This window comes from Microbacterium sp. (assembly GCF_046295495.1).
In the GTDB taxonomy this organism is placed as follows: domain Bacteria; phylum Actinomycetota; class Actinomycetes; order Actinomycetales; family Microbacteriaceae; genus Microbacterium.
This window is the reverse complement of record NZ_JBKBNC010000016.1, coordinates 1-56841: the sequence shown is the minus strand read 5'-3', so window position 1 is coordinate 56841 and position 56841 is coordinate 1. Positions and strand designations below refer to the sequence as shown.

The following is a 56841-nucleotide window of genomic DNA, read 5'->3' as shown; positions in this document are numbered from 1 at the left end:
GGGGGTGACTCCGGATGCCGTCTCCCCGCGCCGCATCCACGTCTCGGCCGCGGTGATCACCGACGCCGAGGGCAGGCTGCTGCTGGTGCGCAAGGCCGGGACCACGGCCTTCATGCAGCCCGGCGGCAAGCCCGAGCTGGGCGAGACCCCCGCCGAGACCCTCGCGCGCGAGCTCGCCGAGGAGGTCGGCCTCCGGGTCGATCCCGACGCGCTCGAGCCGCTCGGCCGTTTCGCGGCGAGCGCGGCCAACGAACCGGGCTTCGAGGTGGTCGCCGACGTCTTCCGCGTCGACATCGGCGATCAGCGACCCGAACCGGATGCCGAGATCGCGGAGCTGCGCTGGGTCACCGCCGGCACGGCATCCGGGATTGAGATCGCACCGCTCGCGCGGGACTATTTCCTGCCCGCCTGAGGTTCCGACCCCTGCCCCGCGCCCCGACAACGCCCCGCGGGGAGCCGCGCGGAGCGCGGGCGACTCACCACGAACCCTTGCGGTAGTCCTTCAGGAAGATGCCGAAGAGGTCTTCGCCGGCCTCGCCGCGCACGATCGGGTCGTACACGCGGGCCGCGCCGTCGACGAGGTCGAGCGGCGCGTGGAAGCCCTCCTCGGCCAGGCGCACCTTGGTGAAGTGCGGGCGCTCGTCGGTGATCCAGCCGGTGTCGACCGCGGTCATGAGGATGCCGTCGGCCTCGAACATCTCGCGCGCACTCGTGCGGGTGAGCATGTTCAGCGCGGCCTTGGCCATGTTGGTGTGGGGGTGACCGGGGCCCTTGTAGCCGCGGCCGAACACGCCCTCCATCGCCGAGACGTTGACGATGTACTTGCGCTTCGCGGTCGACGCGGCCATCGCCGGGCGCAGGCGGCTGACGAGCAGGAACGGCGCGGTCATGTTCGCCAGCTGCACCTCGAGCATCTCGAGCGGCTCGACCTGGTCGACGTGCTGGGTCCAGCTGTTGATGCGATCCTCGTCGGGGATCAGCCCGCCCGCATCGATCGCGGTGCCGGTGGTCAGGCGCTCGATCGACGAGGAGCCCGCCGCCATCGCCTCGGCGGTGAGCTCGTCGGCCGTGCGCGCGGCAGCGGCGAGGATCGGATGCGACGACACCGACTGCGCGAGCGCGAGGGGGTGGGCGTCGTTGGTGTGGCCGAAGGTGACGAGCTCGGGCAGCGGGCCGTCGGGAAGCGGGGCCAGTTCGGCATCCACCAGGGGTTTGTAGGCCCCCGGCGAGCGCCGCACGGTTTGCGCTGCGTTGTTGATGAGGATGTCGAGCGGACCCTCGGATGCCACCGAGTCGGCGAGGCCGATCACCTGGGCGGGGTCGCGCAGGTCGATGCCGACGACCTTGAGGCGGTGGATCCAGTCGGCGCTGTCGGGCAGCGACGAGAACCGGCGCACGGCGTCGCGCGGGAAGCGCGTGGTGATCGTGGTGTGCGCGCCGTCGCGAAGCAGCCGCAGCGCGATGTACATGCCGATCTTGGCGCGGCCCCCGGTGAGCAGGGCGCGCCGGCCGGTGAGGTCGGTGCGGGCGTCGCGCTTCTCGTGGCTCATCGACGCGCAGTCGGGGCAGAGCTGGTGATAGAACGCGTCGACGAGGGTGTAGTCCTGCTTGCAGATGTAGCAGGCGCGCGCCTTGATCAGCTCTCCCGCGAACGGCATCGAGGTGCGGGCCGCGAGCGGGATGCCGCGCGTCTCGTCGTCGATGCGGTCGGGGGCGCCGGTGGCGGTGGCGGCGACGACCGCGCGGTCGGCGTCGGCGATGCGCTGACGCTTCTCCTTGCGCGACTGGCGCTTCACGTCCTTGTAGAGCTTGCCGGTCTGACGGCGCAGGGCGATGTAGGCGGGGTCCTCGGGGTCGAGCGAGGAGGCGGCGTCGATGACGCGCAGCGCGATCTCGAGTTCGATCGGATCGATGGATGCCGACCGCGCGGCATCGCGGTCGGGGTTCAGCAGTGTTTCGGGCACGGGGCAGTGTACCGAGGCCTTGCTGAACGCCCGGTGGGCCGGGCGTGTCGCGGTCGCGGCATCCGGTGTCCGCCGCCGCGCGACGCCGTGCTCGGGGCGCGATCGAAAAGGACCCGGCCTCCGAGCGCCGTGCGCGGCACGGCGCTCAGGGCGTGCTCGCGAGCGGGCCGGCCGCCGTCCGCAGCGCGCGTCGGCGCGTCCGGGCGAGGGGGATGCTCCGCGCGACCCGCGCCGACAGCGCGTCGACGTCGGCCGCGACGAAGCGGAGGGCCCGGAAGGTGCGCGGCATCCCGGCGTAGTAGCAGAGGTGCGCGAGAAGCGGACGCGTCGCCAGGCGGCTCGTGGCCACGATGTGCACGGCGGCGGTGTCGAGCACCGTCTGCCGCTGCACGAGGTGGCTGACCAGGAGGACGACGCGATCCGACCCGGTCTCCGCGTCCAGTCGCGCGCACAGCACCCGACTGACGGGCCAGGCCACGGCGAGCGCGAGCGCCCCGGCCGAGAGCACGAACACCGGCGGCCATCCCTGCGCGGCCGCCGCCCACCCCGCCAGCAGCGTCACCGCCGTCAACGACGCCAGGACGGCGAGACCGGCGGCGAGGGCGCGTCCGCCCCGATCCACCGTCGGCAGGCGCGTCGCCGGGTCTTCGCCGAACGCCTCGCGCAGCAGGCGCGCCACGGCGCGGCGGGGAAGCGAGGGCAGCACGAGGTTGGTGCCGAGCTGGGCGGCCGAGTCCGTGGTCAGCACCGACAGTCGCACGCGGCCCAGCAGCGTCTCGACGAGGTTGCGCTGCAGGACGACGCCGATCACCGCCCCCGGCGCGATGCTCCGGGTGTGGGTCGACAGCAGGCCGTACGAGATCACGAGCCGAGCGTCGGGTTCCCGCCGCACCTCGAACGACGCGTACCGCACCACGGTCAGCACCAAACCGAGCGCCACGATCCCCGCCGCGATCACGAGGGCCCACGCGGCCGGCGGCAGGGGCAGCCAGCGGGCGATGACCTCGTCGGCGCCGATCGTTCCCAGCGTCTCCGAGAGGGCCAGCGCCGCCCCGCCCCCGATGAGGGCGAACTGCCCGTAGACCACGCTCGCCAGCAGCAGCTGCGTGGTCCGCACCCGGTAGAGCAGGATGCCGGCCGGCTCGGCGTCCGCGACGGCCCCGAGGCCGGGATCGTCGCCGCGGTCGGTGACGTCTCCCCGGCCGGCGCGGGCGAGCGCGTGCCCGGCGTATCGGGTGACGGCGCGGTGCAACTCGTCGTCGGCGGCCCACAGTTGCACCTTGGTCCGCTCGTCGCCGGCCTGGGAGAGCGTGAGGGCGTGCAGGCGCCACCGCGCGAACGCCCACGACTGGCGGGAGTCGACCGTGCCGACATCCGCCCACGCGAGCGACTGGTCTCGGCGATGCACGGCGCCCGTCGTGACGCGCAGGTGGGTCGGCGTGATCGCGACGCGGGTGAAGGTCCATCGCCAGACCGGCTCGCAGACGAGAACCGCGATCAGCGGGCCCAGAGCGACCCACGCCCAGGCCCCCGGCCAGACGGCGGGGGCGAACAGGTACACCACGCCGGCGAGGAGGCTGCCGGCCAGCTTGGGGGCGGACTCCAGGTACGCCGCCGGGAGGTAGCGCGAGGGCAGACGCCGCGCCTCACCCGCGGCCGAGCCGGTCACGCCTGCGTCTCCCCCTGCGCCAGCAGCACCGTCGCGCGCACGCGCTCCGCGGCATCCCGCTCGAGAGGGCCGAGGCCCTCGATCTCGGAGATGCACGTGAACCGCACGCTCACCGCGTCGAATGCCCGCAGGAGGGGTCCCTGCACGATCTCGACGTTGAGGATCTGCGCCGTCGCGATCACCGTGCTCCGGCGCCATAGCCAGCCCCGGGTGATGTAGACGAAGTCGGGGGTGACCGTGTAGCTGGTGTTCTCGACCTCTTTGCGGTTGAGCCACGGCATCTCGATCGCGAGCGAGACGACGGCCAGCGCCGCGAGAACCCCCCACAACACGGTGCGCCACGTGGCGTCGGGGAGGAAGGCGATGCCCACGGAGAGCGCCACGGCGACGGCGGCCGTTCCGACCCCCTCGCGGAGGTTCAAGTAAGCGAGCGCGCGGGGCGCCAGCGACCGTTCCCCGGGCTCGCCGTGCCGTGGAGGGAGGCCGAGGGGGGACGACGAGGGGCTCGCGACGGGGGCCACGACCTCATCCTCGCCCATCGTCCCCGCGCGCGGGAGTCGCTCGTCGTGGAACTCCAAGGGTTCCCGAAGGGGGGATGCGTAAGCTGGTGCCGCTTCATCTCGATCCGATTCGAAGCACCCCTGGCTGGCGTCTTGACCGAGGCGCCAGCCAGACCCTTTCGGGGCGGGCGCGCCGACCTCGGCCGCTCGGCCGCTCACTGGACGTCGGCCCGCTGATGGCGCACGAAGCCGATCGCGAGCGGCACGACCAGCCACAGCGCGGCGGCCGTGAGAGCGGGACCGACCGGGCCGGTGCCGCTGACGGCGTCGACGATCGCGCTGAGGCGCACCCACGATCCGCCGCCGTTCGGGACGAGCATCAGCAGGGGATCGACGACGAGACCCTGCACGAGCGAGAAGACGATGGCGATGGCCACGCGCTGCGTCGCGGCGCCGTACGCGATGCCCGACACCGTGCCGACGGCCGCGCTCCCGAGGAGCACGGCGATGGTCTCGGCATCCGCGTTCCAGGCGATGGTCGATCCCGTCGCCAGCGCGAGCACGATCGTGAAGGCCGTGGCGAACACGCCCGCGACGACGACGAGCCCCGCGCAGATGATCAGGGCGGTCGACGCTTTCGCGAAGAACACGAGGTGTCGGCGCGGTTCGAGGGCGAACGTGGTGAGCACGTCGCGCGACTGCCAGTCGGCCGCCATCACGAAGATCGCGAGGATCGGCACGAACACGGTGACGGCCGACCCCATGCCGAGCAGGGCTCCCGAGATGCTCACCTCGCGTGAGTCGAGCAGCAGGGCGATGGCGGCCACACCCGCCCCGACCACCACCCAGAGGCCCGCGGTGAGTCCGAGCGCCCAGCGGGTGCCGCGCGTCGTCCAGACGTTGCGGAGCTCGGCGCGCAGGCTGCGGGCGAAACGCCCGGTGGTCGTCGGTTCGGCGTCAACGAGGATCAAGGACGTCCCCTTCCACTCGGTACTGGCCGCGCGTCAGGCGGCGGTAGAGGTCGCTGATCGATTCGCGGTCCTCGGCGAGCTCGTCGATGACGATGCCGTCGGCCAGGCACACCCGGCTGAGCGAGCGCGGGTCGGTCTCGACCGAGAACCGGCCGGCGCCCGCGTCGAGGCGGAAGGGGATGCCGCGCGAGGTGAGGGCGCGCTGCAGCAGATCGGGGTCGGCGGCGACCACCGTCGCCTTCGCCCCGGAGGCCAGGTCGCCGACCTCGCCGGAATGGCGGATCACGCCCTCGCTGAGCACGACGATGCGATCGGCGAAGGTCTGGAGCTCCTCGAGCAGGTGCGTCGACACGAGGACGGACCCGCCCGTCGCGTGCGCGTGCTGGACCAGCACGCCCCGGAGCCAGTCGGCGGTCTCGATGTCGAGGCCGTTCATCGGCTCGTCGAGGATGAGGTGCCGCGGCCGGCCGACGAGGGCCACCGCGAGCGCGACGCGCTGCTTCATGCCGAGCGAGAGCGCGCCGAAACGGCGGCGTGCGGCCGAGGCCAGACCGAGCGTTGCGATCAACTCGCGCACGCGCTCGCGCGGCGCGCCCGCGAGCAGGGCGGCGCCCGCGAGGGTGTCCTCGACGCTGCGCCCCGGGTGGTGGGCACCCGGGTCGAGCAGGGCGCCCACGGTGCGCCCGGGCCGCGGGAGGTCGCGGAAGGCCACGCCGTCGAAAGTCGTCGACCCGGTGTCGGGGATCGTCAGGCCGAGCATCGTGCGCATCGACGTGGACTTGCCCGACCCGTTCGGGCCCAGGAGCCCGGTGACCGCCCCGGCGGGGATGTCGAAGGAGACCCCGTCGAGCACGCGCTTGGTGCGATACGTCTTCGTGACGCCCTTCACGCGGATGCCGGTGTCGCTGTCGTGCGGCATGTGCGGTGCCTCTCCCTGTCGGTCGAATGGTGTGGACGACGGTGCCCCGAGGGGCGGCACGATCGTCGTGCCGCCCCCGAGGACACCCGTCAGCCGATGCCGAGAATGCGCAGGATCCACTCCAGGATCGTGCCGAACGAGATGCCGGCGTTGATCCACTCGAGCACGCGACGCCAGTTGTTGCGTGCCCACGCGGTGATCCGCCCGACCTGGCTCGCGACGGCCTTGCCCCAGCGCCCGATGTTCGCCACGACCCACGCGATGAATTTCAGAACTGCCCCCATGATGCTTCCTCTCGATCCGTTGAGTGTTGTCAGCGGCGCTGCGTTCGTGACCGCGATCGCAGCGCCGCCAGTGACGCTACTCAGGGCGTGGGGGCGCCTCTTGACCCGAAAGGCACCGGCGTCGGCGCGCAGGACGCAATCGCGTTCCGTCCTGAGACGCAACCGGGAGCGCCCGCGTGCCGCCCCCCGACGGAATGCGCCCCGCACGCGTTTCGACGGGCGTCAGCCGGAGCTAGGCTCCGAGGCGTCACCCGCACCCCGCGGCGCGACCACCGGATCGACCCGCCCCGCACCCGCGACGAGAGGAACCTCATGGCCGAGAAGAAGCGAACCGCCGCAGACGGCGCGGCCCTCGTCGCGCTCGTCGTCGTCGCACTGGCCGTCGGCGTCTCGCTGGCCGCGTTCACCGACGTCGCCGTGCCCCTGCGCTGGGGCCTCACCGTCGTCTCGGGCATCGTCGCCGCCGCGATCGCGTACGCCGTCGTCTCGCGCCGCGCCCGCTCGCGCCGCTGACACCGCCCGCGGCGCCTCAGGGGAGGGTGATCACCCCGGCCGCCGCCGCGCGCAGGAGCACCTGCACACGATCGCGCACGCTCCACTTCGTCATGATGCGGCGCATGTGCGATTTCACCGTGGCCTCCGAGAGGAAGAGGTCGCGGCCGATCTCGGCGTTCGACATGCCCTTGGCCAACAGCTCGAGCACCTCCCGTTCGCGGCGCGACACCTGCTCCGCCGCGCTGAGGGTCACCGTGGGCTGACCGGCCGGCTGCGCGTAGATGCGCCGCACCAGGTCGTGCCCCGCCACCGGCGACAGCACGAAGCCGCCGAAGTGCGCGCTGCGGATGGCGGCCGTGATGTGCTCGGGCTCGGAGTCCTTCACGAGGAAGCCGACGGCGCCCACGCGCAGCGCCGCCGCCACCGTCTCGTCGCTGCCGTAGGTCGTGATCGCGATCGTGCGCGTCGACGGCAGGTCGGCCGAGAGCTGTTCGATCGCCCGGATGCCGTCGCCCCCCGGCATCCGGATGTCCATCAGCACCACGTCGGGTCGCCGTTCGAGGCTCAGGCGCACGGCGCTCGGTCCGTCGCTCGCCTCACCGACGACCGTCATGCCGGACTCCGCGGTGAGGAACACCTGCAGAGCGCGGCGCACGAGGGCTTCGTCATCGGCGATGAGCACTCGGATGGGCGACATGCGATCAGCATAGGTGCCGGTTTTGCGTCTTGTGGTGGCGCGATTGCGTCTTGAGGAGGAACGGGCCGCGGGCACCCACGCGTCAGGATGAGCGGACGACGTGCCGGGACTCATTCCGGCACGGATCACGACGAAGGGGCGAAGAATGTTCATATGGATGCCGTTGACGGGCCAGCAGCCACTCCTCTGGTCTCACCTGTGCCGGATGCTGGGCATCTGCCGGTAACGGACGGTGCCCGCGGCGCCGGCACCGGAGCCCGCGCCGCGCACCGGGGACTGCTCGACTTCGTGCTGCCGCCGAAGGCCGCCCGCGTTCTGATCGTCGTGCTGCCGTCGCTGGCCGCGGCCGAGACGGTGTGGGCGCAGCTCGTCGGGCAGCGCTCGGCATCCTGGGCGATCATCGCCGTCTCCCTGCTCATCACCGCCGCCATCATCGTGATGGCCTGGCGGCCGACGTGGGGAGCGGGAGCGATGGCGCTGGTCGGGTTCGCCGCGGTGGCGGCGGGCCAGGGCGGCGAGTACCTCACCGCCGTCGCGCTGAGCGCGGGTGTCGTCTTCTACTGCTGCAGCGCGCCGTTCTCGATGGCCTACGGCGTCGCGTCGGTCGCGTGGGTCGCCGTGATCGCCACGGTGCCGCCGGGGCTCGGGGTGGGCGGTGTGGTCGCGGCCTTCCTCGTGGGGACGCTGTCGGCCGCGGCGGGGCGGGGCCTGCGCACGGTGGTGCGGCGCAACCTCGCGCTCACCTCCCAGGTCGACGCGCACGAGGCCCAGCTCGACGCCGCCCTCGCGGCGGAACGCAACCGCATCGCCGATGAGCTGCACGACGTCATCGCGCATGAGATCTCGATCACGGTCATGCACGCGCGCGTGCTGGAGCGCACTGACGACCCCGAGACGAGGTCCAGCTCGCAACGCGCGATCGTGGCCTCGTCGACCCAGGCTCTCGCCGACACCCGCCGCGTGCTGCAGCTCGTGCACGGCCGCGCCGGCACGGGCTCGATCCCGGATGCCGTGGAGACGAGCATCCGCCGCGAGCTGGAGGCCCTCGCGCAGAAGCTCCGCGACCTCGGCCACGAGGTGCGCACCGAGGTGACGGGCGACGAGCCGCTCGCCGGCATCATCACCGCCACGCTCATCCGGGCCGCGCGCGAGGCCGTGACGAACGTGGTCAAGCACGCCGACCCCTCGGCGCGGGTCGACCTCTTTCTCTCGCTGACGCCGCACGCGGTGGTGCTGACCGTCGAGAACGACGCGAACCGGCCCCCGCCCGAGCGGCGGGGCGACCCCTCTTTCGGTCTCGCCCGGCTCCGCGAGCGCGTCGACGTGCTCGGGGGGACCTTCGCGGCCGGGCCCGACGGCGACCGCTGGCGCGTGCGCGTGGAGCTGGCCGCGCGCTGAGCGCTCGAGCCCGCCGACACCGCGGGGATCACCGCGCTCGCGCCGACGCTCCCCACGGCCGGCGCGACCGGCGCCGGGTCACTGTCGGCCGGCGTCGATCCAGCGGGTGTGGGCTTTCAGTGCGTGCACGACGGCGAGCCGCACGACGAGATACAGCACCGCCCCGACCACGACGAGACCGACGCCCCACGTCAGCAGCAGGATCAACACGTGCGCTCCGACCATCCGGCGAGCCTAGCGATCGCGAACGGCCTCGGCCACCGCGCCGACGCGACCGGCATCCCGCGCGCCTCCCCCGGAGCGACCGGCATCCCGCGCGCCTCCCCCGGAGCGACCGGCATCCTTCCCGCCGTCCGCGGCGACGGCCGCCGCCGCCCCCGCCCTCCGTGCCGGGTCGTACCGCAGCAGCCACCGCTGCGCCGGAACCTCCACCGTCCGGTGCAGCACCCACGCGATCGCGAGTGCGATGCCGAACGCGGCGAGCGCGAGCAGCACGGCCCGCCGCCACGGCAGCTGCGGGTGCCCCTCGGGCCACGCCGACGACACCGCGGCGATCACGAGCAGGTGCACGAGGTAGAAGGCGAACGACACGCGACCGAGCTCCTGCCAGAGCGGGCGCGCGAGGAACGTCGAGGTCGAGCGTGCGTCGGCGTCGGCGAGCGCGGCGACGAGCAGCGCGAAGGAGCCGACGGTGGCGGCGAGCCCCGGGTGGATGTCGGTGCCGGGGATGGCCGGCGCCTCCGACAGCGCGTACCCGGCGACGGCGAGGGGAACGGCCAGCCGCAGCCGCGCCGGGCGCCAGTCGCTGTTCTTCACCAGCAGCGCGAGGCCCATGCCGATCACGAACTCGGGCAGGCGCAGCAGGGGGGTGGATGCCGCCGACAGCACGCTCGGAGCGAGGGCGGCGATCTGCGGGGCGAGCGCGACGAGCACGAGGCAGGCCGGCACGACGATCGCCCGGGCGCGGTTCGACAGCCGCACCAACGGGCCGATCAGGAAGGGGAAGCCGAGGTAGAAGAACGCCTCGCACACGAGCGACCAGCTCGCCGGGTTCCCGGCCTGCCACCAGTCGGGCACCCAGCCGTTGACGAGGAAGACGTTCGCGACGACCGGCGCCGCACTGTCGCTGCGGATCTCGGGCACGAGGGTGAACGCGGCGACGAGCGCGAGAGCGACGCCGACCACGTGCAGGGGGTAGATGCGCGCGAACCGGTGCCACCAGAACGATCGAGCGCTCTGCTGCGGCTTGTACCCCCACGCGAGCACGAAGCCCGAGAGGATGAAGAACAGCGTCACACCGGTCTTGCCGGCCTCGAACAGGAAGGCCCACACCGAGCCCGCGGTGCCGCCGAAGTACTCGACCGCCATCAGGTGGTGCCCGAAGATCAACATCGCCGTGGCCCAGCGCAGGCCGGTCAGCGAGGGCAGGGTCCGCACGCGGTCGAGCGGACCGGGGGCCGCCGCCATCGGCGGCACGGTGCGCGCGGGGGCCGTCATCGTGCTGATGTGATCGCCTCCCGCGTCGTTCCCGAGCGCGATCCCGCGCCCGTCGACGACACCCTCGGAGTCGACCTGAGCACGTGGAGTCGCGCAGACCGGGTGAGACGGTACTCCCCCGTTGTGAGGAGATTCCTGGAAGGGAAGGGGGCTTGACCTGGGAGGTTCCGGGATGGGAGGCGCCCCGGAGGGCCGCCCGGGGCCGGTTCCGTCGCCGCTCAGTCCTCCGCGGGCAGCGCCCGCTGCGCCACGACCCGCCGGGCCTCCACGACGGCCTCGGCGAACTCCGTATCCGGGTCGTCCATGACGATCGCGGTGGCCCGCGCGTGCGCGCTCACGACGTCGTAGGGCGAGGCCGCGGCCCGCTCGACGGCGGCTTCGGCGCGGTATCCGATCGCCGCGAACGCCCGGCTCAGGCTGCGCTGGGTGTCGTGGTCGCCGCGCCCGAACTGGGTCGCGAGCTCGTCGGCGAGCGACTCGTGCGCATCGTCGGGAACGAGACCGGATGCCGTCCGCCAGGCCGCTCGCGCCACCTCCGGATGCCGATCCCGCAGCACCGCCGGCGTGATCACCGCGAACGCCGCGGGGTCGCCGATCTTCGAGAGGGTGTGCACGGCCTGGCTCCGCGCCTGCGGGATCTCGGATGCCACCTCGGGCAGCAGCGCGGAGACCGCCCGCGCCGGGTCGTGCCGCGTGAGCGCCCACGTGAGCATGTCGCGCACGAAGAAGTCGGTCTCCACTGCGCACCGGGCCACGAGCTCGGCGATGTAGCTGTCGTGGGGCCGCGTCCCGGCGGCGAGCGCGGCCTGCAGTCGTGCGGAGGCGTCGGAGTGCGTGAGCGCCGCGCGGAGTCGGTCGGCGGGGGTGGCGTCGGTCATGGTGGTTCCAGCGTTTCACGCGCCGCCCCGGCGAGGGCCGACATGGCGGATGCCGGCGCGGCTGCGCCGCACCCGGTCAGACCGCCGCGGCGGTCACCCTCGCCTCCCGACGCGCGAAGACCGTCGCCAGCGCACAGAGCCCCGCTCCGACCGCGAACGCCGCCCCGATGCCCGCACCGGTCATCAGCAGACCCAGGATCGCCGCGCCGATCCCCTGCCCCAGCACCAGGGTCACGAAGAGCACGGCCGTCCCCGCGGCGGCGCGATGAGGGTCGAGCTGCGTCGTCCAGGCGATGAGCGCTCCCGTGGCCGCGGTGTACGCCCATCCGAAGACGGCCGCCACGAGCGCGGCGACGACGATCCCGGATGCCGTCAGCGGCAGCGCCGCCGTCGCCATGGCCGCGAGCACCACCGTGACGACCCACGCCCGCTGCGGACCCCACGACGCCAACCGGCGGGCCGTGACCGCCACCGCCGCGCCTCCCGCCCCGAGCGAGATCCACGCGACGACCGACACCGTCTCGTCGAGTCCTGCGTCCACGAGCAGGGTCCGCCCGAACGTCCACACCGCCGCCGACCCCGCACCGAAGAGCAGGGCGGCACTGAGCGGGGGGACGTGTCGTCCGAACCACGGCCTCGGGGGCATCGGCATTCGCTCCTCCCCCAAAGGGACGCCCCGCAACGCCCAGAGCACCGCGAGCCCGGCGAGAGCGCTCGTGACGGCGGCGATCGCCCACGCGACCCGCCAGTCGGGGAGCAGAACGAGCGCGAGCACCCCGGCGACGACGAGTCCCGGACCGGTGCCCGAGTTCGCGATGGTCTGCGCGCGAGCATCTCCCCGCGTCATGGGGTGGCTCTCGATGACCGCGACGACCGCCGGCGAGGCGAGCCCCGCACCCGCTGAGCCCAGGATCGCGGCCGCGGCGAACGTCGTGACATCCGGGGCCATCGCCATCCCCGCGGCACCCGCAGCGGCCATGGCGCCGGCGGCGATGACCGCCGCGCGGGGCGCACGCGCCGCCCCGACGAACCCGACCAAGGCCGCCGCGACGTACAGCGCGGAACCTCCCGACGAGATCGCTCCGCCCAGGGCGGCGTCGAAGCCGAGATCACGCTGCGCGTCGGGCAGCACGAGCCCGAAAGCCAGGCGCACCAGGCCGTAGGTCGCGGCGATGAGGGCCAGAGAGGAACCCGTGACCCATGCAGACGAAAACGATCGTTTCACTTTTGCAGTCTAGGGTGAACGTGTGACGTCGCGACAGGCCACCCGCACGAAGCTGCTCGACGCGGCTGAAGACCTGTTCTTCACCCGGGGCATCGCCGCGACCCCCATCGACGCCGTCCTGGAACGCGCGGGGGTGTCGTCGGCGACGCTCTACCGGGCCTATTCGAGCAAAGAGGCGCTCGTCGCCGCCGTGCTGGATCGCCGGCACGCCGCGTGGCTCTCCGCGTGGGACGCCGAGATCGCCGACGCCGGCTCGCCCACCGAGGCCCTGCTCTGCATCTTCGACGCGAACGACGCCTTTCGCTCCGGGCCCCGGGGCGCGCGCTGGTGCGCGTTCCTGAACACGGCGGCCGAGTTCGCCGACCCGCCGCCGCAGATCGCCGAAGTGCTCGAACGCGAGACGCGCACCTATCGCGAGCGCCTCACGCGCCTCGCGGGCGAGGCAGGCGCCCCCGACCCCGCGGCCCTGGCCGACCAACTCCTGCTCGTGGCGTCGGGCGAGCTCGCCATGCGCCTTCGAACCGACGCCACGACGTCACCGGCGCGCGCCGTCGCCGCCGCGGTCGTCGCCGCCGCCCTCGCGCCCTGACCGGAGCGCCCGATTCACCCCCGCGACGACGCCCCTCAGGGCGACGGCAGGCGCAGAGCCTCCCGCGCCGACGGGGACCCGAACACCGCGTCGAGGAACAGCCGGGCCGCCCCCAGGATGCCGCCCGTCCGGGGGTGGCGCGGCGGGGAGACCTCGAGGCGTTCGGTCACCATCGGCAGGCAGTCGGCCCAGAGCCGCGACCGGATCCCCGCGACGAACACGTCGGATGCGCTGAGCGCCCCTCCGACGACGAGCCGATCGGGGGTGAAGAAGTTGACGATGGTCGCCAGCACGCCGCCGGTCATGCTGCCGGCATCCCTCAGCAGTTTCGTGGCGAGGGCGTCTCCGTTGCGCGCGAGGTCGATGACCATGTCGACGTCGGAGACGTCGCGGCCGGCGTCGCGCGCAGCGCGGGTGAGCGCGGATCCGCTCGCGACGGCGTCGAGACACCCCACGCGCCCGCACGAACACGCCACGGGAGAGGCCCCCGGAACGCTGACGTGGCTGATGTCGCCCGCCGCGCCGCTTCGACCCGTGTAGAGCTGTCCGAGCGCGATGACGCCCGAGCCGATGCCCGAGCCGGCCTTGATGAAGACCTGGTTGATCGCGAGCGGGTCGCCCCCGACGAGCTCGCCGACCGCCATGCAGTTCGCGTCGTTGCCCGCGAGCGCGGGGACGCCGAGGGAGGCCGCGAGGAGGGCCGCCGCATCGACGCCGTGCCATCCCGGCATGCGCGACGGGGCGACGAGCGCTCCGGTCTCCGCCGACACGGGGCCGGGCAGGGCGATCGCCGCTCCCGTGAGCGCGGGCGCGCCGTGCGCGGCGCCGAGGCTGGCCAGTTCCGCGGCGAGGCGACGCACCACCGCGTCGGGCCCCTCCGCGAGATCCAGCGCGAGGTGGCGGTGGGCGAGGGGCACCCCGGCGTAGTCGATGAGGCCGATGGTGGAGCGCTCGACGCCGAGGTCCACGCTGCCGACCGTCCCCAACCCTCCGCGCACGGCGAGCCGTCGCGGTCGGCGGCCACCCCGCGAATCGTCGGGGCCGGTCTCGACGACCACGCCCGCCGCGATCAGCGGGTCGATGCGAGCGGTCACGGTTGACGGCGACAGTCCCGTCTGCGTGGCGAGCTCCGCGCGAGAGCGGGCCGTCTCGGCGCGCAGAGGAGCGAGGACGACCAAGGCCTGCGGGGTGAGCGTCGGCAGGAGCGCGGGAGAGGACTGCACGACCATAGCTTACTCCAGAACTGGAGTTAGTTAGTCGAAATACCTGTGTAACATGGCACCGTTAGTTTGATTTCACCGATGGCGCGGAAATCACCTCCCGCGCCGGTTCTCCGTCATCGCGGCTGGCCCGCGGGAAGGATCCACGCCCGTGACAACGCCCACGCCTCCCTCCGCCCCGCGCGCAGACGCCCTCGTCGCGGTGCGTGACGTGCAGAAGCACTTCGGCGCGCATCACGTGCTCAAAGACATCGACCTCGAGATCGCCCGCGGCGAGGTCGTCGTCATCGTCGGTCCGTCCGGGTCGGGCAAGTCGACCCTGTGCCGGTGCCTGAACCGCCTCGAGACCATCACCTCGGGAACGATCACGATCGACGGCGTCCCCCTCCCGTCGGAGGGCCGCGCTCTGGCCGACCTGCGCGCCGAGGTGGGCATGGTCTTCCAGTCGTTCAACCTCTTCGCCCACCGCACGATCCTCGACAACGTCGCCCTCGCTCCCCGCATCGTCTCGAGAGTGCCACTGAAGAAGGCCCGCGAAGAAGCGCTCATCCTCCTCGACCGCGTCGGCATCGCCGACAAGGCCGAGCGCTTCCCCGGCGAGCTCAGCGGCGGCCAGCAGCAGCGCGCCGCCATCGCCCGCGCCCTGGCGATGAAGCCGAAGCTCATGCTCTTCGACGAGCCGACGTCGGCGCTCGACCCCGAGATGGTCAGCGAAGTCCTCGACGTCATCACCTCGTTGGCCGAAGAGGGGATGACGATGGTCGTCGTCACGCACGAGATGGGCTTCGCCCGCCGCGCCGCCGACCGCGTCGTCTTCATGGACGACGGCCGCATCGTCGAAGACTCCACGCCCGACGCCTTCTTCACCCACGCGCAGAGCGACCGCGCTCGCGCATTCCTGTCGAAGATCCTCGCGCACTGACGTCCCCCACCCCCGCGCGCTTCGGGCTCCCCGCACGGCAGCGCCCGTCACGCAGCACAGCAACAGACAACGAAAGGCAGTACCCGTGATCTCCTCTCGCTCGATCCTCCGCCGAGGACTCGTCCTCCTGGCCTCGGCGGCCACCGTCGCGTCGCTCGCGGCGTGCTCGTCCGGCTCGTCGGCCGTGCCCGGCTCCGACCCCAGCGCCTCGGCCGCGGCGAACAGCCTCGAAGCCGTCTACGCCGACGCCCCGATCGCGGAGGCGGCGGCCCTCATCCCCGGCTCGACGATGGAGAAGATCAAGGAGCGCGGAAAGCTCGTGGTCGCCGAGGCGCTCGACGCTCCCCTGCTCTCGCAGCAGGACCCGACCAACCCCGACGACGTCGAGGGCTTCGACGCCGACCTGGCCAAGATGCTGGCGATCTACATCCTCGGCGAGCCCAACGTCGAGATCGTGCCGCCCGCCTCCGAGACGCGCGAGGCCCTGCTCGCCAACGGCACGGTCGACGTGGTCTTCAACACCTACACGATCACCGAGCAGCGCGCCGAGCAGGTCGACTTCGCCGGCCCCTACCTCGAGTCGGGTCTGGCCGTCGCCGTGCGCAGCGACAACACCGACATCAACGGCATCGACGACCTGGGCGGCAAGACCGTCATCGTCGGCGCCAACACCCCCGCCGTCACCGCCGTGCCGGAGGAGCAGCCGACCGCCGAGGTCGTCAGCTTCGCCACCGACCCCCAGGCCCTCCAGGCTCTGCAGCAGGGCCGCGGCGACGCCTACGTGCAGGACTTCACGCTGCTCGCCAGCCACGCGATCGACGACGACAGCATCAAGGTCGTCGGACAGCCCTTCACCTCCGAGGCCTACGGCATCGGCCTGAAGAAGGACGACGCGGAGTTCAAGGCGTTCATCAACGACTGGCTCGAGAAGATCCAGGCCGACGGCTCGTGGGCCGCGATCTGGGACGCGACCCTGGGCTCGGCCGTCGAGACCAGCGCCCCGACCCCGCCGGCGATCGGCAGCGTCCCCGGCTCCTGAGCCGACCGACCGGCGTCCGCCCTCCGCGGGTGGGCGCCGGTCGCCCCGTCACGTTCCGTCTTTCCAAGGACCCCATGGACTTCTTCGTCACCAGCGCCGGCCCGATCGCCGAGGCGCTCGGAACGACCATCCTGCTGGCCGTCACCGCCGGCATCGGATCGATCGTGCTCGGCACGCTCATCACGGCCGCGCGGATCAGCCCCGTTCCGGTGCTGCGCGGAGCCGCGTTCGCCTACGTGCAGTTCTTCGTGAACGTGCCCCTGCTCGTCCTCCTCGTCCTGGCCGTCTTCGCGCTCCCGGATGCCGGATTCCTGCTGCCCCTGACCCCGACGGCGATCATCGTGCTCACGCTCTACGAAGCCGCCTACGTCGCCGAGGCCGTGCGAAGCGGCGTGAACACCGTCGGCCGGGGCGAGATCGAGGCCAGCCGCGCGCTCGGGTTCTCGCTCGGGCAGACCCTCCGGGTCCTCGTCATCCCCCAGTCGCTGCGGGCAGCCATTCAGCCCATCGGCAACGTCATGATCGCCCTCACCATGAACACCGCCCTCGCCGCGGCCATCGGCGTCGTGGAGCTCACCAGCGCCGCGAACAAGCTGAACCTCGTCGAGGCGCAGCCCATCCTGATCTTCACCGCCGCGGGCCTGGTCTACATGGTGCTGGCATTGGCGATCGGGCTCACCGCCGGCCGTCTCGAGAAGAAGCTGAGGATCCGCCGATGACGTCATCCCCCGTCTCCGCGCTCTATGACGAGCCGGGGCCCCGCACACGCCTGAAGATCCGCATCTGGTCGGTCGTCAGCGCGCTCGTCATCCTGGGCGTCGTCGCGCTCGGGGTCGTGCAGTTCGCCTCGAAGGGCCAACTCGACGCCGACCGCTGGACTCCGTTCCTCGATCTCGCGATCTGGGAGTACCTCGGCGTCGGCCTGGTCGGCACCCTGCAGGCCGCCGCGCTGACCGCCGTGCTCGGCTTCGCCCTGGGCCTGGTCCTGGCGCTCGGGCGCCTCAGCCGGGTCACCGCCGTCCGCTGGGTCTGCACCGCGTACATCGAGGTCGCCCGCACCATCCCCGTGCTCCTCCTCATCTACCTCATGCTGTTCGGCCTCCCCCAGCTCGGGCTCAACTTCCCCCTGCTGTGGAAGCTCGTCATCCCGCTGACGATCGCCAACTCGGCCGCGTTCGCGGAGATCATCCGCGCCGGCGTGCTCGCCCTGCCCCGCGGGCAGACCGAGGCGGGTCTGAGTCTCGGCATGTCGCGGTGGCAGGTGGACCGCAAGGTCGTGCTGCCGCAGGCCCTCCGCTTCGTCGCGCCCTCGCTCGTGGTGCAGCTCGTCAGCCTGCTGAAAGACACCTCGCTCGGCTACATCGTGGCCTTCACCGAGCTGCTCTACCGCGGCCAGGTGCTGTCGGCGTACAACGGTCTGCTCATTCAGACGTTCGTCGTCGTGACCGCGATCTTCCTCGCCCTGAACGGCAGCCTCTCTGGCCTCGCCTCCCGCCTGCAGCGACGCCCGGGCCGCCGCAGCCTGGCGGCGCCCACCGAGACCGCCCCCGCGGGTCTGACGACGCCGAACGCCCCCGTCGACCGCTGATCCTCCCCTCGCGCGTCCTCGCGCGACGGCATCGAAAGAGAACCCTGTGACATCCCTTCCCCCCGTCCCCTCCCCGCTCGCCGACCTCGCGGTCGTCGTCCGCTCGGGTGTCGTCGAGAGCCGTCACCTCGGCTCGCTCGCGGCCCTCGCCGCCGACGGGAGCATCGCGTGGCAGACCGGCAGCGACGCGCAGATCCTGCCCCGCTCCACCGTCAAGCCGGTGCAGGCCCTCGCCTGCCTGATCGCCGGTGCCGACCTCGACGGTGCCGACCTCGCGATCGCCGCCGGCAGCCACACGGGCGAAGACGTGCACGTGGATGCCGTCCGCTCGATGCTGCAGCGCGCCGGCCTGAGCGACGAGGCGCTGGGCTGCCCGGTCGACTGGCCCGAAGACGAACCCACCCGCGAGCGTCTCATCCGCGAGGGCGAGACCCGCTCGCGCGTGCGTATGAACTGCTCCGGCAAGCACGCCGCGATGCTCCTCGCCTGCGCGGTCAACGGGTGGGACACCGCGACGTATCTCGATCCCGCGCACCCCCTGCAGCAGCTCGTGCGCTCGACCCTCGAGCGCCTCTCGGGCGAAGAGGTCCGGTACGACGCCGTCGACGGATGCGGAGCGCCGCTGTTCAGCGCCTCGCCCCTCGGCATCGCGCGCATCTTCCGCGCCCTGGTCACGGCCGAACCGGGCTCGCCCGAGCGACGGGTGGCGGATGCCATGCGCGCCTTCCCCCGCTTCGTCGGCGGCGACCACCACGCGAACACGGATGCCATGCTCCGCGTGCCGGGCCTGCTGGCCAAGGGCGGCGCCGAGGGGGTGATCGGCATGGCCACCGCCGACGGCGCGGCCGTGTCGATGAAGATCCTCGACGGCAACCCCCGCGCCACCACGCTGGTCGCCCTCACCGTGCTCGAGGCGCTCGGAGCCGACATCCGCGACGCCGGCGACCTGGTCGCCCTCCCCATCCTCGGCGGTGGCGTTCCGGTCGGGTCGATCGAGGTCGGTGGAGACGTGCGAGCCTGGCTCGACGCGCGCCGTGCCTCCGCCGCGGACGCCGCCCCGTGACCACCGCGGCCGATCCGGCATCCGTCGCCGACACCCCCGCGCCCTCCCGCCCGCTCGTCGAGATCTGCGTCGACGATCTCGCCGGCGTCCTCGCCGCCGAGCGCGCGGGGGCCGATCGCGTCGAGCTCTGCGCCGACCTGCTCGAGGGCGGCACCACGCCGAGTGCCGGCATGATCGAGGCCGTGCTTGCCGCGGTCAGCCGCGTGGGCGTGCAGATCATGGTCCGCGCCCGCGGGGGCGACTTCGTCTACGCCGACGACGAGATGCGCGTGATGCTCGCCGACGCCCGCGCGATCGCGGCCCTCGCCCGCTCGAGCTCCGTGCCGGTCGGCATCGTGTTCGGCGCCCTGCTGCCCGATGGGCGCATCGACGAGCCGGCGCTCGACGCCATCCGCGCGGCCGCCGACGGCGTGCCGATCACTTTCCACAAGGCGTTCGACGAGACCCCCGATCTCCGCGCGGCCTACGAGACGCTTGCGCGCAACGGCGTGGAGCGCGTGCTCACCTCGGGTGGGGCTGCGACCGCGGCCGAGGGCGCCGAGGTTCTCGCGCAGCTCCGCGAGCGCTCCACCGAGCCGGGGATGCCGAAGGTGCTCGTCGGCGGTTCGGTCCGCGCCCACAACGTGGCGGCGTTGATCGCCCGCACCGGCGCCGGCGAAGTGCATCTGCGCGCACAGGTGGCATCCGAGCGGGGTCATCTCGTCACCGACGAAACGCTCGTGCGCGAGACGGTGCAGGCGGCCCGCGCCGCTGCCCCCCGTGCAGCGACCGAAGCCCGCACGCCCGCCGTGCTCGCCATCGACATCGGTGGCACCTCGGCCAAAGGTGCCCTCGTCGACGCCGCGGGACGGGTGCGCCGCAGCTCCTCCGTCGCGACCGGCGACTCCGGGACCGAGACGCTCTCGCGCATCGCGGGGCTCCTCCGCGACCTCGCGGCGAGCGCCGGAGACATCGGCCTCGACGTCGTGGGCGCGGGCGTGGTCAGCCCCGGCCTCATCGACAGCGCCACGGGCACCGTCCGCTACGCCTCGACCCTGGGCTGGACCGACGTCCCCCTGGCCGCCGTGCTCGCCGAGGCCATCGGCATCCCGGTCGCGGTCGCGCACGACGTGCGGGCGGCGGGGGCGGCCGAGCAGGCGTTCGGTGCCGCCGCCGGTTCGCGCAACGTGCTCTTCGCGGCGATCGGCACCGGCGTCGCCGCCTCGATCATCGCCGACGGACGCGCGGTCGACGGCGCCATCATGGGCGCGGGAGAACTCGGGCACATCCCGGCCGTGCCCGGCGGCGAGACGTGCACGTGCGGTCAGGTCGGCTGCCTCGAGGTGTACTTCTCGGGCGCCGGGCTGGCCCGCCGCTACGCCGCGGCGAGCGCTCGCACCGGCTCCGCGACCACCCCGATGGATGCCGCGCAGCTCGTGGCCCGTCTCGACAGCGACCCGATCGCGGCGACGGTGTGGGCCGAGGGGCTCGACGCCCTCGCGACGGGGCTGGCGACCACCACGCTCCTCCTCGACCCCGAGGTGATCGTGCTCGGCGGTGGCGTCGCGCAGGCGGGCGAGGCTCTGCTCGCCCCGCTCCGCGAGCGCCTGCGCGCGGCCCTCGCCTGGCGCGAGGCTCCGCGCATCACGACGTCGACGCTGGGAACGCAGGCGGGGCGCATCGGCGCGGCGATGCTGGCCTTCGAGGCCGCCCACCGGTCGGAGCTCACGCGGGAATGGCATCCGTCCGACATCCTGGATGCAGCGCGGTCAGAAGCCGCCGACGCGGCGACCGACGCCGCCCCGGCCCCGACCGGCACCACCACCGATCCCGCTGGATCGACCGCCCCCCGCAGAGAGGCACGCGCATGACCGAGATCGCCATCGTCGGCGGAAAGGCCGACGCCGGGCGCATCGCCGCCGACTTCATCGTCGACACGCTCGCGCGCCGCGCGGAGCCGACGCTCGGCCTGGCCACCGGATCGACGCCGCTGCCGGTGTGGTCGGCCCTCGCGGAGCGCGCGCTCGACCTGTCGGCGGTCCGCGGCTTCGCCCTCGACGAGTACGTCGGGCTCCCCGCGGGGCACCCCGAGAGCTACCGCGCGGTCGTCGATCGCGACATCGTGGCACCGCTCGGGCTCGACCCCGCGCGCGTGCGGGTTCCCGGCGACGACGACGGCCCGCTGGCCCAGGCCGGCGAGCGCTATGAGACGGCGATCGCCGCGGCCGGCGGCGTCGACCTCCAGATCCTCGGCATCGGGCGCACCGGGCACATCGGCTTCAACGAGCCCGGCTCCTCGCTCGCATCGCGCACGCGACTGAAGGCGCTCACCCCCGCCACCCGCGCCGACAACGCGCGCTTCTTCGACAGCGTCGACGACGTGCCCACGCACTGCCTCACGCAGGGCGTCGGCACGATCCTCGACGCGGGAACTCTCGTGCTCCTCGCGTTCGGCGAGCAGAAGGCCGCCGCGGTCGCCGCGGCCGTCGAGGGTCCGCTCACCTCGTCGTGCCCGGCATCCGCCATCCAGCTGCACCGCCGGGCGGTGGTCATCGTCGACGAGGCCGCGGCATCCCTGCTCGAGCATCGCGAGTACTACCGCTTCGCCTGGGATCACCGCGAGATCGCCTCGGCATGACCGACGAGCTGCTCCTCACCGGCGCCCGGGCGATCGACGCCCGCGGCGAACGCCCCGGTGCGTGGCTGCTCGTCCGCGACGGACGCATCGCCGAGGTCGGCGACGGCCCCGCGCCCGCGGCGGCGGAGCGCGTGGACCTCGACGGCGCGGTGCTCACGCCCGGGCTGGTCGACATCCACGTGCACGGCGGCGGCGGTCACGCCTTCGACGACGGATCGGATGCCATCCTGGCCGGCGTCGCCGCCCACCGACGCCACGGAACCACCGCGACGGTGGTCAGCCTCGTCTCGTCGGCCCCCGAGGTGCTGCGCCGTCGCCTCGACGCGGTGAGCGCCGCGCGTCGGGTGAATCCCGGCATCCTGGGCGCGCACCTGGAGGGACCGTGCCTGTCCCCCGCCCGCCGCGGAGCCCACGACCCGGCGGCGCTCTCCGCCCCCGACGAGCGCTTCGTCGAGCTGGTGCTCTCGACCGAGCCGGGTCTGATCCGTCAGATCACCCTCGCGCCCGAGCTCCCCGGAGCAATGCAGGCCATCGAGGCGTTCGTGGCGCACGGCGTCCGCGTGGGCATCGGGCACACCGAGGCCGACTACGACCTCGCCCGCGCCGCTTTCGACCGCGGTGCGACGCTGCTCACGCACGCGCTCAACGCGATGCCCGCGATCGGCCACCGCGAGCCCGGTCCCGTGCCCGCGGCCCTCGCCGACGAACGCGTGACGCTCGAGCTCATCCTCGACGGCGTGCACGTGCACCCCGCGGTCGCGCGCGTGCTGCTGACGGCCGCTCCGGGCCGGGTGGCGCTGATCACGGATGCCATGGCCGCCGCCGCCCATCACGACGGCGCCTATCGACTCGGTGATCTCGACGTGCGGGTCACCGACGGCCGCGCCGTGCTCGCCGACGGCCGCACGATCGCCGGCTCCACCCTCACGCTCGACCGCGCGGTGCGCTCGGCGATCGTCGATCTCGGCCTGGATCCTTCGGATGCCGTGGGGGCGGCGACCGCCGTTCCCGCGCGAGCGCTGGGCGACGAGACCCGGGGGCTTCTCGAGCCGGGGATGCGCGCCGACCTGGTCGCGTGGGATGCCGAGTGGCGGCCGCAGCGGGTGTGGGCCGGCTGAGGCTCAGGCCTTCTTCGCCCGCCGCTCGACGAGCTTCCGCACCACGTCGACGAAGCTGGGCGCGTACTTCGACCACTCCTGGTCGAGCTTGCGCACGTCGATCTTGCCGGTGTGGAGCAGTTCGCAGATCTTCATCCAGCTCTCCCCGGTCGCCGCGGTCAGCGCCCCCGCCACCGCGGCGTTCACGACGATCCCGGCGCCGGGGATGAGCTTGAGGAAGCTCGTCGCGAGAGCCCGCCCCGCCACCTGCACCCCGAACTGCGCCAGCGCCCCGGCCGAGAGCATCGTCTTGACCTCGAGGTCGTAGATCGCGGCGATGCGACCCATCATCGTGAGCTGAATCGGCGCCAGAGTGAACGCATCAGAGACGGGAAGCGGAACCGTGGCCGCTCCCGCGGCTGCTGCCGCCGCCGCCGCGATGATCGGGCGAGCCATCTCGCGCTTCCACGGGAGGTTGAGGCGCTGTGCGATGCGAAAGGCGTCCTTGTCGCGTTCGGGAGCCAGCTCGAGCGTCTCCGTGACAAGGTCACCGAGGCCGTGCCCCTTCCCCTTCCCGTGCTTGTCGCGCGTCGAGGTCAGAATCACACGCCGGTACGGGATGCGCAGGCGCGCCCCCGTCTGGTCGACCGGGTCGTTGAGCCAGTCGACGAACGCCTGCACGTCTTTGGCCACGCCCTGGTGACCGGTGATCGGGTTGCGGATCCAGTCGACCTTCGTCAGCACGAGGATGACGGGCAGTCCCCGTGCATCGAGCTCGCGGATCATCGCGATGTCGGCGGGCGTGAGACGGTCGTCGTTCGCCTTCACGCAGTACCAGACCACCGAGATCTGATGATCGCCGGAGTGGGCGGCGATGGCTTCGAGGTGGTTGCGCAGCTGCTGATCGGGCGGAACGGGCGAGCCGATCTCGAACCCCTCCACGTCCCAGATGCCGAGCGAGTCGTCGTTGTAGAACTGCACGCCCCGCGTGACCGGCAACCCGCGGCCGACCTTTGCCCAGTCGCGCCCGAACACCGCGTTGACGAGCGACGACTTCCCCACGCCCGAGGCGCCGACGATGGCGAGGTTGAACCGGCCGTATCGCGACCGCGCCTCCGACGTCGCGTCGACGAAGGGTTTGTCGTCGAGCTGGAGCTTGCCTGCGTTCTTCTTCGCCATGGTGTCGCCTTACCCTGCGAACGTGAACGTCAGTCGCGCCTCAGGCTCGATCGCCAGAACGATGTTCGAGTAGAACGCCTGCGCCTGCTCCTGCAGAACCTGACGGATGCCGTCGATGTGGGTCGCGACTGCTTCATCCGTCAGGATCTTCTCGATGACTTCGCCTTGATCTATCTCCGGGGTCGTCCAGCTGAGGAGGCCATTGCTTTCGCTCGCCACCTCGACGTTCGGATTGGCGTAGCCGAGGAAGACGAACTCCGGAATGGAGATCCGGTAGCCGCCGTTCCCGTCGGGGTTGATCTTCACGTCGCCGCCTTCGATGCCGTACTTGGCGTCGTACTCGTAGCGCATGAGCAGAGCTCGTTCCGTTCCGGGAACGGTGAACAGCCCGAGGTCGAGGAAGTCCACTCCGTCCCGCCTCTCTTCCTTCACGTCGGCCTGACCGGCCGAGACGAGGATGATCTGTTCTTCGCGTTCGATGGACCGGATGACCTGGGTGTCTCGCGACTCCGACGCGCCAAGCATCCGGCCAATGGCGACTCCCGCGTAGGCCGCCCCGGCGATCAGCACGAGAATGAGAATCACGAGGAGCGCTTTCGCCCACCATGGCGAGCGGGGGCCTCTCATCCCTGCCACCTGCGGCGAATGCTCGGTCCGGCTCACATCCCACTCCATTGCTCGGCGCCGCGACGCATGCGGCACTTCTGAATGTAGACCGTGAGAGCTTCGAAGAACTGCCCCCACCAATCGCGCCTCGGTCTGATACCCACTCCCCCATCACGCACGCGATGAGGCTGATTTTCATCGAAGCGGTGCGCCCGTGCTGCGGAAACCAGTTGCCCAACATATGGACCGAATGCTTTCCGACATGCAGCCGCCCCGTCAGGCGCGACATTCGAGGATCACCAGCGAATCCGAGACGACGGTTGACGACGTCAATCCGCCAGTTTCTCGGGGAACCGTCTGTGAGCTCGCATCACGGCTGCCGCCGCACCCCGCTCCACTCCCCCGCGGCATCCCGGGAGAACACGACCCGGTCATGCAACCGCGACGGACGCCCCTGCCAGAACTCGATCTCGCGCGGCTCCACCCGATACCCGCCCCAGTGCGGCGGACGCGGCACGGGCTGATCGTCGCCGAAGCGCGCCGACACCTCCGCCATCTGCTCCTCGAGGGCGGCACGGGATGCCACGGGCTCCGACTGGTGACTCGCCCAAGCCGACAGCTGCGACCCGCGCGGACGCGACGCGAAGTACGCGTCGTCCCGCTCGGCGGGCAGCGGCTTAGCCGTGCCGAGCACGATCACCTGCCGCTGCAGCGCGTACCAGGGGAAGAGGATCGACACCGCCGGATTCCCCGCCAGCGCCCGCCCCTTCCGCGAGTCCCGATTCGTGAAGAACCACAGCGCCCCGTCGTCGTCGACCCCGCGCAGCAGCACCGTCCGCGAGGTCGGCCGGGCCTCGGCATCCACCGTCGAGACCACCATCGCGTTCGGTTCGGGCAGGTCGGCGGCATCCGTCAGCCAGCGCTGGAAAAGATCGAGGGGGGATGCCGACAGCGCGGCGTCGTCGAGCTCGTCGAGCGTGTAGTCGAGGCGGTGGGCGAGGGGGTTCTCGGTCATCGCGCGGTCCTCCGAAGCGTCGCTGGGGGCACCATCGTATGCGCGGGGATGCGGCGGAGTCCGGTGATTGCGCCGCGGCGAGCGCGGGCCGCCGGACCGCCCGGCCACAGCAGCATCCCCCGCCCGCGTCAACCCACCGCTGCACACACGTGCATCCCGTGGAATAGGTCGCCGCCCGCCTCCGTTGGGGACGCGTGGCCCTTGTTCCCCACGAAAGGACTCCCGTGAGCCTGTTCAGCCCCACCACCGTCGGCAGCATCGGTGTGCGCAACCGCGTGTCGCTCGCCCCCATGACCCGCCTGCGCGCGAACGCTGACGGCGTTCCCGGCCCGATTGTCGCGAAGTACTACGAGCAGCGCGCCGGCATCGGCCTGCTCGTCACCGAGGGCGTGTTCCCGAGCGCCGAGTCGAAGGCGTACCCCGGCCAGCCCGGAATCGTCACCGACGAGCAGGCCGCCGGCTGGGCGAAGGTCGCGGATGCCGTGCACGCCGAAGGCGGAGTGGTGTTCATGCAGCTCATGAACGGCGGACGCGTCACCCACACCGACATCACCGGCACCGACCGCATCGTCGCCCCCTCGGCGATCGCGATCGAGGGCGACACCCGCCTCGCCGACGGCACCAAGGTCGCGTACCCCGTGCCCCACGCCCTCGAGACGTCGGAGCTGGAGACGGTTCGCGACGAGTTCGTCAAGGCCGCCCGTCGGGCCGTGGATGCCGGCATCGACGGCGTCGAGCTGCACTCGGCCAACGGCTACCTGCTGCACGAGTTCCTCTCCCCGGCCTCCAACCAGCGCACCGACGGCTACGGCGGATCGCCCGAGGCTCGCGCCCGCTTCGTCATCGAGGTCGCCCAGGCCGTCGTCGCCGAGGTCGGCGCCGACCGCGTCGGCATCCGCATCTCCCCCGCCCACAACATTCAGGACGTCTGGGAGAAGGACGACGCCGAAACCCGCGCCACCTACGAGGCCCTCATCGCCGGCCTCGCCCCGCTGGGCCTGGCCTACCTCAGCGTGCTGCACGCCGACCCCGCCAGCGACCTCATCCAGGACCTGCGCCGTGCCTTCGGCGGCACCTTCATCGTCAACTCCGGCTTCTCGACCATGACCACGCGCGACGAGGCCGTCACGGCCGTCGACGACGGCATCGCCGACCTGATCGCCGTCGGCCGCCCCGCCATCGCCAACCCCGACCTCGTCACCCGCTGGGAGCAGAACGCAGACGAGAACGAGGTCGACCAGGCCTCGGTCTACGGCCCCGCCGAGCGCGGATACACGGACTACCCGTTCCTCCAGGGCTGACAAACGGATGCCAGGGCCTCGCGCGATTCGCTCGCGCGGGGCCCTTCGCTTGCGGCGGTCGACGAAAGGAGTGGAGTGCAAGTCGACCATGGGGTCGACACCGAGGTCTAAGTAGGCATCATGAGCGCGAGAATTTTCGCGCAAACGAGCGGACGGACGGGGTCACCCATCCTGTAGACATAGTCCGTGGCGATGAATAACGCAGGATTTGGCGAGCACGTGACCGATCACCATGAAGCCCCGTCGATTGAGGAAGACGCCGATTCACTCGACGAGTCCCCGGGCGCTGACGCCACCGTCGAACTGACAGCGCGAGAGGAGATTGCATCACTCCTTGAAGAGGATGAGTCCCGTCTCGGCGACGTCTATCGCCTGCACGTCCTGGAGGGTTTGACCCCGCAAGAGGTTGCCGACCGACTCAACGTCGCGACAATCGGCTTTGTCTACGGATATAAGTCAAGAATCGACGCGATACTCGACGGCAAGGTGACGACCGGCGCGACACTGCAGACGCAAGTCACTGCAGCCGTTCGTTCATTCGTAAAGCGAAGCCGCAGTCAGGTGAGTGCCGCCGCGGCGCAGCTACTCGTGAGCCACCTCGCGCTGGCGGAGCAGGCACTTGCCGAACTGACCTCGTCCGAGACTACGGTCGAAGATCCCCCGCGAGGCGATGACGCAGATGTCGATGCGGGACATCTGATGGCAAGCCAGGTATTTACGCTTTCTCCTACGGTTGGTACCTGGAAAAGCCCGTCGATGAAAGGTCCGGGAATACACTCATTAAAGTCGGGCAGACTGCCGACGTTGGTAGTCGCATACGCCAACACCGCGGCGGTGCGCGCGCACACATGCCGGAGCCGTTGGTGGTCGTCCGTGTTTACACGGCCGGCGACGCTGATCCTGCTGTCATCGAAAAACAATTCCACCGTCTCCTGTCGACGGCGGGGCACAATAACCCGCGTCGGGCGAACGGCCGGCGTGCGAACGAGGTTGGACAAGAATGGTTTCTCACGAATGAGACTTTCCTTGACGCTATTGCCAGCGTGCTGAATCTCCGAACCGAATTCATTGGCCGGTCCGCATTCGTGGAGTAGCAGGGGTGCTACACGCCGAACCCGTCACGGCTGTAGACGAGGGAATCACCGACCTGGTCGCCGTCGGTCGCCCCGCCATCGCCCACCCCGACCCGGTGACGCGCTGGGAGAAGGGCGCCGACGAGAACGAGGTCGACCAGGCCTCGGCCTAGGACCCCGACGAGCACGGATCCTCGGACTACCAGTTCCTCCAGGGCTAATCTCTGGATGCCAAGGCCTCGCGCTATTCACTCGCGCGGGGCCATTGCCTGTGCGGCGGGCCGGTAGCGCTGCACGATCGCGCCCGAGCGGAAGGCGCGCTGCTCGATGAGCTCGAGCTTCAGGTCAACGCCGTCAAGCAGGCGCGGCCCCCGCCCCGCGATCACCGGGTGCACGACGAACGTATACTCGTCGATGAGCCCCAGCGCCGCGAGCGTCGCCGGAAGCTTCACACCGCCGAGCGAAATCCCCCTCCGCGGATGCTCCTTGAGCCGCCGGACGGCCTCCACGACGTCGCCCCGGACGACTTCGGCGTTCCAGTCGACTGCGTCGAGGGTTGCGGATGCCACGACCTTCCTCATCGGATCCATCACCTCCGCGAACGCCACCTCGCTGGCATCCATCCAGTCCGGCCACTCCCCCGACTCGGGTCGGCGCCACGCGCCCTCCATCAGCTCGTAGGTGACGCGGCCGTAGAGGAGAGTGTCGGAGCGGCGAAGCTCATCGGTCCAGAACGCCATCGACTCGGCATCCGGCGACAGACCAGCCTCGTGCGAGCAGCAGCCGTCGAGGGTGACGTTGATGGCGTAGCGGAGGGGTTGAAGCATGCCGCTAGCTTCCTCGCCGGCTCCCGCCAGAGGAAGAGCCTCCTGCTGCCCCGGAATTCGAGAACCCTGTAGCCTCCGGAAAATCGGAGCATCCTCGACGAGCTGGCAGAGGCCGGCGGGCCTGATCTGCGAGGGAACGACTGACCTACTCCGAGACGCCTATGACGGCATGCGGCGACTGGGACACGCGATCGCTTGCCGACGAGACCGCCGCGTCTGCCCTCGGTTTGAGTGAACTCCACGGATCAGAAGCCGGTGACGACGCCCTCAATCTCTCGCTCCGCAGGTGCCGGCTGTTGCGCGTAGACATGCGGCGGGTACCAGGTCATGCGCAACCGCCGCGAGCCCTGGGGGTCGGCGGGGCTGAGGACGAAGCGATACGTCCCGTTCGTGATCCCCCTACGTCGAAGTTCCTCGTCAGCAAGCACCCGCGCCAAGGATCGCACCGTGGACTCGGGAAGGTTCCTGCCCCGCAGCACAATGAACGGGTCCTCGACGGTGGCGAGACCGAGGTATGAATGCGGTACCCGTTCGCCGAAGAAGCCCCCACGTAGCGCGTCGACGAAGACATCGTCAGCGCTCCGACCGTTGATGCTCATTGCATGCCACTGCGGCTCGCGGCCGCTCATCGCGAGAGAGATCTCCATCGTCTGGCTACCAGCCGAGGTCGACTCGCTGTCGATCTTCTCGACCCGAGCTTGTCCTGAGTCGTGAGGTCCAGCGAAAGCGACGTCCGCGCGGGAGGTCAGGTACCCCTTGAACGCACCTGCAACGCGAGCGTCGCGGATGGTGGCGCGTACGGTGACTCGGCTGCCAGAGACTCGGATGGATGATGCTCTGAAGGCGGCGTTCCCCAGAACTACCCACGGTGTGAGGGCTTCGGTTGCGAGGGTACGCAGCCGGTCGGTCACTCGCTGCTCAAGGTCAGGCGCGTCCCGGTAAGGGGCCGTGGTGTACCGTGTGCGAACGCCCCCGACGAAGTCGCGCTGCGGACCGTCAGCACCGGTGAACGGCTCCAAGACGTAAAGCGCCATACGCAAGTTGCCCGACTCGGCGTGCCGGAACTCGTCATGTGTAGCGGAGTAGCCGCTCGCGAGAGGCTGGCCGTAGCGAGTTCCGAAGATTCCGAGATAAATTGTGGACCCGGCAAGACCGCTGAGGTAGGCCCGATCTGCACTCACGTCCTGCGCACCAAGGTCGTGTTCGAACATGACCGGTCGAGCTCCGAAGGTCACGATAGCGCGTCGTACAGCTTCGCGCTCAGCAGGCATATCCGTTATGAGGCTAGACACGAACACCGACTCGTTCGCGGCCCATCGGGCGATGTCCGTCGGGTCCGCGTGCACGTTGGTGGACGCGAGATCAATGATGAGGTCGGTGCGCGAAGCCATGTCTCACTTCACCACACCTTTAACGGGAAGTGGCGCTGGACCGCACTCACCTCACACCAATCGCTCCGGCCCGAGATGGAGAACTCCGACGCTCCGGTACATCCGCCGTTACGATTACCGGCCAATTGCTTCCGCCACCGACGTCACTTCCCCCTTGAGCGCCGCTACATCACCCATAAGGGTCATTACGTGCACACGGATGTCGACACACGCCGCCGGTGTTGAGACGGTCATTCAACCGCGCCCGCCCGGTCACACGCTGATTCCGCCCCGGGCTACCTGCCGGCGGGACGAGGTCTCTAACGCGGCCCGTCGGGCAGTGGATGCCGGCATCGACGGCGTCGAGCTGCACTCGACCAACGGCTATTTGCTGCACAAGTTCCTCTCCCCGGCCTCCAACCAGCGCACCGACGGCTACGGCGGATCGCCCGAGGCCCGTGCCCGCTTCGTCATCGAAGTCATGAGGCCGTCGTCGCCGCGGTCGGCGCCGACCCGTCGGCATTCGCATCTCCCCCGCCCACAGCATCCAGGCCCAACCAGTCCGTTTCGGGGTTCCGCGCGAGTCACTCACGCGGATCCCCTTCCTACGAGACCGGTCGATAGCGCTGCACGACGGCACCCGCGTGGAACTCCTGCCGCTGCCGCTAGCTTCCTCGCCGGGACTCCCCCGCGGAAGGGCCCGCCGCCGCGAAGCGCGCGGCCTGCACAGCGAACGCCTCGGCGAGTTCCGGTGGCTCGACGACCTCCATCGCCACCTCGAACCGCCCGAACGACGCGGCGAGCGCGCCCCACGACCACGACCCGACCTCGAGAGTGCACCGCTCGTCGTCGACAGCGGTGACCGTGCCGTCGCCCGCGAAGGGCAGCACGTCGCGGGCGGGCGCGTGCAGGAGCACGATGCCCCGGCAGGGCCACTCGTTCGCGTCGGACCCCTTGAACCGCGCCGAGACGAACGTATCGACGTCGCCGCCCGGCACCACCCGCGGCACGAAGGGTGCCCCGTGCGGCACGCGAGGACGCACCCGGTCAGCGGAGAAGAGCCGCCAGTCGTCCCGGTCGAGATCCCACCCGAGCAGATACCACCGACCGTGTGAGGTCACGAGGTGATGCGGCTCGACCCGCCGAGCCTGGGGGTCGCCCTCGCCCCGCGGCAGGTAATCGAAGCGCACCGTCACGCGGTCGCGCACCGCCTGCGCGAGCGTCAGCAGCACATCGAGCGGCACGGCCGCGGCCGCCGACTCTCCGGCGCCGCGGACGGTCGTCACCTCGACAGCATCGAAGCGATGCCGTAGGCGCGACGGCAGCACCTGACGCATCGTGGCGAGAGCCCGCACCGCCGCCTCACCGATGTCTGCGCCCAGCGCAGGAGCCGCGCGTAGAGCGATCGCAACCGCCAGCGCCTGGTCACTGTCGAACAGCAGCGGCGGCATCTCCGCACCCGCGTCGAGGCGGTATCCCCCATCGGGGCCCATCGTCGTCTCGATGCGGTACCCCATCTCGCGCAGGCGGTCGATGTCACGCCGAACGGTGCGATCGCTGACGTCGAGTCGCGATGCCAGCACCGACCCCGGCCAGTCCCTCCGCGCCTGCAGGAGCGACAGCAGGGTGAGCAATCGCGACGTCGTGGCCATGCATCCGACGGTATTCGCGGTCTAGGACAGAAACCGACCTATACGGGTGGGAACGTGATCTCACGAGCCGATCCCGGCCGATTTATCGAGGAGCAGACATGCCCGTGCAGACCACCACCCACCTGAACTTCCGCGGCGATGCCCGTCAGGCGCTCGAGTTTTACCAGTCCGTCTTCGGCGGCCACCTCGTCATCAACACCTACGCCGACTTCGGCATGCCGGCCGAGATCCCCGGCGCCGACAAGGTCGTCATCGGCCTCGTCAGCGCCGAGAACGGGTTCCGCCTCATGGGGTACGACATCCCCGGTCAGACCGAGGGCGGCATCGCCGGCGGCGGCTTCACCCGCCGCGAGAACAACACGACGATCACCGACCAGGCGCTGTTCATCTCGATCAGTTCGCCCACGCTCGATGAGCTGCAGGGCTACTGGGATGCTCTGGCTGTGGATGCCACGATCGTCGAGCCTCTCGCGGCGTCGGCATGGAGTGCCGGGTTCGGCATGCTGACCGACCGGTTCAGCGTGACGTGGAGCGCGTCGGTCACCGCGGAGTGACCCAAGTGGGTGCGACCTCGCGCACCACTTCGCGCGGGCCCGTCGCAGTGCTGCCAGCCGGTACCGCTGCACGGTGGCCCTGGAACGGAACTCCCGCCGCTCGGTCAGCGCGGGCCTGAGTAACGGATGGCACAGCGACCGCAACTAATGCCGGCCAGCGCGGCGTCGCAGACTCACACTCTGTTACTTCGACCCACACGGGACACACTACCGATAACGTTCTTTTCATCGTCGGCAGTATCGGGGGTTAGAAGTTGGACGATCAAATAGTGGCCGCCACATGGGGACTGGTGGTTGTCACCGCACTCCTTGTGATCGCGACAATCGTCCCGTTCGTGGGCGATTTGCTCAAGCGACGCAGCGAGCGAGCGATAGTGGCCTCACGCACCGTCCCGGACATGAACATCCTCCGAAGCAGACTCGAAGGAGCGGTCGCACGGCTGGGCAGGACGGACCAGTTAAGTAGGCGCACCTTGGAACAGCAGGAGCGACTATGTGACGACGAACTTCGCATGCTCGCCCCCATAATCGAGGTCCGAGACGCGAGCCTGAAATTTACGAATAAATTGTTTCTTGTGCGTCACCTTTTGACCTTCTCGGGCCAATCTCTCGCGAAGGCGGTCGCGCTGGCAGAAGCGACTGATATTGATAGCGCGCGCAGAAGGGATGCGCTAGTGCGAGACGCTCGACGAGGTTATCAAGCCGCATTACTGTCTTTGGATGCTGCGGAAGCCCTGCTCCCTGCATCTCAAAGACTTATTGCGGGTGAGAAATTCTGGGACCGATTCGCGCGAGTTTCCGACGAACGAGAAAACCAAGCTGCCGCCATCCTGCTGCAAGACGAGAAGATTACGAGAACGGGTCGTGGAGCGTCCGCCTGAGCTTCTTATGCAGCCAGCGGGGACGGGTCTAATGCGCCCGGGCCCGGGTCCGGAAGATCACAGCTGCGGTACGCGAACAAGGCGCTAGTTCGCGAGAGCAACCGATCAAGAGCACGTCTAACCTTGCAGTTCCTTGAAATACTGACCTCGATGCGCGCCGCCCGACAGGGGCTAACGGTTGTCATACCTTGGCTCCGCGCCTACCTCGAGAAGGTGCGGACGCCGGGGAGCATGGCTGGGTCGACGCCTTTGGACGCTGACCCCTGAACGAAACCCCCGTCGCTCAACGAGCTCGAGGGTCAGTTCCCCACCGTTAAGAAGCCGTGGGCCGGGGCCGGCAATCACTGGATGCACGACGCCGTGTGCTCGTCGATGCCCCTCCCGCGAGATCCCCGCCGGCACCACATGGCCGCCGCGACCCGTCGACGACATCTGCCCGGAGGAGTTCGGCGTTCCAGTCCGCGGCGTCGAGAGAAGTGGATACGACGACCTCCTGCATCGGACCCATTACCGCCGCGAACGCAACCTCACTGGTATCCGTCCAGTCCGGCCACTCCCCCGACTTGGGTCGGCGCCACGCGTCCTCCATCAGCTCGTAGTTGAGGAGCCCACAGAGAATAGTGTCGGAGCGGCGTCGCGCGTCAGTTCGGAACGCCATCGAGTCGGCGTCCGGCGGCAAAACCGCCTCGTGGTGGAGTCACCCGTCAGGGGAGACGGCGATGCCATAGCGAAGGGGTTGGGTCACGGCGGTCTCCTCCGACCGGGGCGGGGGGGTAGGGTCAGGCTACTGCGACTGGCTCGATCAGCATCGATCGAGCCAGTCGCTTCGGGACTGCCGGCGGGCTGGTCCTGTCGAGACTCGGTCTGCTACGAAGTACCGGGGCACTCATATGGGGAGCGACACGTGTTCGACCTAATCGACCTGGATGAAGAATCCCGCGAAATTGCTGTTGCTGAATTAGAGGCCGACATAGCCGCAGGCACCGCCTACAAGAGCCCCCGGCTGAGCGAATATGGCCAGTCCTGCTTTCCTGGAGATTTGCGAGCTGCGCTAGCAGAAGGAACTCCGGAATCGCTGGAGCACCTCTTGCAGTCCGGGGGAAAGTTCAGCCTTACTGAGATGTCGCAACGCAACGGGGTACCGTATGAGAAGCGAGTCCCTAACAATGCCGCGTCTCTTCTCGCCAGTGGCGCATATGTTCACTACTACCTGAGAGCGATATGCTTGCGCGCGATACAACGGGGCGACGCAAGGGTCACTGTCTATCGAGCACGCGAGTCTGGATTCCATCGACCCGAGTCCGACAATCAGATCGGAAGAGTGCTAGATGCAGCCATACTTCTCGACAACCTCCGTCGATATTCTGCAGACCCGGTTCGGATCGAACTGCCCGACGTTGGTTCGGGCCTGGCCGTGCACCTCTAGGCTTCAACCCGTCGGAAGCGACGCTCGACGGTGCGAGCATCAGTCGAGCGAGCAGTCAACTCGCCGCCGCGCCCTTGTCCTTCAGGTACTCGTACAGCATCGCCGGCAGCGCCTTCCCGAGCTCCGTAAATAGGCCACCGTCACCGAGGAGATCGTCGATGAACGCGGGCGTCTCCTCGCGCACTTCCACGACGGCCTTCGTGAACGCCTTCGGCAGCGCCGGCGACTCGGCGAACTGCTGGGGCGTGTTCACCTCGGCCTGCCGTGCGAGATCGCAGTCGAGCGCGAGCTTGCCGACAATGTGGTTCATCGTGATGTCGATCACGCCGACGCCGTATTTGTTGCCGAGGCGTTCGTTGAGCTTCTCGATGATCTCTTCGAGTGCGCTGCGGTGCTTCTCGTGAATCGTCCCGGAGCCGATCGCGGTGATCGGGTCGAGACCGGGTCCCTTTTCGAGGTTCAGCTTCACGGCCTCGCCCGCCGTGATCTTGTACCCGGCGAGCTGCACCTGAGAGATGTCGACCGGCTCCTCATAGGTCGCGGTAGACAGCTGCGGGAGGATGCGGCGGAAGAAGTAGTGCCGACGCGGCAGGTCGGTGTCTTCGAGGTTCCGGGCCTGCGAGATGAAGTCGTAGAACTTCACGAACTGACCCGCATCCGCTTTGAACAGCCGCAGCTCGTCTTGCTCGCTCTTGTCACCGTCGAGCACCGCGTTGAGCCAGCGCTTGCCGAAGCGGTTCACCGCCGGCGTTGTCGCCGCCGACACCTTCGAGTTAGCGTTCGTCCCACCGGCGAGGGCCGCATCGAACGCCTGCTCCACTTCGCTCATCGTGTACATCCCCGACGCATCGAGCTTGGTGACGAGGTCGTAGATGAGGTTCGGGTCGGTGAGCGCGGTCAACTCCGCCTTGCGGTAGTAGTCCTTGAACGCATCAAGCACGTCGAGGGGCTCGTTGACGAAGTCGAGAACGAAGGTCTTGTCCTTGCCCGGGTACGTGCGGTTCAGCCGCGACAGAGTCTGCACGGCCTGAACACCGCCGAGCTTCTTGTCCACGTACATGGCGACGAGGCGCGGCTGGTCGAACCCTGTCTGGAACTTCTCCGCCACGATCATCACGTTGAACGTCGACGGCTTGAATGCCGCCGCGAGGTCCGAGGTGTGCAGGCCCGGGTTCTGCGTCTTCTCCGTCAGCCCGTCACCCACGTCGTCGGGGTCGTCGACCGTACCCGAGAACGCCACCAACGACCGGACACCCTGCACGCCGGCATCCGCAAGGTAGGCATCGAGGTACTTCTTCCACCGCACCGCCTCCTTACGCGACCCGGTGACGACCATCGCTTTCGCCTTACCGTCGAGCAACGGCTTCGCGTAGGCGGAGAAGTGGTCGACGACAATCTTCGCCTTCTGGCTGATATTCGTTGAGTGCAACCGCACGTACTGCACGAGCGCCTTCACGGCGGTTGACTCGTCGACCTCACCGTGCGCGTCATAGTCCGCACCCGGGTGTTGCAGCTTCCACGCCACCTTGTAGGGGGTGTAGTTCTGCAGCACGTCGAGGATGAATCCCTCCTCGATCGCCTGCTGCATCGAATACAGGTCGAACGGTTCCGGCTTGTTGCCCCCGTCGGGGATGCGACCGAACAGCTCCAGCGTCTTCGCCTTCGGCGTTGCGGTGAATGCGAAGTACGAGATGTTGGGGGCGGATGCCGTCACTTCCATCGCCCATTGCAGATAGGCGTCCGAGTCGATCGGTGCACCCTCCGCGATAGCTGCCTGCTCATCGGGGGACAGCACCTTCGTCAGCGCTCCCGCGGTCGACCCGGTCTGCGACGAGTGAGCCTCGTCCGCGATCACCGCGAAGCGGCGCCCTTGCAGCGCGGGCACCGTCTGAATTGACTCGATCAGCGCCTCGAACGACTGGATCGTGACGATCACAATGTTCTTCCCACCGGTCAACGCCGCCGCGAGTTGCTTCGACTTCGACTCGCCCGACTCGCGCGTGATCGACTGCACCACGCCGGCCTGCTTCTCGAACTGGCTGATCGCATCCTGCAGCTGCTTGTCGAGCACCGTCCGATCGGTCACGACGACCACCGTGTCGAACACCCGGACGTTATCGGCGTCGTGCAGCTGCGACAGTCGGTGAGCGAGCCACGAAATCGAGTTCGTCTTGCCCGAGCCCGCGGAATGCTGCACCAGATAACGGTTGCCCGGCCCTTCCCCACGCGCGGCCTCCGCGAGCCGAGTGACCGCACGCCATTGGTGGTAGCGCGGGAACAGCACCTTCTCGTCGCGGGTCCTCGCTCCCGTATCAGGGTCGACGTCGACCTCGACCTGCAGGTGCACAAACGACGCCAAAAGCTGCAGCCATGTGTCTCGCTGCAGGATCTCTTCCCAGAAGTAGGAGGATGCCGACCCGTTCGGGTTTGGCGGGTTTCCGGCTCCCTCGTCATGACCCCTGTTGAACGGAAGAAATCGAGTCTTCTCCCCAGCGAGCTTTGTCGTCATCCGAACCTCGGAGTTGGACACCACGAAGTGCACGAGCGATCGCTTCGCGAACGCGAATAGCGGCTCGCCCGCCGGACTGCGGTCGAACTGATACTGCGCGACGGCGTTGCCGATCGGCTGCGTGAAATCGGTCTTCAGTTCGATCGTCGCCACCGGGATGCCGTTGACGAACAGCACTAGGTCGAGGGCCTTGTTCGGATTCTTCGCCGAGTAACGCACCTGGCGCATGACTCGAACCCGCATTTTCGTGTATGCCGCGAGCGTGTCGGGATTGTTCGTCGTCGCCGGCCGGAACTGCGCGAGCGCGAACTTCACGGCGCCGCCGTGAAGGGGCACCATCGAGAACCCCTCGTGAAGGATACGGATCGTCCCACCGTTCTTCAGTGGATCGTTGTCGAGCGCCTTCGCCAGACGGTTCAGGATGCTGCGCTCCGCCGCCTCCTGCTGAGCCTCGGTGTCATGGGGGCGAACCACCTTCGCGAACTCCGTCGGCTGTGACTCCTCTAACCACCCGAGGACGTCTTCGGGCAAGAGCGCGAGCGCACGGTCATACCCGTCGTCGGTCGGTGAGTACTCCCACCCGTTCGCCGCAAGGTGCTCGGCGATCTCGCTCTCCAGTACCGATTCCAGATGTGCCCCCGCAACACCGGTCATGCGACCACCCCCACGTCGATTTTGCCGGTCACCGCGGCTGAGATGAGTGCGGCACGGCGCTCTCGGGCGAGTTGAACACCAAGACGTGCTGTGTCGACTGCTCCGTCGATCTCCTCAGTTCGTCGCTCGAGGTAGTCAGCGATCTGGGATTGTTCGCTGTATGGCGGGACTGCGACGTATTCGTTGAAGTACGCCGACTGGTCGAGGTTCTGAATGCCGGTCGACTGCTTGATGGACCTTTCGGTTATCCGCTGCCGGTACATGGCACCGTGGACGTAAGTCCAGAACCTGGGGTCCATCTCATTACGCAACTGAACCCTCGCGACGAAGTTCGAGCAAACTGCAGGCTCGTCCCGATCGTAGAGGACAACAAATCCGACCGGGGATTTCTCTCCCCCGCCAGACTTCTCGAGTAACAGATCACCGTTCCGCAACACTCGCCCCGCGCGCTCAGACGCTGTGAGTTTGCGCAGCGTGTGTGAATCATCGTGAATACGCTGCTTCTGGCGATCGAAGTCGGCGACTCGCACGCAACGCAGGTCTTCCTCACCGCCCTCGGGGTCAGAACCCCAGATGCCATTCTGCGCACGCTCCACTGTAGAAGCCAAGCGTTGAACCGCCCAGCGCTCTGGGACCTCTCCAAGCCACGCGACTCCACTTGCCTTCAATTGCGCAGAGGCATCGATGCCGCGGGTGACCGCGTGCGTGATGACAGCAGTTCGGCGTTCTGCGAGGAGCGCGATGAGTTCCTCGTTCTTCGCGATGAACGCGTCGATCTGCGCCGTCTCCCGATCCAGATAGTCCGCAATCGCCCCCTGCTGCTTAACTGGGAGCCAGACGATCGGCAGTCTCCCAACTTTCTCTGCGGTGAAGTGAGGAATCGTCGCTGTGCTCACGAGCGAATCGATCTCGCCCCACCTCAGGGCGGCTTGGATGGCGTAGTCGAGAAACCGGCCTTCAGAGCGCGTCCGAAGTGGACGAACCCGGATGATTGAGTTCTGAAAGCCCCAGCCATCCAGGTCTTCTCGGAGAACCGCCGAGCGACCGTAGCCAGCGCCGCCTTCGACGATGACCACGTCATCGCGGCGCAGCGTCAGCGTTCGAAGCTCCGCGTTTGTAAACCACATCTGCTGGTCGGGTAGATCGATGAGACGACCTCCCGGTTGCACATGGGCGGCCCGGAGGTATGGCGCTTGCGCAGTGCCTTCCGTGGGCGAGGACTGCACCATCTTGCCGAGAGTGCAGGACGCAACGCGTTTGAGCTGCACACGGTGAAATTCGCTCACCGCTCGACCTCGACGAGCATTGCGCGGAGTTGGTCCATGACGGCGTCGAGGTCGCGGTCGATCTCTTCGAGTGAGCGGGGTGGGACGAATTGGTAGAAGTGGCGGGTAAAGGGGATCTCCGCACCTTCCTTGGTCTTGGAGTGGTCGACCCATGCGTCGGGCGCGTACGGGAGAACTTCGCGGGCGACGTAGGCGTCGGTGTCCTCGTCCCAGGGCACGTTCTCGGTGTCGCGGAGCGAGCTGTCCGGCTCCGGGTTGCCCTTCGGGTCGGCACAGATGTCGGCGGTGTCGTCCTGCTCACCGAGCTCCGTCGTCACAGTTTTCAGCAGCGGCGCGGGCAGGATGAAGCCTTCTGCTTTCGCGGCATCCTTCAGCACCTTCTGGAACTTGGTGCGGTTCTTCCACATTGTGTCGGTGCCGAGGCGGTCGAGGGCAGCACGGAGGGCTGCGGCATCCGTCTCGTTCAGCTTCTGGACCGCCTTCGCCTCGAAGACGGCGTCGATGCGTGCGGAGGTGGCATGCCAGTTGAGCTTGAGGGGGCGTTCGACGGTGATGGTGCGGTAGAGGAAGTCCTCGTTGCGGAAGATCTTGGAGTGCTCGCCGTCCTCGAATCCGGCGTACAGGCCGACGATGGTCTCGATGTTGGTCGCGGAGAGTTCGTTGCGCTTGGAGCCGAGGCCCTTGCGGAGCTTGGTGAACATCTCGCGGCCGTCGATGAGCTGCACCCGGCCCGTGCGGTCCTCGTCCTTGCGGTTGGTGAGGACCCAGATATAGGTGGAGATGCCGGTGTTGTAGAACATGTCCTTCGGTAGTCCGATGATCGCCTCGACGAGGTCGTTGTCGAGCAGCCACTTGCGGATATTCGACTCGCCACCGCCTGCGCCGCCGGAGAACAGCGGTGACCCGTTGAGGACGATCGCCATGCGGGAGCCGCCGTCCTCGGGCTTGCGCATCTTCGATACAAGGTGCAGCAAGAACAGCATCGCGCCATCACTGACCGAGGGTGTGCCCGGCCCGAAGCGACCGTTGAAGCCGAGCTTGGTGTGCTCGTCGTCGACGAACGAGCGCTGGTCCTTCCAGTCGACGCCAAAGGGCGGGTTGGAGAGCCCGTAGTCGAACTTCTTGTCGTCGAACGCGTCTTCGGTGAGGGTGTCGCCGAGGGCGATGTTGTCGACATCCTGGCCCTTGATGACCATGTCGGCCTTGCAGATGGCGTACGACTGATCGTTGTAGTCCTGGCCGTACAGGCTGAGCTGAATGCCCGGGTTCATCTTCCGCAGGTACTCGTCCGCGACCGACAGCATGCCGCCGGTTCCGGCGGTCGGGTCGTAGATGGATCTCACGACGCCGGACTTCGACAGCCCGTGGTCGTCGAGCGCGAACAGCAACTCGACCATCAACGTGATGACCTCACGCGGGGTGTAGTGGTCGCCGGCGGTTTCGTTCGAGCGCTCGTTCGCCCACCGGATGAGCTCCTCGAACACGAGGCCCATCTCGATATTGCTCACCGTTCGCGGATGGAAGTCAGCCTGAGCGAACTTCTCGGTCACCGCGAACAGCTTGTTCTTCTCGGCCAGCTTGTTGAGTGTCTTGTCGAACTCGAACCGCTCGAAGATGTCGCGCACGTTCGGAGAGAACCCCGCGAGGTACGACGACAAGTTCGCTCGGAGGTCCTGCGGGTCGGCGACGAGCTTCGTGAAGTCGAACGGCGACGTGTTGTAGAACTGGTGGGCCGCCGCATCCGTCAGCTTCATGTGCCGCAACACATCTGGGGCGTGATCGACGGTCGGAGCGACCTTCAGGACCTGAGCTTTGGTGTCCGCCAGAACTGCGTCGAGCCGCCGAAGCACCGTGAACGGGAGGACAACCGAGCCGTACTCAGACGGCTTGAACGGACCGCGCAGAGACTCGGCGATGTTCCAGATGAAGTTGACATGGTTGACCACAGGTAGGCACTCCGAAGGTCGAGCAGCGAGCAGGCGGCGTCGGCGCCGCAATCTCCTCAATACTCGCCCATCATCCGGCGTCTAGCGATTGCCGTCACCTCGGCGCTGATCCGCACCACGATTCAGCCGCGACAAGGCGATGACGTGAACCGGCAGCTCGTTCGCCACGAGCTTCAGCGCGCGCGAGAACCCGCTGACCTCCGGCTCTTCTCGCGGTTCCCGTTGCTGACGTGATGCGGGTAGTCGCTTCTGACCGCCTGCGGACCTCGTCACACCGAGTCGTCATCGACCACCCGCAGGAGACCCTCCGAGTGCGCCGCTCGAAGATAGCGGGCGAAGTCTTCATCACCGGAGTCGCCCATGACCACACCGAAGGGATTCGCGTCGGTCGCCCGATACTTCTCCCACCCGACGTGGGCGATCAGCACATCCGTCAGAGCGTCGGATGGCCCGTAGACCTTGAACCCATCGACGATGACTCCGTCGGGCGACTCCAAAACGACCCCCAGCGCCATGCCCTTCCCCACCATCGCGGCGAATAACCGGTAGCCCACCTCTTCAACGGCCAAGAGATCATTTCGGAAGCTCCCGAAGATCTCCGGCCAATCCTCGTTCAATGATGCGGGCCAGCCCTCATCGGCAGAGGGTGGCCACTCCTCTCGATCGAACGCCGCTGGAGTCACCAGCGCACTGACGCGGGCGGGGTCCGTGATGAAGAACAGCTTCCACACATCATTGGCGTGAACGTCTTCATCGATCTCGTAATCGCTCCGGGGGAAGAGGCTCACGGGGACCTCGTATGCCCGGAAGCGCCGCTCGAGGAGGTCGATGATCGCACTCCCTGTGGCAGGCCGTGGGGGGTGGGCTCGCCAAGCGAAGAGAAGGCGCTGAAGCTCCGCGGCGTCACTCATCTCGGGCCACCGTAGAAGCGTATGCCGCGCCGTTTTGATCTTTCCCAGCGGTGGTGGACGCACGTTCGAACATGACGCCATTCTCGGCGGCTACTCGCGGTCGCTTTCGCTCACGGAGGGGCCTCACTCGAGGGTGAAGGATCGCTCTGCGCTGAGCGAACCGGACCATCGTCTGGCGAGAGCTCGTAATTACATCCCCGGCGCCATATCCGCGAACCGCGAATAGTGCCCCTGGAACGCCACCGTGATCGTGTCGGTGGGCCCGTTACGGTGCTTCGCCACGATCAGATCCGCCTCACCGGCACGCGGCGAGTCCTTCTCGTACGCCGCCTCGCGGTGCAGCAGCACCACCATGTCGGCATCCTGCTCGATCGAGCCCGACTCACGCAGGTCGGAAAGCGCCGGCTTCTTGTCGGCGCGCTGCTCGGCGCCACGGTTCAGCTGCGACAGGGCGATGACGGGAACCTGCAGCTCCTTGGCCATCAGCTTCAGCGCGCGCGAGAACTCGCTGACCTCCTGCTGACGCGACTCCACGCGCTTACCGCTGGTGAGCAGCTGCAGGTAGTCGATGACAACCATCTTGAGACCCTCGCGCTGCTTCAGACGTCGGCACTTGGCGCGGATCTCGACCAGCGTCATGTTGGGGCTGTCGTCGATGTAGAGGGGCGCGTCGTTGATGCGGCCGCGGGTGGCGGCGACGGTGGTCCAGTCGCGGGAGTCGAGCGTTCCCTTGCGCATGCTCTGCAGCGGGATCGCGCCCTCGGCACTCAGCAGGCGCATGGCGATCTCGCTGCGCCCCATCTCGAGCGAGAAGAAAATCGTCGGCATGTTCGCCTTGACCGCGGCGGCGCGGGCGAAGTCGAGCGCGAGCGTCGACTTACCCATGGCGGGGCGCGCGGCGATGACGATCATCTGGCCCGGGTGCAGACCGTTCGTGAGCTGGTCGAGGCCGGCGAAGCCGGTGGGGATGCCCGTCATCGACCCGTCGCGGCCGCGAGCGGCCTCGATCTCTTCGACCGCGGCATCCACCGCCATCGTCAGGGGGATGTAGTCCTCAGCGCTGTCGTCGCCCGAGACGTTGTAGATCTCGGCCTGGGCGCTGTTGACGAGCTCGGTGGGGTCGCCCTCGCCGGCGTAGCCCATCTGCACGATGCGGGTTCCGGCCTCGACCAGGCGGCGCAGCAGGGCGCGCTCGGCCACGATCGACGCGTAGTAGCCGGCGTTGGCGGCCGTGGGCACGATCGAGGTGAGCGTGTGGAGGTAGTCCGCTCCCCCGGCGCGCTGCAGCTCGCCGGTCTTGATGAGCTCGTCGGTCACGGCGACGACGTCGGTGGGCTCGCCGTGCGAGTAGAGCGTGAGGATCGCCTCGAAGATCAGCTCGTGCTTCGGCACGTAGAAGTCGGGGCCACGAAGAGTCTCGATCACGTCGGCGACGGCATCCTTCGACAGGAGCATGCCGCCCAGGGCGCTCTGCTCGGCCAGGATGTCGTGCGGCGGGGTGCGCTCGGGGCGCGGGGCTTTGGCGAGACGCTCTTCGGCGATGTCAGCGATCGACACGGACTCTCCTTCTGTTCTCGGGTGCCCACGAACCGCGTTCCGCGCGCGCGTCGAAACGCGGGAGCGGATCGTGGAACGACCTCGCACGCATGACATCACCGACTTCCGACATCGGAGCGCACGGGTGGCGACGGACATGCTCGAGGGGCAGGGCCCACGTTAAGAGCAGGGTTCTCCCCACGCAAACAGGCCTGTGGATAACTCTGTGGACAGCCTGCGGGAAACGCCGCCGTGTCTGTGCACAACGCCTGTGGAGAACTCGGTGGATGAGATCAATTTTGTGCCTGGAAACTGCATCTGATCTGGGATTCATTTCGCCACAGGTAGCCTACGTTGAAGCTGGTTGAAGTACGCATTGAAGGTTTCTCGACTTGACAAACGCATGTGGACAACCCTGGGGAGAACGGGGGGTGTTCGTATCGACGGGACTCCCCTGGTGTCAAATCAGTTCGCCCTCCGGCGTGTCGCCAGACGCCGCGCGGTCGCTGGTCGCTCACCGGAAATTCACCCGACCTCTTTCGCACCCGCGCAGACAGGCGTACCGTGGCGGCCCAGAATCACAGTCGATTCCGCTGGGGGGACCGAAGGATGGATGCCACGCACGTTCGGGGGGTGCTGCACATGGTGCGGCTGCTCCTCGTCGGCGTGTGCGCCACCATCGCCTTCATCGTTCTCTCGGTCGTGCTGTCGACCTCCTCGGCGTCGGCCGATGACGGCGGATCGGGCCTGCTCGGAGGCGTCTCCTCCACCGTGGACGAGGCGAGCGACGCGGTCGGACCCATTGCGACCCCGGTGACGAAGAAGGTCGACGAGGCCGTGGCGTCCGTCACGAAGCCCGCGGCCAAGCCGGCCCAACCCGCCCCGGAGCCGGCCGCCAAGCCCGACACCAAGCCCGCTCCGCACCCGGTGGCGACCGTGACCGAGACGGTCGAGTCGGTCGTGGCCCCCGTGGCGGAGAAGGTCGACCAGGTCGTCGCACCCGTCGTCGAGAGCGTGCCGCAGCCCATGGCGGAACCCGTCGCCGAGGTGACCGAGACCCTCACCGAGACGACTGACGAGGTCGCGGGCGGCGTGATCAGCACGGTCGACGCCGTGGTCGCCGACACCGTCGACGGCACGACCGAGATCGTCGACGATGTCGCGACCGGCTCCGTGGGAGACGCCGCGGGTGGCGCGCTCGACACGGTCGACACCGTCGTGGGCGACGTGAGCGACGGGGTGGACGACGCGATCGACACCGTCGCCGACGCCGAGATCGTCGGATCGATCGTCGACCCGGTCGTCGACACCGTCGAGACGCTGCCCGTCGTCGGCGAGGTCGTCGGCGAGACCGGGCTCGGCGAGGCCATTGGCAACGTGGGCGGCGACCTCGACGGCGTCGTTCCGGGCGTCGTCGACACCGTGGTTCCGGGCATCGTCGACACCGTGGTTCCGGGCATCGTCGACACCGTGGTTCCGGGCATCGTCGAGGGCGTCGTTCCGGGCGTGGTCGGCGGCGTCGTCCCGGAGGTGGTCGGTGGGCTCCCCTCGGTCGACCCGATCGTCCCTCCCGTGACGGACGGCGCCGGTGGCGAAGTCCCCGGGCCGAGCGGCCCCGGCGAGCCCGCGCCCGGAGTCACACCGGCCCCCACGGTCGTTCCCACGACGGATCCCTCCCCCGACGTGACGACGGAGCCCGCCGCGCCCCCCGCTCCGCTCGTGGCGTCGGCCGCCCCGGCATCCCTCGCCTCCGTGGAGCTCAGCGCCGACGAGGAGCGCGCCGCGCGCGTGACAGAGACCGCCCGCCTCTTCGCGACCACGGCCGCCGCCAGCGACCCCGTGACGGTCCTGGCGCCGCACCAGCCCGCGTCGCAGCCCGCGGGCGACCCCTCCCCCGATTTCGGCGACACCGCCGGCATCCCCGCTTCGTCTTCGGCATCCGGAGGCTCCGCCGCGACCGGCATGCCTTCCGCCACTCCCGCGAGCGCGTTCGTCAGCGCCGCGGTGCTTCTGCTCGCTCACCGGCACGATGTCGCCAACGACGTGCCCGGGAGCCCTGTCTTCGACACCGACGTCTCTCCTGACTGAGGACGACCGCGCCGTGCCCCGCACGGCATGCGATCCCGCGCGCACGCGCACCCTCATTCATCTACAGGAGAAACCCTCATGCGAAACATCCACTCGCGCGTCCTCTGGGGCGCGCTCATCGGGGGCGGCTTGGCCGTTCTCGGAACCGGCATGGCTCATGCCGCAGACACCTCGGGAGCAGACGGACTGCTCTCGGGCGACCAGGCCGCGGTAGCGGTCGAGCTGCCCGTCACGGTCGGCGGCAACGCCGTCTCGGTGATCGGCGACAGCAGCAGCGAGGATGCCGGCACCGCGGCACCCGCACCCGACCCGGCGCCGGTGACCACCACCGACGGCAGCGACGGTACCGCCTCGGGCAACCAGGGCATCGTCTCGATCGACGTGCCCGTCACCGTCGGCGGCAACGCCGTGTCGGTGATCGGCGACAGCACGAGCGAGGACGCCGACACCGAGACGCCCGCCCCCGAGGCGGCGCCCGCTCCCGAGGCCGAGGCGACAGGCGGTGACACCACCACCGACGGCAGCGACAGCGTCGCCGGCGGCAACCAGGTCATCGCACCGGTCGAGGCGCCCGTCACCGTCGGCGGAAACGCCGTGTCGGTGATCGGCGACAGCACGAGCGACGACGCCGACACCACGGCCCCCGCGCCGGAAGCCGCGCCCGGGGCGACGGGCGGCGACACCACCACCGACGGCAGCGACAGCGTCGCCGGCGGCAACCAGGTCACCGCTCCGGTCGAGGCGCCCGTCACCGTCGGCGGAAACGCCGTGTCGGTGATCGGCGACAGCAGCAGCGACGACGCCTCCACCGGGACCACCGGGGGCGCCGACGCGAGCACGGCCGACGCCACCACCGACGGGACCGACGGCATCGGGAGCGGTAACCAGGCCGGCATCCCGGTCCAGGCGCCCGTGACGATCGGCGGCAACGCCGTCTCCGTGGTCGGCGACAGCGACACCGCGGATGCCGACACCACGGGCTCCACCGGGGGCACCTCCCCCGCCGGAGCCACCACCGACGGCTCCGACAGCCTGCTCGGCGGTACCCAGGTGATCGCGCCGATCGAACTGCCCGTCACCGTCGGCGGCAACGCCGTGTCGGGCGTGGGCGACAGCAGCACCGGCGACGCCTCCACCGGCACCACGGGCAGCGCTGGTGGGTCCACGGGAGACGCCGTCACGGACGGCTCCGACAGCACCGCCGGCGGCACCCAGGCCATCGTTCCGGTCACCGTTCCCGTCACCGTCGGCGGCAACGCCGTGTCGGTGATCGGCGACAGCGCCACGGAGGACGCCACCACCACGGGCGGCACCGGCACCGGCACAGCCACGGATGACGTCGTGACCGACGGCGGTGAGAGCCTGCTCGGCGGCGACCAGGCGATCATCCCGATCGCCCTGCCCGTCACCATCGGCGGCAACGCCGTGTCGGGTGTGGGCGACAGCGCCTCCGGGGACACCACCACCGCCGGTGGAACGGGCGGAACCACCGGCGGCATCGGCACCGACGGCTCCGACAGCGCGCTCGGCGGAAACCAGGCGATCATCCCGATCGCCCTGCCCGTCACCATCGGGGGCAACGCGGTCTCGGTGGTCGGCGACAGCTCCACCGGCGGTTCGGACACGGATGGCACCCCCGGAACGCCGGGCGAGCCCGGAACGCCCAGTGAGCCCGGCACCCCCGGCACCCCCGGTCAGCCCGGCACACCCGGAACGCCCGGCACCCCCGGTCAGCCCGGCACACCCGGCGAGCCCGGAACGCCCGGTCAGCCCGGCACCCCCGGTGAGCCCGGCACCCCCGGAACGCCCGGCACGCCCGGTCAGCCCGGCACCCCCGGAACGCCCGGCACGCCCGGTCAGCCCGGAACCCCCGGTCAGCCCGGAACCCCCGGTCAGCCCGGAACACCCGGCGAGCCCGGAACCCCCGGCGAGCCCGGCACCACCGGCACCCCCATGGGCAACGGCACCACCCTCTCCCCCGCCGGCGTCAGCGTGACCGGCTCCGTCGCCTCGACGGGTGCGGTCAGCTCGACGGGTGCGGTCGCCGTGACAGGTGCGGTTGCCATGCCTGGATCGCAGAGCCTGGCCGTGACCGGAGCGGATGGCTCCTCGGCCGCCGCGCTCGGAGTCGCGGGCCTGCTCGCGCTGATCCTGGGAGGCGCGCTGCTGCGTCGCCGCCGCGCGATCAGCTGACGCGCACCTCCCCCGCGAGGGCGTGAGCCCGACCGGAGTCCGACACCGGATGCCGACCCACCAGGCGGCATCCGGTGTCGACGCGCGCGTGGCGACGCGCCTCCGCGCGGGCGAGGGTTCGCGGGTGAGGGTTCGCGCACGCTCGGCACACGGCATCCCCGACACCCGACGGAATGCCGCTCACCGAACGAGAAAGGCCCCGCCCTGCCGAAGCAGGAGCGGGGCCTTCTCGTGCGTCGCGAATTACTTCGCGGCGACCACCTGGAGGGTGATCACGGCGGTGACGTCGTCACGCAGGCGAACGGTCGCCTCGTGCTCGCCGACCGACTTGATCGAGGAGGTGATCTGGATCTTGCGCTTGTCGAGGTCGCCGAGACCGGCGGCCTTGACGGCGTCGGCCACGTCGGCGGTCTTGACCGAACCGAACAGGCGACCCTCGGCACCGGCCTTGACGGCCAGCTTGACGGTGTTCGACTCGAGCGTGTTCTTCAGGGCCACGGCCTCTTCGTGGTCGTGGATCGCGCGGCTCTCGCGAGCGGCACGGATCGACGAGACCTGCTTCTCGCCGCCGCGCGTCCACGAGACAGCGAAGCCCTGGGGGATGAGGTAGTTACGGGCGTACCCGCTCTTGACCTCGACAACGTCACCGGCGCTACCGAGCCCGGTGACCTCATTCGTGAGAATCAGCTTTGCCATCGGGTGCTCCTTAGCGGCCGGCGCCGGCGTAGGGCAGGAGAGCCATCTCGCGCGCGTTCTTGATGGCGCGGGCGATCAGGCGCTGCTCCTGCACGGAGACACCGGTGATACGACGGGCGCGGATCTTCCCGCGCTCCGAAATGAACTTGCGGAGGGTTGCGACGTCCTTGTAGTCGATGACGCCGACGCGGATCGCCTTCGCGGGGGCTGCGTTCTTCGCGCCCTTCCGCGGCTTGCGGCGGTCGCCAGTGGCCTTTCCAGCCATGCTTCCTTCTTTCGTGTGGTTCGGAGGTCGAGCCGGTCACGCGGACCGGGCGTCGGCATCCGGAATTTCAGGGGTCGTCGCGCTCGAGAGCGCAGCGAAGATCAGAACGGGGTGTCGTCGCCGTAGGAGCCGGGAGTGCTCCACGCGTCGGCGCCGCCGCCGCTGTTGCCGCCGTTGTTCGACCCGGGGGTCGACCACGGCTCATCAGCCGACTGCTGCACCTGCGCGCGCTGGCCGCCTCCGCCACCCCCGCCGCCACCGGCGGCACGGGTGACCTGAGCGGTCGCGTAGCGGAGCGAGGGCCCGATCTCATCGACTTCGAGTTCGATGGAGGTGCGGTTGTTGCCCTCGCGGTCCTGGTAGGAGCGCTGCTTCAGGCGCCCGGTCGCGATGACGCGGGACCCCTTCGTCAGCGATCCGGCGACGTGCTCGGCGAATTCGCGCCACACCGAGGCGCGCAGGAAGAGCGCCTCGCCGTCCTTCCACTCGTTCGCCTGACGGTCGAACGTGCGGGGGGTCGACGCGATGGTGAAGTTCGCCACCGGCAGCCCGTTCTGCGTGTACCGCAGCTCGGGGTCGGCCGTGAGGTTGCCCACGACGGTGATGACGGTTTCGCCGGCCATCGTCGTTACTTCGCAGCCTTCTCGGCGGACTCGACCTTGCGGGGAGCGGCGGCCTTGCGAGCGGCCTTCTCCTCGGAGCGCTTGGCCTCGGCGGCGACCTGGGCGATCGCTTCTTCGGCGCGCAGGACCTTGGTGCGCATGATCTGCTCGTTCAGCTTCAGCTGACGGTCGAGCTCGTTCGTGGCCTCGCTGGTCGCGACGAAGTTGACGACGGCGTAGATGCCCTCGTTCTTCTTGCGGATCTCGTAGGCGAGACGACGGCGGCCCCAGATGTCGACCTTGTCGATGGTTCCTCCATCGGCCGTGATGACCTTGAGGAATCCGTCGAGCTTCGGAGCGACCTGGCGCTCGTCGACCTCGGGATCGAAGATGACCATGAGTTCGTACTGGTGCGTCACTAACCCACCTCCTTCGGACTAGAACGGCTGACGGGCATTTCCCGGCAGCAGGAGGGTGTGGTGCACGTCGTCACGGACTCACACGCGCATGGGCGTCGCCGGACAACCTTCGTAGTGTAACGGATGCCGCTGGCAGCGGGGAATCCACGATCGGTAGCGTGGACGTTCCACGAGGGCGAGGGGGACGCATGCCGGGGATCCGACCGTTCGACGCGCGGGCGCTGCAGGCACCGACCGACCGCGCGGCGGCGAAGGCCTTCACCGCGCGCCTGCGGGCCGAAGGACGTCTGCCCGGCGACTCGGCGGCCACCGTCGTCGCCTTCGTGATCGCCTTCGTGGCACTGGGCGGGGTGGGCCTGTTCCTGGTGGCGTTGCTCGCCGCGTTCTCGTCGTTCCTGCGCGAGGGGGCCGTGATCCTCGGCATCCTGTTCGTCTTCCCGCTCGTGCTCGGGGTGGGAGCCCTGGTGGCGGCCCTGCTGGTGGGCCGGCGCGGTCGACACGCGCAGGAGGAGCGTCGCTGGCGCCTCGACCGCTTCGCACGCGACGTGGGCCTGGAATACCTCCCGGCCGTCGTGGACCCTCCCCTGCCCGGCGTGATCTTCGGCCTGGGCGGCGGGCGGGTGGCATCCGATGTCCTGCGGGGGCGCGAGCCCCGGTTCGTGGAGATGGGCAATCACTCCTACACGGTCAGCAACGGCAAGAACACGCAGACGGTGCGGTGGGGCTACATCGCGATCCGGCTCGACGTGCCGCTCCCCCACATCGTCCTGGACGCCACGGCCAACGACGGGGTGTTCGGCTCCAACCTCCCCGCCTCGTGGGGTCGCGGGCAACGCCTCAGCCTCGAAGGCGACTTCGACCGGCACTTCCGCCTGTTCTGCCCGGAAGGATACGAGCGCGACGCGCTGTACCTCTTCACCCCCGACGTCATGGCCCGCTTCATCGACAGCGCCTCGGTTCTTGACGTCGAGATCGTCGACGACTGGATGCTCCTGTTCTCGCGCGAAGAGCTGTCGACGACCGATCCCGCCCGCTGGGGATGGGTGTTCTCGGTGATCTCGGCTTTGCTCGACAAGCTCGACCAGTGGGCGCGGTGGCGGGATGACCGGATGCCGGCGGCCCTGCCTCCCGCGACCGTCCCGCCCGCGATCGGGGGAGGCGCGAGCGCGCCGGTTCCGCAGCCCGGCGCGATGCCCGCGCGACCGCAGGTCGGCGTTGCTCCCCCGGGCCGACGCCTCCGCCGCACGAACCCGTGGGTCGTGGTGGGGATCGTTCTGGGCGTGCTCGGACTCGGCGGGCTGCTGATCACCGTCGGTCCCCTGCTCTTCCTGCTCTCCGTCTGAGGGCGCCGCCCATCGCCGCTACGAAACTCGACGCCCCCGGCACCCGCCTGCGAGCGGCCGGTGCGGTGCGGTGCGGTGCGGTCGAAGGTCGCGGATCGGGTCACGCGAGCACCCGGGGCGCGCCGGGTCACCGCTACGGTCGAGCGAGGAGGCGATCGACATGACGACGAACACCGCGCTCGACACCGCGCCGCTGACCGAGCCGGTCGACCGCGCGAAAGCCCGCGCCTTCAGCGCCGAGCTCCGGCGGAAGGGCTCGGTCGGGGGGAGAGTCCTGAGCGGCATCGCCCTCGGGGTCGTGGGTGTCGTCTTCCTGCTGATCGGCGCCTTCGTCTTCACGACGATCGGAAGCCTGCTCTTCTCCGGCGAGCGCCCCGGACCCCGCGTGCTCGCCTTCCTCGTGGTCCTCATCGTCGGCGTGCTCTCCGGGATCGCCCTCGTCCGCGGCCTCGGCGGGAGCGCCGTGCGCCGGTACCGCCTCGACCGCTTCGCCCGCGCGAACGGCATGACCTGGCATCCGGGGTTCGCCGATCCCGCCCTCCCGGGCATGATCTTCGGCCTGGGACGCGCTCGCACGGCCCACGACCTCGTCCGCGCCGAGCGCCCCCGCTTCGTCGAGGTGGGCAATTTCACGTACGAGACCGGCTCGGGCAAGAACAAGCAGACCCACCGGTGGGGGTACGTGGCGGTGCGGCTGGACACGCCGCTGCCCCACATCGTGCTGGATGCCGTGGGCAACAACGGTCTGTTCGGAGGCACGAACCTGCCGATCGCGTTCGGCCGCGGCCAGCGCCTGAGCCTCGAGGGCGATTTCGACGAGCACTTCGCCCTGTACTGCCCCGAGGGCTACGAGCGCGACGCGCTGTACCTCTTCACCCCCGACGTCATGGCGCGTTTCATCGACAACGCGGCCGCCCTCGACGTCGAGATCGTCGACGACTGGCTCTTCCTCTACTCCCGGCGTGATCTCTCCACGCTCGACCCCGCGACCTGGCGGTGGCTCTTCACCACGGTGGCCGCGGTCGACGACAAGCTCGCCCAGTGGGCGCGCTGGCGCGACGAGCGGATGAGCGCGACGCCGACGGCGGGGGCCGTGGCATCCGGCATCCCCGGCGCCACCGCCGAGGCCGCTCCCCTGCTCGGCCCGCCACCCGTGGGCGTGGCGGCACCCGGGCGTCGGCTGCGACGGGGATTCCCGGTGGCGACCGTGCTGGTGGTCCTCGCCGTCGCCGGGTGGTGGGTGCTCACCCTCGCGTTCGGGCGGTGAGGGCGGCGCGTCAGTGCGCCGACCACCCGCCGTCCATCGTGTAGCTCGCGCCGGTCACCATCGAGGCGTCGGGACCGGCCAGCCAGAGCGCGAGAGAGGCGACCTCGGCCGGCTCGACGAGGCGCTTGATCGCGGCATCCTTGAGCAGGATCTTCTCGAGCACCTCCTCCTCGGCGATCCCGTGGGCGCGGGCTTGATCGGCGAGCTGCTTCTCGGCCAGCGGCGAGCGCACGTAGCCGGGGTCGATGCACACGCTGGTCACACCGTGCGGGCCGCCCTCGAGCGCCGTGGTCTTCGACAGTCCCTCGAGGCCGTGCTTGGCGGTGACGTACGCCGACTTGTACGCCGACGCCCGGATGCCGTGCACACTCGAGACGTTCAACACCCGGCCGAAGCCCCGCTCGTACATGCCCGGCAGCGCGGCGCGGATGAGCAGGAACGGCGCCTCGAGCATGAGCCGCAGCATGAACGAGAACCGCTCGGGATCGAACTGCTCGATCGGACTGACGTGCTGGATGCCGGCGTTGTTGACGACGATGTCGACGTCGAGCGTGAGGTCGCGCAGCGCCGTCGTGTCGGACAGGTCGACGGCCCAGGGTCGACCGCCGATCTCGGCAGCCACCCTCTCGGCGCCCTCGGCGTTCAGATCGGCCACGGTCACGAAAGCCCCGGCGGCCGCGAGAGTCCGCGCGATGGCTTCGCCGATGCCGCTGGCTCCCCCGGTGACGAGGGCGCGGCGGCCGGTGATGTCGATGGTCATTCGGCTCCTTTCGTGACGGCCGTGACGGGCCGTGACGCACCGGCCGGCCGGGTGCACGGCGACCGCGGCGTCCATGCCGCACGGCGGGTCACCGCGCGTGCGTCAACGACAGCACGGCGAGCGAGCTGAGCGCGCACGCCACGACGAGGTACGGCGCGATCGGCGACGTCGCGCCCCCTTTGAGGGGAGGCGCCGACGTCCACGCGGTTGGTCGGGCCACGCGCCCGCCGGGACCGGGGGGACGCGCTCGACCTCAGGCGGTCGGAACCGTCAGACGCTGCAGTTCCGCCGCCGCCTCCGGCCCGGTACGCAGGCCGAGCCGCGGGGCGACCTTGGTCGCGAGCAGCTCGATCGAGCGGAGCGTGACCGCGTGCGCCGGGTCGACGGAGTGCACCTGGAACGCCACGTCGGTCGCGCGCTCGAGCGTCGCGTCCTCCCGCAGCGACGACACCACCTCGTCGACCGTCCCGAGGTGCGTGTCGGTGAGGCGCGCGAGCGCGCGCAGATCCCCGCGGTCGTCGTGCCGCAGGAAGGTGCGCGTCAGACGCCGGATGCCGGCATCCGCCCCGCTCCACGTCTCGTCGAGGCGGTCGGCATCCACCACCACCGCGGTCCGCGAGGCGAGGATGCGAGGCTCCACGCCGTGCGGCAGCGCCTCGAGGTAGGCCTCGATGATCGGCACCTGCACGTCTGCCAGCGAGTGATCGGGCGGGCGCGGCTGGGTGCGCGAGAGAAGGAGGCCATCGCCCTCGGCACCGGCGCGACGGCCGCCTTCGACCGAGAACGTCGCCTGCCACAGGCGGCCGCCCAGGTGAGGCGCCGGTGGGTTGAGGCGCTGGTCCGTGCCCCGGATGCCGCGCCCCGCGAACGCGTCACGCAGCACGCTCACGTGCTCGGCCTGTATGACGCGGCGCTCGTCGGACGATCGCTGGAACACCGGGAACGAGGAGGGTGTGCCTCCGGTGCCGATGCCCAGCTGCACGCGGCCGCCGCTCAGGGCGTCGACCACCGCGGCGTCTTCCGACACCCGCACCGGGTCGTCGATGGGGAGGGTGACGATGCCGGTCCCCAGCGCGATCCGCTCGGTCTGCACCGCGGCGGCAGCCAGGAAGGGGAACGGAGACGGAAGACCGCCCTCGTCGCGGTCGAAGTGATGCTGTGCGACCCACACCGACGCGAAGCCGAGCCGCTCGGCGGCACGGACCTGCGCGAGCGCCTTGCGATAACGCTCACCGTCGGTTCCGGCATCCAGGAGGCGGGTGAAGAATCCGAGTCGTGCGCCGCTCATGGTGCGCTCTCCTTCCCGGCCGTGGGGCCGCGATCGCTCTCTGCCGGTTCAGGGATACGGAATCGGCCCGTGCCTCGATTCCACCCCCGCCACGGTAATCGCGTCGCGAGCGGCCAGGGCCGTTCAGCGCACGGCCGCGGGGATCGGGTCGCCCGTGCGCTCGAGCTCGGCCTCCAACTCCCGCACGATCGGGATCACGGTCTCACCGAACCGCTCGAGCTCCTCCTGGAAGTGCAGGAAACCGAGCAGGAAGAGGTCGACCCCCCGCTTCTTGAAGGCGATGATGCGCTCGGCGATCTGCTGGGCGTCTCCGAAGAGCTGCGTGCGGAAGCCGTCGTTGTACTGCACGAGGTCGTCGACCGAGGAGTCGGCCCACATGCCCTTGCCGTCTTTCGTCGCGGCGCCGGCCTCCTGAATGCTCCTGCGGAAGCCGTCGACCGCGGCGTCGTCGGCGTGCGCGATGATCTCGCGCAGCTGCGCCTCCGCCTCGGCGCGGCTGTCGCGCTGGATGACGAAACCGTTGAGGCCGAAGCGCGTGCGGCGGCCGTGCTCGGCGGCGATGCGGGTGACGTCGTCGTATTGCTCGGTGAAGCCCTCGAGGTCTTTCCCGTTCGAGAAGTACCAATCCGAGAAGGCGCCGCCGTTGAATCGCGCCGCCGTGGAGTTGCCGCCCTGGAAGATCTCGGGATGCGGCCGCCCCGGCACGTCGTACGGGAACGGGCGCAGCGTGAAGTCGGTGATGTCGTAGTACTTCCCGTGGAACGAGAAGGTCTCCTGCGTCCACAGGCCGCGCAGGATCTGGATGAACTCCGCCGCACGCTCGTACCGCTCGTCGTGTTCGAGCCACTCCAGGCCCAGATCGGTGTACTCGTCTTTGAACCATCCGCTGACGACGTTCACCGCAGCGCGCCCGTGCGAGAACTGATCCGCCGTGTTGATGAACTTCGCGAGCACGGCCGGATGCCAGATACCGGGGTGGATCGCCGAGATGACCTTGAGCTTCTCGGTGGCCAGCAGCAGCGCCAGGCTGATCGAAGTGGACTCGTGCTGCTGCGCGGCCCCGTAGCTCGACGCGTACCGCACCTGGCTCAGGGCGTACTCGAAGCCGACGCGCTCGGCTGTCTGCGCCAGCTTCACGTTGTAGTCGTAGCCCCAGTCGGTGCGCTGTTCGATGGAGCTGATGACCAGCCCGCCACTGACGTTGGGGACCCAGTAGGCGAACGCCAGCGGCTCGTGGGTGGGGGTGATGTCGGTCATGGGGTCCTCCTCGCGGATCGGAACCCGGCCACCGTCGCACCGGCTCGCGGACGCGTCAACGACATGTGACGGAGCATGTCGCCAGGTGACGTGCGGTCTGCGACGCCGGGTGAGGATGGAGCGATGAGCTCCCCCCAGCGTGTTCGTTTCGGTTACTGGACCCCGATCTTCGGCGGATGGCTCCGCAACGTCGACGACGAACAGACCCCGGTCTCTTTCGCGCACCTCGCCGAGATCGCCCGCGTCGCCGAGGACGGCGGTTTCGACCTGACGCTGATCCCCGAACTCAACCTGAACGACATCAAGGGGGTCGAGGCGCCCTCGCTCGACGCGTGGGCCGTGACGGCGGGGCTCGCCGCGGTCACGTCGCGGCTCGAGCTCATGACCGCTGTGCGCCCGGGCTTCCACAACCCGTTCCACACGGCCAAGCAGGCGGCGACGATCGACGAGATCAGCGGCGGGCGCTTCACCCTCAACGTCGTGTCGGCGTGGTGGGCGGAGGAGGCCAAGCAGTACGGCGGCCTGTTCAGTGCGCACGACGACCGCTACGCCCGCACGATCGAGTGGGTCGAGGTGCTGCGAGGGCTGTGGAGCGAGACGCCGTTCGCCTACGAGGGGGAGTACTACCGCACCGAGGGCACGTACCTGGAGCCGAAGCCTCAGGTGCGTCCGCGCCTGTACGCGGGTGGCGAGAGCGAGGCGGGACGCACCGCGATCACGCGCTTCGCCGACGCCTATCTGACCCACGGCGGCACGCTCGAGGAGCTGTCGGCGAAGGTAGCCGACATGCGCCGCCGCCGCGCCGAGGCGGACGGTACGCCGTTCGAGGCGTTCGGCATGGCCGCCTACGCCGTGGTCCGCGACACCGAAGACGAGGCGCAGGCCGAGATCGACCGCATCACCGACGTGCGTGGGGGAGCGGCCTACGGCTCGTACCAGGACTTCGTGAGCAAGTCGAAGCTCGACACCCAGGTCGACCTCAAGGAGTACTCGGTGTCGAACCGGGGCCTGCGCCCCAACCTCGTGGGCACGCCCGACCAGGTCGCCGAGCGCATCGTGGAGTTCGCGAACGTCGGCGTCTCGACCCTGCTCCTGCAGTTCTCGCCGCACCTGCCCGAGCTGCAGCGGTTCGCGGCGGAGGTCATCCCGCGCGTGCGGCGCCTGGAGGCCCAGCGCGACGCCTGACGTTGCGCGCGGTCATTCCCCGTCGAGTGTCCGCGACACGCCCCGTCCCGCCCCCGGGGCGGGGCGGGGTGCGGGCCCCAGGCCGGGGGGGGGGGGGGGGGGGCGGGCCGGGGGGCGCCC

General features: G+C 69.6%; 52 protein-coding genes and 2 pseudogenes. 23 read left to right on the top strand and 31 right to left on the bottom strand.

Annotated elements, in window-relative coordinates; translation table 11 throughout:
• Positions 1-4: 4 nt before the first annotated feature.
• Entirely contained in the window at positions 5-412 is a 408-nt protein-coding gene (locus tag ACK4LS_RS08425; protein ID WP_409715991.1) for an NUDIX hydrolase, read from the top strand.
• Positions 413-476: 64 nt separating this feature from the next.
• Here the strand turns inward: ACK4LS_RS08425 and ACK4LS_RS08420 are convergent, their stop codons facing one another.
• The 6 genes from ACK4LS_RS08420 to ACK4LS_RS08395 form a co-directional block, all read right to left on the bottom strand.
• Complete coding sequence (locus ACK4LS_RS08420; protein WP_409715988.1) at positions 477-1964, bottom strand: SDR family NAD(P)-dependent oxidoreductase; 1488 nt, start codon at positions 1962-1964, stop codon at positions 477-479.
• Between the two features lie 145 nt (positions 1965-2109).
• Positions 2110-3633 (bottom strand): hypothetical protein, encoded by a 1524-nt coding sequence (locus ACK4LS_RS08415; protein ID WP_409715985.1) that lies wholly within the window; start codon positions 3631-3633, stop codon positions 2110-2112.
• Positions 3630-4154, bottom strand: coding sequence for a PH domain-containing protein (locus tag ACK4LS_RS08410; protein WP_409715983.1), 525 nt, complete (start codon positions 4152-4154; stop codon positions 3630-3632). The genes ACK4LS_RS08415 and ACK4LS_RS08410 overlap by 4 nt, the downstream gene beginning before the upstream one ends.
• 194 nt (positions 4155-4348) lie before the next feature.
• Positions 4349-5104, bottom strand: a complete 756-nt coding sequence (locus ACK4LS_RS08405) for an ABC transporter permease (protein WP_409715981.1) — start codon at positions 5102-5104, stop codon at positions 4349-4351.
• Positions 5091-6023 (bottom strand): ATP-binding cassette domain-containing protein, encoded by a 933-nt coding sequence (locus ACK4LS_RS08400; protein ID WP_409715978.1) that lies wholly within the window; start codon positions 6021-6023, stop codon positions 5091-5093. Before ACK4LS_RS08400 ends, ACK4LS_RS08405 begins: the two co-directional genes overlap by 14 nt.
• An 89-nt stretch (positions 6024-6112) precedes the next feature.
• Positions 6113-6307 (bottom strand): aureocin A53 family class IId bacteriocin, encoded by a 195-nt coding sequence (locus tag ACK4LS_RS08395; RefSeq protein ID WP_409715975.1) that lies wholly within the window; start codon positions 6305-6307, stop codon positions 6113-6115.
• A gap of 312 nt (positions 6308-6619) precedes the next feature.
• Between ACK4LS_RS08395 and ACK4LS_RS08390 the strand changes: the two genes are divergently transcribed.
• Entirely contained in the window at positions 6620-6820 is a 201-nt protein-coding gene (locus ACK4LS_RS08390; RefSeq protein WP_409715972.1) for a hypothetical protein, read from the top strand.
• Positions 6821-6836: 16 nt separating this feature from the next.
• Here the strand turns inward: ACK4LS_RS08390 and ACK4LS_RS08385 are convergent, their stop codons facing one another.
• On the bottom strand, positions 6837-7499 hold the full coding sequence (locus ACK4LS_RS08385) for a response regulator (protein WP_409715969.1): 663 nt from the start codon (positions 7497-7499) through the stop codon (positions 6837-6839).
• A 153-nt stretch (positions 7500-7652) separates the two neighbouring features.
• Between ACK4LS_RS08385 and ACK4LS_RS08380 the strand changes: the two genes are divergently transcribed.
• Positions 7653-8897, top strand: coding sequence for a sensor histidine kinase (locus ACK4LS_RS08380; protein ID WP_409715967.1), 1245 nt, complete (start codon positions 7653-7655; stop codon positions 8895-8897).
• 78 nt (positions 8898-8975) lie between these two features.
• On the opposite strand, the gene ACK4LS_RS08375 is transcribed toward ACK4LS_RS08380, so the two are convergent.
• From ACK4LS_RS08375 to ACK4LS_RS08360, 4 genes are all read right to left on the bottom strand, one after another.
• Entirely contained in the window at positions 8976-9122 is a 147-nt protein-coding gene (locus tag ACK4LS_RS08375) for a hypothetical protein (protein ID WP_409715964.1), read from the bottom strand.
• A gap of 9 nt (positions 9123-9131) precedes the next feature.
• Positions 9132-10394: an acyltransferase family protein gene (locus tag ACK4LS_RS08370; RefSeq protein ID WP_409715961.1), complete on the bottom strand. Its 1263-nt coding sequence runs from the start codon at positions 10392-10394 to the stop codon at positions 9132-9134.
• A gap of 218 nt (positions 10395-10612) precedes the next feature.
• A complete protein-coding gene (locus tag ACK4LS_RS08365) occupies positions 10613-11272 on the bottom strand; it encodes a HEAT repeat domain-containing protein (protein WP_409715958.1) in 660 nt (219 codons plus the stop codon).
• A gap of 76 nt (positions 11273-11348) precedes the next feature.
• The gene (locus ACK4LS_RS08360; RefSeq protein ID WP_409715955.1) at positions 11349-12497 is read right to left on the bottom strand and encodes an MFS transporter; all 1149 of its coding nucleotides are present in this window, start codon (positions 12495-12497) and stop codon (positions 11349-11351) included.
• A 22-nt stretch (positions 12498-12519) separates the two neighbouring features.
• Between ACK4LS_RS08360 and ACK4LS_RS08355 the strand changes: the two genes are divergently transcribed.
• A complete protein-coding gene (locus tag ACK4LS_RS08355; RefSeq protein ID WP_409715952.1) occupies positions 12520-13086 on the top strand; it encodes a TetR/AcrR family transcriptional regulator in 567 nt (188 codons plus the stop codon).
• Between the two features lie 35 nt (positions 13087-13121).
• On the opposite strand, the gene ACK4LS_RS08350 is transcribed toward ACK4LS_RS08355, so the two are convergent.
• Positions 13122-14309 carry an ROK family protein gene (locus ACK4LS_RS08350; protein WP_409715950.1) on the bottom strand — a complete coding sequence of 396 codons (1188 nt, stop codon included), beginning with the start codon at positions 14307-14309 and terminating at the stop codon, positions 13122-13124.
• A 148-nt stretch (positions 14310-14457) separates the two neighbouring features.
• On the opposite strand from ACK4LS_RS08350, the gene ACK4LS_RS08345 reads away from it, so the two are divergent.
• From ACK4LS_RS08345 to nagA, 8 genes are all read left to right on the top strand, one after another.
• Entirely contained in the window at positions 14458-15228 is a 771-nt protein-coding gene (locus tag ACK4LS_RS08345; RefSeq protein WP_409715947.1) for an amino acid ABC transporter ATP-binding protein, read from the top strand.
• Between the two features lie 85 nt (positions 15229-15313).
• Complete coding sequence (locus tag ACK4LS_RS08340) at positions 15314-16267, top strand: glutamate ABC transporter substrate-binding protein (protein ID WP_409715944.1); 954 nt, start codon at positions 15314-15316, stop codon at positions 16265-16267.
• Between the two features lie 74 nt (positions 16268-16341).
• Entirely contained in the window at positions 16342-16986 is a 645-nt protein-coding gene (locus ACK4LS_RS08335) for an amino acid ABC transporter permease (protein ID WP_409715942.1), read from the top strand.
• Positions 16983-17855: an amino acid ABC transporter permease gene (locus ACK4LS_RS08330; RefSeq protein WP_409715939.1), complete on the top strand. Its 873-nt coding sequence runs from the start codon at positions 16983-16985 to the stop codon at positions 17853-17855. Before ACK4LS_RS08335 ends, ACK4LS_RS08330 begins: the two co-directional genes overlap by 4 nt.
• Before the next feature lie 46 nt (positions 17856-17901).
• Complete coding sequence (locus tag ACK4LS_RS08325) at positions 17902-18918, top strand: asparaginase (RefSeq protein ID WP_409715936.1); 1017 nt, start codon at positions 17902-17904, stop codon at positions 18916-18918.
• The gene (locus tag ACK4LS_RS08320) at positions 18915-20768 is read left to right on the top strand and encodes a copper homeostasis protein CutC (protein WP_409715933.1); all 1854 of its coding nucleotides are present in this window, start codon (positions 18915-18917) and stop codon (positions 20766-20768) included. Before ACK4LS_RS08325 ends, ACK4LS_RS08320 begins: the two co-directional genes overlap by 4 nt.
• A complete protein-coding gene (locus tag ACK4LS_RS08315; RefSeq protein ID WP_409715930.1) occupies positions 20765-21535 on the top strand; it encodes a glucosamine-6-phosphate deaminase in 771 nt (256 codons plus the stop codon). The genes ACK4LS_RS08320 and ACK4LS_RS08315 overlap by 4 nt, the downstream gene beginning before the upstream one ends.
• Positions 21532-22653: an N-acetylglucosamine-6-phosphate deacetylase gene (gene nagA, locus ACK4LS_RS08310; protein WP_409715928.1), complete on the top strand. Its 1122-nt coding sequence runs from the start codon at positions 21532-21534 to the stop codon at positions 22651-22653. The genes ACK4LS_RS08315 and nagA overlap by 4 nt, the downstream gene beginning before the upstream one ends.
• Before the next feature lie 3 nt (positions 22654-22656).
• Here nagA and ACK4LS_RS08305 read toward each other — a convergent pair whose 3' ends face one another.
• The 3 genes from ACK4LS_RS08305 to pdxH all read right to left on the bottom strand — a co-directional run bounded on the left by ACK4LS_RS08305 (position 22657) and on the right by pdxH (position 25432).
• Entirely contained in the window at positions 22657-23811 is a 1155-nt protein-coding gene (locus tag ACK4LS_RS08305; protein WP_409715925.1) for a GTPase family protein, read from the bottom strand.
• Between the two features lie 9 nt (positions 23812-23820).
• Positions 23821-24396 carry a hypothetical protein gene (locus ACK4LS_RS08300; RefSeq protein WP_409715922.1) on the bottom strand — a complete coding sequence of 192 codons (576 nt, stop codon included), beginning with the start codon at positions 24394-24396 and terminating at the stop codon, positions 23821-23823.
• Between the two features lie 391 nt (positions 24397-24787).
• Positions 24788-25432, bottom strand: a complete 645-nt coding sequence (pdxH, locus tag ACK4LS_RS08295) for a pyridoxamine 5'-phosphate oxidase (protein ID WP_409715919.1) — start codon at positions 25430-25432, stop codon at positions 24788-24790.
• Positions 25433-25656: 224 nt separating this feature from the next.
• On the opposite strand from pdxH, the gene ACK4LS_RS08290 reads away from it, so the two are divergent.
• From ACK4LS_RS08290 to ACK4LS_RS08280, 3 genes are all read left to right on the top strand, one after another.
• On the top strand, positions 25657-26733 hold the full coding sequence (locus ACK4LS_RS08290) for an alkene reductase (RefSeq protein ID WP_409715916.1): 1077 nt from the start codon (positions 25657-25659) through the stop codon (positions 26731-26733).
• 713 nt (positions 26734-27446) lie between these two features.
• A complete protein-coding gene (locus tag ACK4LS_RS08285; protein ID WP_409716006.1) occupies positions 27447-27827 on the top strand; it encodes a GIY-YIG nuclease family protein in 381 nt (126 codons plus the stop codon).
• 5 nt (positions 27828-27832) lie between these two features.
• Entirely contained in the window at positions 27833-27979 is a 147-nt protein-coding gene (locus tag ACK4LS_RS08280) for a hypothetical protein (RefSeq protein ID WP_409715913.1), read from the top strand.
• Between the two features lie 75 nt (positions 27980-28054).
• Here the strand turns inward: ACK4LS_RS08280 and ACK4LS_RS08275 are convergent, their stop codons facing one another.
• Positions 28055-28633, bottom strand: a complete 579-nt coding sequence (locus tag ACK4LS_RS08275; protein ID WP_409715910.1) for a dihydrofolate reductase family protein — start codon at positions 28631-28633, stop codon at positions 28055-28057.
• A 245-nt stretch (positions 28634-28878) separates the two neighbouring features.
• On the bottom strand, positions 28879-30024 hold the full coding sequence (locus ACK4LS_RS08270; RefSeq protein ID WP_409715907.1) for a DUF4062 domain-containing protein: 1146 nt from the start codon (positions 30022-30024) through the stop codon (positions 28879-28881).
• 283 nt (positions 30025-30307) lie between these two features.
• Here ACK4LS_RS08270 and ACK4LS_RS08265 point away from each other — a divergent pair.
• Positions 30308-30554, top strand: a pseudogene (locus tag ACK4LS_RS08265) (alkene reductase); the annotation flags it as partial.
• Between the two features lie 114 nt (positions 30555-30668).
• Here ACK4LS_RS08265 and ACK4LS_RS08260 read toward each other — a convergent pair.
• On the bottom strand, positions 30669-31655 hold the full coding sequence (locus ACK4LS_RS08260) for a helix-turn-helix transcriptional regulator (RefSeq protein ID WP_409715904.1): 987 nt from the start codon (positions 31653-31655) through the stop codon (positions 30669-30671).
• Between the two features lie 98 nt (positions 31656-31753).
• On the opposite strand from ACK4LS_RS08260, the gene ACK4LS_RS08255 reads away from it, so the two are divergent.
• Entirely contained in the window at positions 31754-32209 is a 456-nt protein-coding gene (locus ACK4LS_RS08255; protein ID WP_409715901.1) for a VOC family protein, read from the top strand.
• A gap of 269 nt (positions 32210-32478) precedes the next feature.
• Entirely contained in the window at positions 32479-33090 is a 612-nt protein-coding gene (locus ACK4LS_RS08250) for a hypothetical protein (RefSeq protein WP_409715899.1), read from the top strand.
• A gap of 1481 nt (positions 33091-34571) precedes the next feature.
• Here ACK4LS_RS08250 and ACK4LS_RS08245 read toward each other — a convergent pair.
• From ACK4LS_RS08245 to dnaB, 6 genes and pseudogenes are all read right to left on the bottom strand, one after another.
• Positions 34572-37679: a type I restriction endonuclease subunit R gene (locus tag ACK4LS_RS08245; protein ID WP_409715897.1), complete on the bottom strand. Its 3108-nt coding sequence runs from the start codon at positions 37677-37679 to the stop codon at positions 34572-34574.
• Entirely contained in the window at positions 37676-38908 is a 1233-nt protein-coding gene (locus ACK4LS_RS08240; protein ID WP_409715894.1) for a hypothetical protein, read from the bottom strand. Before ACK4LS_RS08240 ends, ACK4LS_RS08245 begins: the two co-directional genes overlap by 4 nt.
• Before the next feature lie 53 nt (positions 38909-38961).
• Positions 38962-40911, bottom strand: coding sequence for an N-6 DNA methylase (locus ACK4LS_RS08235; protein WP_409715891.1), 1950 nt, complete (start codon positions 40909-40911; stop codon positions 38962-38964).
• A gap of 99 nt (positions 40912-41010) precedes the next feature.
• Positions 41011-41184: pseudogene (locus ACK4LS_RS08230) on the bottom strand (DnaB-like helicase C-terminal domain-containing protein); the annotation flags it as partial.
• Complete coding sequence (locus ACK4LS_RS08225) at positions 41181-41699, bottom strand: hypothetical protein (protein WP_409715888.1); 519 nt, start codon at positions 41697-41699, stop codon at positions 41181-41183. The pseudogene ACK4LS_RS08230 and the gene ACK4LS_RS08225, both read right to left, overlap by 4 nt.
• A 312-nt stretch (positions 41700-42011) precedes the next feature.
• Positions 42012-43379, bottom strand: coding sequence for a replicative DNA helicase (gene dnaB / locus ACK4LS_RS08220; protein WP_409715885.1), 1368 nt, complete (start codon positions 43377-43379; stop codon positions 42012-42014).
• A gap of 588 nt (positions 43380-43967) precedes the next feature.
• On the opposite strand from dnaB, the gene ACK4LS_RS08215 reads away from it, so the two are divergent.
• Together ACK4LS_RS08215 and ACK4LS_RS08210 are read left to right on the top strand one after the other, a co-directional pair.
• Positions 43968-45446 carry a hypothetical protein gene (locus tag ACK4LS_RS08215; protein WP_409715882.1) on the top strand — a complete coding sequence of 493 codons (1479 nt, stop codon included), beginning with the start codon at positions 43968-43970 and terminating at the stop codon, positions 45444-45446.
• 150 nt (positions 45447-45596) lie between these two features.
• Entirely contained in the window at positions 45597-47639 is a 2043-nt protein-coding gene (locus ACK4LS_RS08210; RefSeq protein ID WP_409715879.1) for a beta strand repeat-containing protein, read from the top strand.
• Positions 47640-47882: 243 nt separating this feature from the next.
• Here ACK4LS_RS08210 and rplI read toward each other — a convergent pair whose 3' ends face one another.
• From rplI to rpsF, 4 genes are all read right to left on the bottom strand, one after another.
• Positions 47883-48335 carry a 50S ribosomal protein L9 gene (gene rplI / locus ACK4LS_RS08205; RefSeq protein WP_409715876.1) on the bottom strand — a complete coding sequence of 151 codons (453 nt, stop codon included), beginning with the start codon at positions 48333-48335 and terminating at the stop codon, positions 47883-47885.
• 10 nt (positions 48336-48345) lie between these two features.
• The gene (gene rpsR / locus ACK4LS_RS08200) at positions 48346-48600 is read right to left on the bottom strand and encodes a 30S ribosomal protein S18 (RefSeq protein ID WP_013584646.1); all 255 of its coding nucleotides are present in this window, start codon (positions 48598-48600) and stop codon (positions 48346-48348) included.
• 101 nt (positions 48601-48701) lie between these two features.
• Positions 48702-49223: a single-stranded DNA-binding protein gene (locus ACK4LS_RS08195; protein ID WP_409715871.1), complete on the bottom strand. Its 522-nt coding sequence runs from the start codon at positions 49221-49223 to the stop codon at positions 48702-48704.
• A 5-nt stretch (positions 49224-49228) separates the two neighbouring features.
• On the bottom strand, positions 49229-49621 hold the full coding sequence (gene rpsF / locus ACK4LS_RS08190) for a 30S ribosomal protein S6 (protein WP_013584644.1): 393 nt from the start codon (positions 49619-49621) through the stop codon (positions 49229-49231).
• 188 nt (positions 49622-49809) lie between these two features.
• On the opposite strand from rpsF, the gene ACK4LS_RS08185 reads away from it, so the two are divergent.
• Positions 49810-50964: a hypothetical protein gene (locus tag ACK4LS_RS08185; RefSeq protein ID WP_409715868.1), complete on the top strand. Its 1155-nt coding sequence runs from the start codon at positions 49810-49812 to the stop codon at positions 50962-50964.
• A gap of 160 nt (positions 50965-51124) precedes the next feature.
• The gene (locus tag ACK4LS_RS08180; RefSeq protein WP_409715865.1) at positions 51125-52231 is read left to right on the top strand and encodes a hypothetical protein; all 1107 of its coding nucleotides are present in this window, start codon (positions 51125-51127) and stop codon (positions 52229-52231) included.
• 10 nt (positions 52232-52241) lie between these two features.
• On the opposite strand, the gene ACK4LS_RS08175 is transcribed toward ACK4LS_RS08180, so the two are convergent.
• The 3 genes from ACK4LS_RS08175 to sfnG all read right to left on the bottom strand — a co-directional run bounded on the left by ACK4LS_RS08175 (position 52242) and on the right by sfnG (position 55536).
• Positions 52242-52991, bottom strand: coding sequence for a 3-hydroxybutyrate dehydrogenase (locus ACK4LS_RS08175; RefSeq protein ID WP_409715863.1), 750 nt, complete (start codon positions 52989-52991; stop codon positions 52242-52244).
• Positions 52992-53244: 253 nt separating this feature from the next.
• Positions 53245-54279 (bottom strand): putative FMN-dependent luciferase-like monooxygenase, encoded by a 1035-nt coding sequence (locus ACK4LS_RS08170; protein WP_409715860.1) that lies wholly within the window; start codon positions 54277-54279, stop codon positions 53245-53247.
• Between the two features lie 123 nt (positions 54280-54402).
• On the bottom strand, positions 54403-55536 hold the full coding sequence (gene sfnG / locus ACK4LS_RS08165) for a dimethylsulfone monooxygenase SfnG (protein ID WP_409715857.1): 1134 nt from the start codon (positions 55534-55536) through the stop codon (positions 54403-54405).
• Between the two features lie 123 nt (positions 55537-55659).
• Between sfnG and ACK4LS_RS08160 the strand changes: the two genes are divergently transcribed.
• Positions 55660-56721 (top strand): LLM class flavin-dependent oxidoreductase, encoded by a 1062-nt coding sequence (locus ACK4LS_RS08160; protein WP_409715854.1) that lies wholly within the window; start codon positions 55660-55662, stop codon positions 56719-56721.
• The last annotated feature ends 120 nt before the right edge of the window (positions 56722-56841 follow it).

Coding starts and splice junctions, on each gene's coding strand:
- ACK4LS_RS08400 (WP_409715978.1), bottom strand. CDS start 6,023: ATGCCGCACGACAGCGACACCGGCATCCGCGTGAAGGGCGTCACGAAG.
- ACK4LS_RS08395 (WP_409715975.1), bottom strand. CDS start 6,307: ATGGGGGCAGTTCTGAAATTCATCGCGTGGGTCGTGGCGAACATCGGG.
- ACK4LS_RS08390 (WP_409715972.1), top strand. CDS start 6,620: ATGGCCGAGAAGAAGCGAACCGCCGCAGACGGCGCGGCCCTCGTCGCG.
- ACK4LS_RS08385 (WP_409715969.1), bottom strand. CDS start 7,499: ATGTCGCCCATCCGAGTGCTCATCGCCGATGACGAAGCCCTCGTGCGC.
- ACK4LS_RS08380 (WP_409715967.1), top strand. CDS start 7,653: ATGGATGCCGTTGACGGGCCAGCAGCCACTCCTCTGGTCTCACCTGTG.
- ACK4LS_RS08375 (WP_409715964.1), bottom strand. CDS start 9,122: ATGGTCGGAGCGCACGTGTTGATCCTGCTGCTGACGTGGGGCGTCGGT.
- ACK4LS_RS08370 (WP_409715961.1), bottom strand. CDS start 10,394: ATGACGGCCCCCGCGCGCACCGTGCCGCCGATGGCGGCGGCCCCCGGT.
- ACK4LS_RS08365 (WP_409715958.1), bottom strand. CDS start 11,272: ATGACCGACGCCACCCCCGCCGACCGACTCCGCGCGGCGCTCACGCAC.
- ACK4LS_RS08335 (WP_409715942.1), top strand. CDS start 16,342: ATGGACTTCTTCGTCACCAGCGCCGGCCCGATCGCCGAGGCGCTCGGA.
- ACK4LS_RS08330 (WP_409715939.1), top strand. CDS start 16,983: ATGACGTCATCCCCCGTCTCCGCGCTCTATGACGAGCCGGGGCCCCGC.
- ACK4LS_RS08315 (WP_409715930.1), top strand. CDS start 20,765: ATGACCGAGATCGCCATCGTCGGCGGAAAGGCCGACGCCGGGCGCATC.
- nagA (WP_409715928.1), top strand. CDS start 21,532: ATGACCGACGAGCTGCTCCTCACCGGCGCCCGGGCGATCGACGCCCGC.
- ACK4LS_RS08305 (WP_409715925.1), bottom strand. CDS start 23,811: ATGGCGAAGAAGAACGCAGGCAAGCTCCAGCTCGACGACAAACCCTTC.
- pdxH (WP_409715919.1), bottom strand. CDS start 25,432: ATGACCGAGAACCCCCTCGCCCACCGCCTCGACTACACGCTCGACGAG.
- ACK4LS_RS08275 (WP_409715910.1), bottom strand. CDS start 28,633: ATGCTTCAACCCCTCCGCTACGCCATCAACGTCACCCTCGACGGCTGC.
- ACK4LS_RS08270 (WP_409715907.1), bottom strand. CDS start 30,024: ATGGCTTCGCGCACCGACCTCATCATTGATCTCGCGTCCACCAACGTG.
- ACK4LS_RS08260 (WP_409715904.1), bottom strand. CDS start 31,655: ATGGCCACGACGTCGCGATTGCTCACCCTGCTGTCGCTCCTGCAGGCG.
- ACK4LS_RS08255 (WP_409715901.1), top strand. CDS start 31,754: ATGCCCGTGCAGACCACCACCCACCTGAACTTCCGCGGCGATGCCCGT.
- ACK4LS_RS08245 (WP_409715897.1), bottom strand. CDS start 37,679: ATGACCGGTGTTGCGGGGGCACATCTGGAATCGGTACTGGAGAGCGAG.
- ACK4LS_RS08240 (WP_409715894.1), bottom strand. CDS start 38,908: ATGGTGCAGTCCTCGCCCACGGAAGGCACTGCGCAAGCGCCATACCTC.
- ACK4LS_RS08215 (WP_409715882.1), top strand. CDS start 43,968: ATGGATGCCACGCACGTTCGGGGGGTGCTGCACATGGTGCGGCTGCTC.
- ACK4LS_RS08210 (WP_409715879.1), top strand. CDS start 45,597: ATGGCTCATGCCGCAGACACCTCGGGAGCAGACGGACTGCTCTCGGGC.
- rplI (WP_409715876.1), bottom strand. CDS start 48,335: ATGGCAAAGCTGATTCTCACGAATGAGGTCACCGGGCTCGGTAGCGCC.
- rpsR (WP_013584646.1), bottom strand. CDS start 48,600: ATGGCTGGAAAGGCCACTGGCGACCGCCGCAAGCCGCGGAAGGGCGCG.
- ACK4LS_RS08195 (WP_409715871.1), bottom strand. CDS start 49,223: ATGGCCGGCGAAACCGTCATCACCGTCGTGGGCAACCTCACGGCCGAC.
- ACK4LS_RS08185 (WP_409715868.1), top strand. CDS start 49,810: ATGCCGGGGATCCGACCGTTCGACGCGCGGGCGCTGCAGGCACCGACC.
- ACK4LS_RS08180 (WP_409715865.1), top strand. CDS start 51,125: ATGACGACGAACACCGCGCTCGACACCGCGCCGCTGACCGAGCCGGTC.
- ACK4LS_RS08175 (WP_409715863.1), bottom strand. CDS start 52,991: ATGACCATCGACATCACCGGCCGCCGCGCCCTCGTCACCGGGGGAGCC.
- ACK4LS_RS08170 (WP_409715860.1), bottom strand. CDS start 54,279: ATGAGCGGCGCACGACTCGGATTCTTCACCCGCCTCCTGGATGCCGGA.
- sfnG (WP_409715857.1), bottom strand. CDS start 55,536: ATGACCGACATCACCCCCACCCACGAGCCGCTGGCGTTCGCCTACTGG.
- ACK4LS_RS08160 (WP_409715854.1), top strand. CDS start 55,660: ATGAGCTCCCCCCAGCGTGTTCGTTTCGGTTACTGGACCCCGATCTTC.